Source organism: Cupriavidus sp. SZY C1 (assembly GCF_032190535.1).
Lineage (GTDB): Bacteria > Pseudomonadota > Gammaproteobacteria > Burkholderiales > Burkholderiaceae > Cupriavidus > Cupriavidus pauculus_C.
The window spans coordinates 1-57,671 of the sequence record NZ_JAUANU010000019.1 but is presented as its reverse complement, the minus strand read 5'-3'; the positions used below and the strand labels follow the sequence as shown (position 1 = coordinate 57,671).

The window sequence follows — 57,671 nt, the reverse complement described above, 5'->3', positions numbered from 1 at the left end:
TAGCGTGGCCGAGACTGCCGCGGCCGCCATGGCGCCCGCGAGCGGCCATGGCGCCATGCGCGCGATATCGGCAAAGCCGACCGGCGGGGACGCGGCGCTCACAGCATGTCCCAGCGCATGTCCAGCCCGACGATGCGGCCCGGGCCCACGGACGCCAGCGCGCCCCCCATCGACGGCCCCGCCTGGAATGCCTGCGTACGGTACACGCGGTCGAAGAGGTTCAGCGCATAGGCGCCCAGCTCCAGGCGCTTGTGGGGCCGCCATGCCAGGCGCAGGTCCACCAGCGCGTAGGTGGGCTGGCGCAGCGTGTTGGCGGCGTCGAAGTATTGCGGTCCGTTCAGCCGCACGGCGATGCCGGGCAGCACGCGGCCAATGCGCGTGGCGATGTCGCCGGCGACGTCCAGGGTCAGGCCGTAGCGCGGCACGTAGGGGACGAGGTTGCCGCTCAGGTCGGTGCCCGCCTGCGGGTTGCCGTAGGCGGTGAACGTGGCGCGGTTCAGGTAGCCGGCCAGGCCGACTTTCCATTGCGGGCTGACCTGCGCGCGGACATCGAACTCCGCGCCGTAGGCGTTGCTGCGCCCGGCGTTGCGGATGGTCTGCATGCCGACCGGGCCGGCATAGAGCTGCATGTCGCGCGTGACGGTGTCGAACAGCGCGCCACTGGCGGCCAGTCGTCCCGCGTGGTAGCGCGTGCCCAGCTCGTAGCTGACCGACCGCTCGGCCTCGAAGGGCTGCGTGTCGGCGGTGCCGGCTGGTGCCAGGTTGAAGCCGCCGGGCTTGTAGCCCTGCGCGATGCGGGCGTAGACGCGCCAGGCAGGGGCCAGCTGGTACCCGGCCGACAATTCGCCGAGCGCGCTGGTCTGGCTGGTCCGGTTGCCGCGCGCGGCGGTGGCGGACGGCGACTGCCCGACCTGGGTGCGCGCGCTGTCGTGCGACAGGCGCAGGCCGGCGCCAAGATCGATCGTGGGCGTGACGTGCCAGGTGCCGTTGGCATAGGCGGCCAGTGCCTCCTGGCGGTTGTCGGAGACCGTGGCCGCCGGCATCACGTCGATCGCGCTCGTGCGCGACTGGCGCATGTTGTGGCGGTACAGGCCCGCAACGCCGTCCCAGGCACGCTTGCTGCCCTGGGTGGTCAGGCGGATCTCCTGCACGTCCTGGCGCCAGCGTTCGGGCTGGTTCACGATCATCGGCCCGTAGGCGAACATCCGCGAGAAATGAACGTTCTGCCAGGCCGCGATGGCCGACAACGCCCAGCCAGCACCCCGGTACGTGGCGCCGATCGACTCGCTGTTGCCGCAGCGCCGCAGCTTGGGATCAGGCGTGCCCGGCGCGGCCACGATGGTGCGTGCACCCGTGGCGTCGAATGGCACGTAGACGTCCTGCCAGCCGCTCGTGCATTCGCCCGACAGGGCGAGATTGACTTCCCACGGCGAACCTTCGGGCGCCAGGCGCAGGCGTGCGGCGCCGGCGTCGCTGCGGCTGCCGCCAAGGTTGTCGCTGCCGGTGGACGGGCTGCGTAGCTGGCCGGGCTGGTTCTGCGTCAGCGCGGTCAGGCTGCCGTACAGGCCGCTGGCGATGGCGCCGCTGGCCGATACCTTGCCGTTGTATCCGCCGTAGCTGGAAATGCCGCCGCTCGCGTAGGCGGTGGCCACCGGCCCCGGCCGATGGCTGGTGATGCCCAGCACGCCCCCCTGCGCGCTACGGCCGTAGACGGTTCCCTGCGGGCCCTTGAGCAGCTCGGCCTGTTCGATGTCGGTGAGCGCCTGGTACGTGAACACCGGCATCTGCGGGACGCCATCCACGTACACGGTGACCGCAGGGTTGTAGAGGTCCTGCGCCGACGTCACGCCGCGCAGCGTGACGATGGGGTAGAGCAGGCTGCCGCCCTGCGACGTATAGAGGCCGGGCAGGACCCGGTCGAGGTCGGCCGTATCGCGGACTTGATGCGAATCAAGTTCGGTGGCGCTCACGATCGCGGCGCCCCCGTTCAGCGCGTCGAGCGACGTCGGCTGCTTGGCCGCGCTCACGACCACGGGCGGCAACGCGGTGTGCGGTGTGCCGGCCGCAAAGACGGCGCCGGCAGCCACGTGATGCATCAACAGGGCGGACCCAATACGCCCCAGCCTTCTGACAGGCGATGTTTCTGGTTTTTGTGCTTTCATTGCTTTCTGGCTTGCTATGACGAGCCTTCACCATACGGCTGGGTCTTGTGCGGACAGAGCACCATCTGGCAAGATGCAGCACGAATTGGTTAATGAGAAGCACTCTCATCCATCATGCGCGCCAATCCCCTCCCGTTCCCACCGGCCTCCCGCGCCGGCGACGGCCCCAGCGAGGTCGCGTGGTCCGCCTTGGGCGCTGACCTGCGGGTGGCCGTGGTGGACGGCACGCTGGCGGGGCACGAGCGCCGCGAATCGGCGTTCGGCAGCCATGTGGCGCTGGCGTTGATGGTGGAAGGGGCGGGACATTTCCAGATGGAAGGTCATGCGCAGACCTGCCCGTACCGGGACGGCTGCTGCTACCTCAGCTGCGCATGGGAGGGCGGGCGCGGCGTGGATCTGTTCACCGGCCACAGCCCCCGCCGCGTGGTGCTGCTGCAATACCGCACGGACTGGCTCAGCCTGTTCGACCGCACCGGTCCGGCGGCGCCACCGGGCGGGCTCGTGCATAGCCATCCCTGGCGCCAGGCGTGGGTGCTGCGCATGCCGATGCCGCCCGCGCTGCGCAACCTCGCGCACGACCTGCTGGCCAACGGCGCGCCGCGGCATCCGCTGGATCGCCTGCGGACAAAAAGCAGAGCCTTGGGCGCGCTGGCGACACTGGCCGAATGGGCCGAAGGCGGCGCCGATGCTGACGCCCCCGCGCTGCTCCAGCCGGGCGTGGAAAGCGAAGCGTGCGGCGCGGACTGCGTGCCCGGACAGGTTTGCGAAGGAGACGAACGCCGGGGAAGCAGCGACCGCTCGCTCACGGGCCGGCAGCGGCGGCAGCTGTGTGCCGCGCGCCATCATATCCACGCCAATTGCCTGGAACCGCTGACGGTCGGTGGCGTGGCGCGCGCGGTGGGGCTCGGCGAAGCCGCCTTGCGCAATGGCTTCCGGGCGCTGTTCGGCTGCACCGTCTACGACTACGTGCTGGAACGCCGCCTGGCGGAGGCCGCGCGGCTGCTGCGCGAGAACGGGCTGTCGGTGGCGGAGGTGGCGTGGCGCAGCGGCTTCTCGCATGCGAGCCACCTTTCGCGGCACTTCAGGCGTCGCTACGGGATGTCGCCGGGCGACTACCGGTCGCGCTAGCTTGTCCCGGCTGTCGCGGGCAAGCCGTTGGCGCGGCGGTCAGTCGGCCGTGCGCAGCGCGTAGAGCGCGTAGAACGGCACGCGGAGCAGGGCCTGCGACAGCGGACCGAGCACCGAATACGGCAAGCCGTAGCCGTCCATCACGCGATAGATGCCATGCGGGCGCAGCCGCGCGTGCGGCGCCACCAGTTCGGCAGGGCGGCGCGGCCCCCACTGGAACTGCGCGCCGGTCTGGCCCACGGACGGATGGTGGCGCGCCCGGCCCGCGGCCAGCCAGCACATCACGTCGAAGGCCAGCACCGACCCTGCCGGCGCCCGCTCGCCGAAGGTTGCCAGGATCTGCCGCACCGTATCGGGATGCAGATACATGAAGACCCCCTCGCTGAACAGGAATACCGGTGGCGCGTCACGGGTGGCCGGCAGCGACAGCGTGTCCCACCAGCGCGCGTCGCCCAGGTCCAGCGGCAGCGTGGCATGGCGCGTGCCGGCAGCGGGAAGCAGCGCGCGGCGCAGGGGCAGGACTTCGGGGAGATCGGCGTCGGTCATGCGCACCCGGCCGTTGTCGAGCCATTGGAAGTAGTGGCTCAGGCCGGCGCCCAGGTTGACGACGTGGCCGTCGGGGTGCCTGGCCAGGTAGTCCTGTGCCAGCGCGCGGAATTGCCGCGTGCGCGCCAGCACGCCATAGACCGAGTGCCGGTCGTGAAGCCAGCGCGCGCCGTCGTCGCCCAGCGCCGCCATCATGCGGGCCGCGTGACGGTCGTCGACTGCCACCTTCGGAAACAGGCGGTCGCCCCACGCACGGGCGGCCAGCGGAATACGCAATGTGGACGGCACCGCCGAGAGCGCCGCGCCTGCAAGCATTTCTGGATTCGATGAGGTCATGCCAGCTCCGGTGGGCGGGCAGCCGCGCGGCTGCCCATCGCAGCGGGCATGGTAGCGGGAATCGTCATCGATGCGCGGCCCTGCGCGCCGGGCCTCTGATCCAGTGCAAACTGGCTCCGGTACGCAAGCCAACGGGGCGCCCCTCGCAGGGCGCCCCGTCGCATCCTTCGGATGTTCCCGACCGGTCTTAGCGGCGGCGGCGCGGCCGGCGCAGTACCTTGCACTGGCCGACGGTTGCGGCGTCAGGCGCGAACGGGATCGGGCTGCGCATGTAGTCGCGCAGCTTGTCGCGCACGAACGAGGTGTCGTCGCCTACCGACGAGATGATGCCCGTGGTGGCGCCGCCGCCCAGCAGCAGCGTGAAGATGCCGCGGTACGGGAAGTCGCCGTACGCGGGCAGGCTCACGTCGAACGGTTCCGAGCGCCGGAACATGTCCTCGGCGGTGCGGCCCATGGCCCAGTGGAACGCCTCGGGGAAGCGCAGCGCGACGATCTTCGGGTTGACGTTGTGGTAGTCCGAGCCGATGACCGGGTCGCCAAGGATGTAGGTGCCGCCCGTGCCCCAGTTCTGCGTGTCGAAGTTGTCGTTGACCGGGTCCGAGACCGACGGCGCGTGGCTGGCCGGAATCTGCCACGGCATGATCGGGAAGCGGAGCGCGCGGCTCAGTTCGGCGCAGAAGTCGAAGAATCGGCTCCACTCGTGCGTCCAGTAACAGTAGCCGTTGGCGTAGCTGCGGATCGTGAAATCGTCGGCCTCGTAGCGGTCCACGGCCAGGAAGTCCGGCGCGTACGGGCCGTCGTGCACGCCCATCGCGTCGATGAACGCGGCCGTGGCGCGCGCGTTCTGCACCGGCTCGTCGCCCGAGGCGTAGATCCATTCCGATGCACCCACGCCCCACAGGTTGACCTGCCAGCCAAAGCTGACGGCCGGCGCCACCGTGCGGATCAGCCAGTTCACGGCCGCCACGTAGCCGCGCACGTTCTCGGTGATCGACGCCGGGATCGCGGCCTGCACGTTCCAGTGGTCCAGCGCCATGCGCAGCGGCTCGCGCACCGGCATTGCGTACTCGGGCCCGAAGCCGCCCTGCTGGCAGGCGCCCAGGAAGTCGGGGTTGACCACGTAGCCGGCCGGCACCGGGTGGTCGGCGTCGATGTGCTGGTTGGACAGGTTCAGCGACAGGATCAGGTTGGCAAAGCTGTGCGCCAGCCCCTGCTTGTTGGCGAGCTGCGTGGGCGTGTCGCCCAGCGACAGGTTGCACGTGTACGACACGATCACCGGCAGCACGCGGTGGTTGCCGCCGATCTGCTGCTCGACGTCGCGCGCCAGCAGGATCGTCGCCGTGGTCTGGTTGTCCGATTCCAGGTAGACGTTGGCGTCGCCCGCGCCGTCGAAGCCGGCGTACTTGAAGACCGACGACGCCCGCGCCGCCACGAAGTCGGCCGCGTTGCCCGGCGTCAGGTCGGCGCAGCCGCCGAAGCTCAGGAAGTCCGGGAAGCCGCGCACCTTGAGGTTGGCGCCGCGCGACACCGACACGGCCAGCCGCGTGGTGCCGTTGGCGGCCACGTGCACGAAGTCCTCGGCCCGCACGTTGTAGACCACGCCGTCCATGATGAAGTCCGGAATCTGCACGTCATAGCGGCCCGGGCCCACCGGCACGGCGAACTGGTGGTCGTGGCTGCCGGCCCTGATCGGAAACGACTGGTGGTAGGTCATGCCGTCGGCCACGAGCCGCACGTCGAGCGGGGTGCCCACGGTGACGTCCGACGTGACCAGGATCGGCAGCGTGACGTAGCCGGTGGTGTCCACGGCCGCCGACTGCATCTCGGACGCGGAGAACAGCACGTTCTCGATCGAATCGCCGAGGTTGCGGACCTTGGTCGGGAACGTGTAGCGGACGTTGTTCAGCGCGATTGGCGCGATGCCGATGTCGACGGGCCCCGCCTGCGGCAGGCCGCCCAGCGGCATGATGCCCGGCACCGGCATCGGGAAGGCCAGGATGGTCTCGCCCGTGTGGCGCGCCACGATCGACACGTTTGCCTGCTCGTCGGCCAGCACCGGAATCTCGTCGATGGCGATGTTCAGGCGCGAGTAGTACTGGGCGTCGGCATAGGTCACCACCACGGCCGTGGTGCCGCCCGGCGAGACCGTCACGGTCTGGGGATGGACGGTGGCCTGGGCGATGACGGTGGAGATGTCGTTGTGCAGCGGGTCGGCGGTCACGGTGTAGGTGCCGGCCGGCAGCGCCAGCGGCGTGACGGTGCCCGGCGAGACCGTTTCCACGTGGACCTGCGAGCCCTGCGTGAACGTCAGCGTCTGCGCGGCCGAATAGAGCGCGGTGTCCGGGGCCGTGGCGGCCTGCACGCGCACCGTGCCGCTGGTGTCGGGCAGCGCGTCGGCGGCCAGCGCGAACGACGCCAGGTACGCCTGCCCGGCCTGGCCGGTCATGTCGCCGTTGATGCCGATCTTGATCGTGTCCTGCGGCGCAAACGTGTGCGCCGACGCAAAGTTGACCTTGGCCTCCACGTCCCACGTCTGGGCGTCGATCCGGCTGTTCGCGGTCTCGGCCTCGGTGGCCATCCAGCTCTGCAACTGGACGTTGAAGTCGGTGGGCTGCACGGCCACCGGCGCGTGGAATTTCAGTCCCAGGAAACGGTCGATGCTGACCGGGGCACCACTGGTGTGACGGATGTTGGTGATCGCGATCACGCCGTACCACTGCGACGCGCCGCTCTCGATGCCGATATCGAAAATAATTGCCATGATTCCTCCCTCCGCATGATGTGAACGCGGCGCGCACCGCGCCGGCGTCAGCGCAGGTTAGGGGGCGAGTCAGGCGGTGGGAATGGATTGGCCGGGTGGCCGGCAGGGGCGGGAGGGGGTGCCGATGGCCTCCCCCGAACGCGGGAGAGGCCGGTGCATCAGGAAGCTGGCGCGGGGATCAGGCGCTGGGCGGCGGCACGTAGCCGGCGGCCTGGTCGGCGCCTTCGCCGAAGAAATACTTCTCGGTCTGCTTGAGCAGGTACTGGCGCGCGCGGACGTCGGCCATGTTCAGGCGGTTCTCGTTGATCAGCATCGTCTGGTGCTTGAGCCAGCCGGCCCAGGCCTCCTTCGACACGCTCTGCCAGATCTTCTTGCCGAGGTCGCCCGGCAGCGGGGGGAAGTCGAGACCTTCGGCTTCCTTGTTCAGCTTGACGCAATGGACCATGCGGGCCATGAGGGACTCCTTCTTTCGTGTGGGCGCTATTGTAGCCAAGCTCGCGGGGCGGGGCAGCCGCCGCCGCCCATGCCCCTGCGGTGCATGGTGTTATCGGCGGGCTTACAGCTTCTTCATCAGCACCATCGACTTGCGCTGCCAGTTGTAGAGCTTGCGCTTGTCCTCGGGCAGGTCGTCGACGGTGGCATGGACAAAGCCGCGCTTCAGGAACCAGTGCTCCGTGCGCGTGGTGAGCACGAACAGCCGCTCCAGCCCCAGAGCGCGGGCGCGGCGCTCGATGCGCTTGAGCAGCCGCTCGCCGTCGCCGGTGCCCTGGGCCTCGGCGGACACGGTCAGGCAGGCCATCTCGCCCATGTTCTCGCGCGGGAATTCGTAAAGCGCGGCGCAGCCGAACAGCACGTTGTCGTGCTCGATCACCGAGAACTTGTCGATGTCGCGCTCGATCAGGTGGCGTCCGCGCGGCACCAGCGTGCCGTCGGCCTCCAGCGGGGCGATCAGCTGCAGGATGCCGCCCACGTCGTCCAGCGTGGCCTCGCGCAGGCTTTCCAGGTCGGTATCGGACACCATGGTGCCCACGCCGTCGTGCAGGAACAGTTCCAGCAGCACCGATCCGTCCATGTCGAACGGGATCAGGTGGGCGCGCGGCACGCCGCCCTTGAGCGCCTTGACCAGGTGTTCCAGGTAATAGGCCACGTCGGGCGGCAGGTGGTTGTTCTGCAGCCGCTCCACGGCCGTGCGCAGCGACATTTCCTTCATCAGCTTGCCCACGGCGTCCGGCACGCCGGGCACCTCGGTGATGAAGATCAGCTTGTCGGCCTTGAGCGCGCTGGCGGCGGCGCTGGCCACGTCTTCCATCGACAGGTTGAACGCCTGCCCGGTCGGCGAGAAGCCGAGTGGCGAAAGCAGCACCACCTTGCCGTGCGACAGCGACATGCGCATGGAATCGCCGTCCACCTTGCGCACCAGGCCCGTGTGCTGATAGTCCACGCCATTGACGATGCCCACCGGGCGCGCCGTGATGAAGTTGCCCGAGATCACCGACAGCTGCGCGCCGGCCATCGGCGTATTGGGCAGGCCCTGGCTGAACGCGGCCTCGATGTCCAGCCGCAGCTCGCCGGCGGCCTCCTTGGCGCATTCCAGCGCGGCGTTGTCGGTAATGCGCACGTCATCGGCAAACTGCGACTGCACGTTGCGCAGCGCGAGCTGTTCTTCCACCTGCGGGCGCGAGCCGAACACCAGCACCACGTGCATGCCCATGGCGTGCAGCAGCGCCACGTCGTTGACCAGCGCGTTGAGCACGCCGGCCTTGACCAGTTCGCCGCTGAAGGCGATCACAAAGGTCTTGCCGCGGAACGTGTGGATGTACGGCGCCACCGCGCGCAGCCAGTCGACGAACTGCTGCTGGTCCGGACCGCCGTTTTCGACGGATTCGGTGCCGGCAACGGACGACGGGATCGGCGTGGCGGGGGCGGCGGAGGGCATCGGGACGGCGTTCTGATCGGCCGTCGGATCGACGGAAGGGGGCGTGGCGGCAGGATCGGGGTCCTGCGGCGGGGAGTCGGTTCTGGCGTTCATGCGGCGGATTATAATCCCGGCCAATGTCAGCACAACGCCCCGCCAAGTCCGTTCCGGCCCAGCCCGCCGAGGCTGCCTCTCCGAAGCCCAGTCAGCATCCCGCCCCCCGCGAGGCGGGCGCCGGCGCGCGGCCGCAGCAGCCGCCCGCGGCGGGCCAGCCACCCCGTCCGCCCCGGCCGCCGCGCACCCCCCGTCCGCCCCGGCCCGAGGGCACCACGCGCCAGGCCCGCCCGGAAGGCGAGGGTAGCGGTGCCGGCGCCGCCGGGTCCGACCGGCCGGGCCGGCCACCCCGGCCGCCGCGCGCGCCGCAGCCGGTGCGGCTGGCCAATCCGCTGCCCGAGATCACGTTTCCCGAAGCACTGCCGGTGTCGGCGCGGCGCGACGAGATCGCGCAGGCGCTGCTGGCCAACCAGGTGGTGATCGTCTCGGGCGAGACCGGCTCTGGCAAGACCACGCAGCTACCCAAGATCGCGCTGTCGATCGGCCGTGGCCCGGCGCGCGCCGACAAGCCCGGCGGCGGCCTGATCGGCCACACCCAGCCGCGCCGCATCGCCGCCACGTCGACGGCCAAGCGCATCGCGCAGGAACTGGGCACCCCGATGGGCGAGCACGTGGGCTACCAGGTGCGGTTCAACGACACGATGTCGGCCGGGGCGTCGGTCAAGCTGATGACCGACGGCATCCTGCTGGCCGAGACGCAGAACGACCCGCTGCTGCGCGCGTACGACACGCTGATCATCGACGAGGCGCACGAGCGCAGCCTGAACATCGACTTCCTGATTGGCTACCTGCGGCAGATCCTGCCCCGGCGGCCCGACCTGAAGGTCATCATCACGTCCGCGACGATCGATGCCAAGCGCTTTGCCGAGCATTTCGCGCGCGACGGCAAGCCCGCGCCGGTGATCGAGGTCAGCGGCCGGCTGTATCCGGTGGAAATCCGTTACCGGCCGATCCAGGAAGACCAGCCGCCCGCCGGCCAGGGCGCCGCGCCGCGCACCGAGCGCGCCCGCGAGCGCGACCTGTACGACGGCATCGTCGACGCCGTGGACGAACTGTGCCGGCTGGGGCCGGGCGACGTGCTCGTGTTCCTGCCCGGCGAGCGCGAGATCCGCGAAGCGGCCGAGGCGCTGCGCAAGCATCATCCGCCCCACACCGAGATCCTGCCGCTGTTCGCGCGGCTGTCCGTGCAGGAGCAGGAGCGCGTGTTCCGGCCGTCGAACGCGCGCCGCATCGTGCTGGCCACCAACGTGGCCGAGACGTCGCTGACGGTGCCCGGCATCCGCTATGTCGTCGATACCGGGCTGGCGCGCGTCAAGCGCTACTCGTACCGCAACAAGGTGGAACAGCTTCAGGTGGAGTCGATCTCGCAGGCGGCCGCCAACCAGCGTGCCGGCCGCTGCGGCCGGGTGGCCGACGGCGTCTGCATCCGCCTGTACGAGGAAAGCGATTTCCTGGGCCGCCCGCGCTTTACCGACCCCGAGATCCTGCGCTCGTCGCTGGCGGCGGTGATCCTGCGCATGAAGGCGCTGCGGCTGACCGACATCGAGGCATTCCCGTTCATCGAGCCGCCGCTGGGCCGGGCCGTGGCCGATGGCTACCAGTTGCTGCAGGAACTGGGCGCGCTCGACGACGACAACCGGCTGACCGCCATCGGCCGCCAGCTCGCCAAGCTGCCGCTGGACCCGCGCGTGGCCCGCATGATCCTGGCCGCGCGCGACCAGCAATGCCTGCGCGAGGTGCTGGTCATCGCCAGCGCGCTGTCGGTGCAGGACCCGCGCGAGCGTCCGCAGGAGGCGCAGGAGGCGGCCGACCAGGCCCATCGCAAGTTCATGGACGAAAAGTCCGAGTTCCTGGGCTGGGTCAGGCTCTGGAAGTGGTTCGAGGAGGCGGTGGCGCACAAGAAGACCAACCGCCAGTTGCAGGACCAGTGCCGCGCGCACTTCCTGTCCCACGTGCGGCTGCGCGAATGGCGCGACGTCCATTCGCAACTGCTGACCACGGTCAGCGAGCAGGGCTGGCGGCTCAACGAGACCGAGCCGACGTTCGAGCAGGTGCACAAGGCGCTGCTGACCGGGCTGCTGGGCAACGTCGGGCTCAAGCTGGACGAGGCCGACGGCAAGGGCCGCGAGTACCTGGGCGCGCGCGGCATCAAGTTCCACCTGTGGCCGGGCTCGCTGATCGCCCGCAAGGTGGGCCGCTGGATCATCGCCGCCGAACTGGTGGAAACCAGCCGCCTCTACGCCCGCACGCTGGCGCGCGTGGAGCCCGAGTGGGTGGAGCAGGTGGGCCGGCACCTGCTCAAGGTGAGTTGGAGCGAGCCGCACTGGGAGAAGAAGGCCGGACAGGTGCTGGCGCTGGAGCGCGGCACGCTGTACGGCCTGCCGGTCTACCAGAACCGGCGCGTGGACTTCGGGCCGATGAACCCGCAGGAGGCGCGCGAGATATTCCTGCGCAGCGCGCTGGTGGAGGGCGAATTCGACACGCGGCTGCCGTTCTTTGCCCACAACCAGCGGCTGGTGCGCGAGATCGAGAACCTGGAGCACAAGTCGCGCCGGCAGGACGTGCTGGTGGACGACGCGCTGATCTACGCGTTCTACGACCGCGCCATCCCGGCCGACATCCACAACCAGGTGGCGTTCGAGCAGTGGTACCAGGCCGAATCCGCCCGGGACCGCAAGCTGCTGTACCTGAACCGCGACGAACTGATGCGGCACGAGGCGGCCGGCATCACGACCGACCTGTTCCCCAAGGTGCTGCCGATTGCCGGCATCGACATGGGGCTGACGTACCACTTCGAGCCGGGCAGCCACCGCGACGGCGTGACGCTGACCGTGCCGCTGTACGCGCTAAACCAGGTGCGGCCCGAGCGCACCGAGTGGCTGGTGCCGGGCATGATCAAGGAAAAGGTGCACCTGCTGCTGAAGTCCCTGCCACAGAAGCTGCGCCGCCACTGCGTGCCGCTGCCGGACTACGCGGCCGGGTTTGTCGACCGGCAGCCGTTTGGCGAGGGCGACCTGATCGACGTGCTGATCGCCGACGTCCGCGAGCAGACCGGCACGATGATCCGCCGCGCCGACTTCAAGCTGGAAACGCTGCCGGTGCACCACGCCATGAACTTCAAGGTGATCGACGAGCACGGTCGCCAGCTGGACATGGGCCGCAACCTGGCCCAGTTGCGCGCCGAACTGGGCGGGCAGGCGCAACAGTCGTTCCAGACCATCGCCGCGCGCGACGTGCCGGCCGCCGAGGCCGGGCAGTACGAGAACCTGACGTCGTGGTCGTTCGGCGAACTGCCGGAACTGCTGGAAATCCGCAAGGGCAGCCAGACGCTGTTCGGCTACCCGGCGCTGGTGGACCGCGGCGACCACTGCGACGTGGAAGTCTTTGACGACCCGCAGGAGGCGGCGCGCGTGCACCACGCCGGGCTGCGGCGGCTGTTCGCGCTGCAGTTGCGCGAACAGGTGAAGTTCATCGAGAAGAACATCCCGAACCTGCAGCAGATGGCGATGCAGTACATGACGCTGGGCACGCAGGAGGAATTGCGCAACCAGATCGTGCTGATGGCGCTGGAGCGCGCGTGCCTGCAGCCGCCGCTGCCGCGCAACGAGGCCGAGTTCAACGCGCGCAAGGAAGAGGGGCGGGCGCGGCTGTCGCTGCTGGCGCAGGAAATCGCCCGGCTGGTCGGGTCGATCCTGGCCGAGTTCGCGTCGCTGCCGCGCAAGCTGCTGCAGGCCAAGCCGTTCGGCTCGGCCTACCAGGACCTGGAAGGCCAGCTAAGCCGGCTGATGACCAAGTCTTTCGTGATCGACACGCCGTACACCCAGCTCGTGCACTTTCCGCGCTACCTGAAGGGCATGGCGATGCGCGTGGACAAGCTCAAGGGCGACCCGGCCCGCGACGCCCAGCGCATCCAGGAAATGGCGCCGCTGGTGCAGCAATGGCAACGCGCCGAGAAACAGCTCCGCACCCAGGGCCGCGGCGCCGTGGACGAACGCATGGACGAATTCCGATGGATGCTGGAAGAACTACGCATCGCGCTGTTCGCCCAGGAACTCAGAACGCCGCAGCCGATGTCGGTGAAGCGGCTGCAGAAGGTGTGGGAGTCGATGCAGCGGTAGGGGGGCGACGGTGTTTCGCCATGCCGACTTTTTGCTCCCCTCTCCCGCGTTCGCGGGAGAGGGGCCGGGGGTGAGGGCGTTGAGGTCCAAATTGCGACTTGTCGCGCTGAGAACCGCCGGCCCTCTCCCCCAACCCCTCTCCCGCAGGCGGGAGAGGGGAGAAGACAGCGGCAAGTGGACGGGTAACCCACCGCCCACATGTATCCAAATGTAAGTAACCCTTAAGATTCCCTCCATATCGTCATCGAAACGCATGGCCGAAACGTTAGAATGCGCGATTCGCCTTGTTTCCCACGGATTTTTCGGTCTTATGCTCGCGTTGCGTCGTGTCGTAACAGTTGCGGTTGGCGTGTTGGCGCTGGCCTTGGTGTCCGCGCCGGCTCACGCGGAAGTGGTCACGATCCTCAATTCGGGTGACGCAAGCGTCACGCTGATCGACAAGGATACGCAGAAGGTGCTTGAAACCTTCCCGGTGGGCAAGGAGCCGCACCACCTGATTGCCACGCCGGACGAGAAGTCGCTGATCGTGGCCAACGCGGTTGGCAACGACCTCGTGTTCCTGGACCCGGTGACCGGCAAGGTGCAGCAGCGCGTGCCGAACGTCGACGACCCGTACCAGATCGGATTTTCGCCAGACAACAAGTGGTTCGTGGCCACCGGCAACCGGCTGGACCGCGTGGACGTGTACCGCTGGGACGGTCATCAGCTCAAGATGGCCAAGCAGTTCTCGCTGCCCAAGACGCCCAGCCACATCGCGTTCACGGCCGACAGCAAGATCGCCTTCATCACGCTGCAGGATTCCAACCAGATCGCCGCCATCGACCTCGTCACGATGAACGTGATGTGGGTCATGGAAGCGGGCTCGGCGCCGGCCGGCATCTGGGTCACGCCGGACCAGAAATACCTGCTCGTGGGCATGACCGGCGCGGACTACGTGGCCGTGATCGACTGGCGCACGCGCACCGTGGTCAAGCAGATCCAGACCGGCAAGGGCGCCCACAACTTCCGGGCCGTGGGCGACAGGCGCCATCTGTTCCTGACCAACCGCGTGTCCGGGTCGATCAGCATCATCGACCAGCAGACGCTGTCGAAGGTCGGCGACATCACGGGCCTGCTGCCCGGCCCCGACGACATGGAACTGACTGCCGACGGCAAGACGCTCTGGGTGACGTTCCGCTGGGCGCGCTCGGTGGGGCTGATCGACGTGGCGAGCCGCAAGCTGGTGAAGACGATCCGCGTGGGCAAGTCGCCGCACGGCATCTATTTCAAGACCCGGGCTCCGCTCTACTGAGGACACCATGCGCAGGCTGATTTCGCGCGTTGCGGCGCTGGCGCTGGCCCTGTCCACCGGGATGGCCGGGGCGGCCGGCGCCGGGCAGCCCGCGGGCGCCTGCCGCGCGGGCACGCTGTACCTGACCTTCGACACCGGCAGCATGAGCCAGGCGGAGCTGATCGCCCGGACGCTGCGCCGGCATCACATTCGCGCCACGTTCTTCCTGGCCAACGAGCCCACCGTCAACAAGGACAGCTCGCTGGACCCGGCCTGGGCGCCGTACTGGAAGGCGCTGGCGGCCGATGGCCACGCGTTTGGCACCCATACCTTCGACCACGTCTACCTGCGCGGCGTCCGCGACGGCAAGGTGACCATGCGCCCGCAGTTCGGCGCGCACGCCGGCCGGGACACGGTCATGGACCAGGCGTCGTTCTGCGCCGAGCTGCGCCGCAGCGCCACGGCGTTCCAGTCGATGACCGGCCAGCCGATGGTGCCGCTGTGGCGCGCGCCGGGCGGCCGCACCGCGCCGCAGACGCTGGCATGGGCCGAGCAATGCGGCTTCCGGCACGTGGGCTGGGCGCCGGCGGGCTTCCTGGGCGACGAGCTGTCGTCCGAGAAATTTCCTAACCAGGCGCTGCTGGACCGCGCGCTGCGCGACCTGCGCGATGGCGATATCACGATGGCGCACCTTGGCATCTGGTCGCGCAAGGACGCCTGGGCGCCGGCCGTGCTGGAGCCGCTGATTACCGGGCTGGCGCAGAAGGGCTTCTGCTTTGCCACGCTGCGCGACCATCCGCAGTACAAGGCGTGGATCGCGCAGCAGGGGGCGGCGCGGTGATGTGGGACGCCTTCACCAACTGGCTCAACCTCTGGGTCGGCCAGATCGAGGCCACGGTGTTCCAGGACGCCATCCTGCCCGTGGTCTACAACCTCGGCTTCGGCGGCTACGCCGAGGACGCCTTCACGGGCACGGAATGGCTGCTGGTGGGCCTGGTCCAGATAGCGGTGATGGTGCTGATCCTCGGGCCGCTGGAAAAGCTGCGCCCCGTGGAGCCGGTGACCGACCGCAGGGCCATCCGCACCGACATGCTCTATACGGTGATCCACCGGCTGGGGCTGTTCCGGCTGGCGATGTTCTTCGTGCTGGCGCCGCTGATGGACGGCATCGAGGGCCACCTGCGGCTGCTGGGCTGGCAGCGGATCAACGTCGAGGACTGGTGGCCGGGCGTGACGTCGGTGCCGCTGGTCAGCTTCTTCGTCTACCTGCTGCTGTTCGACCTGCTCGACTACTGGTACCACCGGCTGTCCCACACCTACCGCTGGTGGTGGAGCCTGCACGCGCTGCACCACAGCCAGCGCCAGATGACGCTGTGGAGCGACAACCGCAACCACCTGCTGGACGATATCCTGCGCGATGCCGTGTTCGCCACGGTGGCGCTGGGCGTGGGCGTGGAGCCGTCGCAGTACGTGCTGCTGGTGGCGCTGTCCCAACTGCTGCAAAGCCTGCAGCACGCCAACCTGAAGCTGCACTTTGGCTGGCTGGGCGAGCGGCTGCTGGTGTCGCCGCGCTTTCATCGTACGCACCATGCCGTGGGCCTGGGCCACGAGCAGGCGGCGGCCGACGGCCGGCCCGTGCGGCTGGGCGGCTGCAACTACGGCGTGATCTTTCCGTGGTGGGACATGCTGTTCCGCACGGCTGTGTTCACCGACGCCTATTACCCCACCGGCATCCGCGACCAGCTGCCGCCGCCCACGGGCCGCGGCCGCGACTACGGCGCCGGCTTCCTGGCCCAGCAGTGGCTGGGCATCAAGCGCCTGCTGCGGCTGGGCTGAGCGGGGCGCCGCGAGGCTGTGCTAGGCTCTCGTGGCTTTCCTGAACTCCTTCGCGCAAGCTGCATGAACGATATCCTCCGCTCGTTTGGGCGTGCCGTGGCCGGCCAGTTCCATCCGCGCATGCTGATGCTGACGGTCATCCCCTTTGTCCTGGCCACCGTGCTCTGGGGCGGCCTGATCTGGTGGGGCTGGGACCCCATCATGGGCGGCGCCCGCACGCTGCTGGAAGGCTCGGTCTTCACGAGCTGGATCTATTCGATGCTCGACTGGCTGGGCCTGCAGTCGCTGCGCACCGTGGTGGCGCCGCTGTTCGTGCTGACGCTGGCGATTCCGCTGGTGATCGCGTCGATGCTGGTCTTCATCAGTTTGTTCTCGGTGCCGGCGGTGGTCCGGCACCTGGAGCGCAGCTATCCGGACCTGCACAAGGCGCATGGCGGCAGCATCGCCGGCAGCGTGTTCCAGGCGCTGGGCAATACGGTGGTGTTCCTGCTGCTGATCGTGGTGACCATGCCGCTGTGGCTGATTCCGCCATTCTTCGCGCTGATCCCGCCGGTGCTGTGGGGCTGGCTGACCTATCGCGTGATGACGTACGACGCGCTGTCAGAGCACGCCACGGCCGAGGAGCGCAAGACGCTGATGAAGCGCCACCGCATGCCGCTGCTGATGATCGGCGTGGCCGTGGGGCTGCTGGGATCGGCGCCGACCTTGCTGTGGGTCTGGTCGGCGGTCATCATCTTCCTGTTTCCGGTGGTGCTGGCCGGCACGCTGTGGCTCTACGTGCTGATCTTCATCTTCTCGGCGCTCTGGTTCGGCCATTTCTGCCTGCGGGCGCTGGCGGACCTGCGCGCCGAACGGGCGGCCGCGGCGCCGCCACCGCCGCCCGCGGGCGACGTGATCGACCTGGCGCCGTCGGACGTGCGCCGCATCGGACAACCCTGAACATCAAGACAAGCGGAAGGGGCATCATGGGTTTCGGATTGATTGTCATCGGCGACGAGATCCTGTCGGGACGCCGCGAGGACAAGCACATGCGCCGCACCATCGAACTGCTGGGCGCGCGCGGGCTGGCGCTGGACTGGGCCGAGTACGTGGGCGACGAGCGCGGGCGCATTACCGCCACGCTGCGGCGCACGTTTGCCGGCCCGGACGTGGTGTTCTGCACGGGCGGCATCGGCGCCACGCCGGACGACCATACGCGCCAGTGCGCGGCCGCCGCGCTGGGCGTGGAACTGGCGCTGCACCCCGAGGCGCGCGAGCAGATTGCGCTGCGCATCGCGGAATCGGCCAACGGCGATCCGGTCAAGGCCGACCTGAACACGCCCGAGAACCAGCACCGCTTCAAGATGGGCGAATTCCCGGTGGGATCGCGGATCATCCCGAACAGCTACAACCGCATTCCGGGCTTCTCGGTGGCCGACCACCATTTCATGCCGGGCTTCCCGGTGATGGCGTGGCCGATGATGGAATGGGTGCTCGACCACTACTACACCGACCTGTTCCACCTGGACGCCGAGCAGTCGCGGGCGTTCTACGTGTTCGAGGCGCCGGAGTCGACGCTGACGCCGCTGATGGAGCAGGTGGAAGCCACGTTCCCGGGCATCCGCGTGTTCAGCCTGCCGTCGGTGGGCGACGTCAGTCGCGGCGACCGCTTTGCGCGGCGCCATATCGACCTGGGCGTGAAGGGGCCGGCGGACCTGGTTCTGCCGGCGTACGCGATGCTGCTGGACGGCGTGCGCGGCATGGGCTTCGAGATCGTCGAGCAGTAGGGCGCACAGCGCCCAGGCAAGAACCTTCAGGAACCCATCAGGCCCCGTGCCACGGCAGGCCGCGGAAGCACCAGCCTTCCACGGTCTTGCGATGGTGGGCGTCGTCGCGGGCGCCTTCGAACCCTTCCAGTACATCCATCGCCAGCGTGTAGCCGGCCTCGGTGGCCACGCGCGCCGCATGCTTGGAGCGGGCGGCGCTGCGGCACAGGAACAGCACCGGGGCGTCCTGCGGCACGCGGGCCTTCAGCTCGGCCACGAAATTCGGGTTCTGGGTGCCGCCGGGGTACGTCGACCACTCCACATGGGCGAACTGCTCGTCCGGCACGGCCACGCCGCCCACCCAGTCCAGCTCCGCCTGCGTGCGCACGTCGACCAGGACGGCGCGCGGGTCGGCCTGCAGCAGGGCGTAGGCTTCCTGCGGGGTGAGGGCGCCGTAGTAGGCAAGCTGGCCCTGTTGCTGGCGGTCGTGGGCGGCCTGGAGGAGCGTGTCTCGGGTAGTCATTGTGTGCGGCGGAGTCAATAGAAAGCGGGCAAGTCCGGCGTCGGCCCGATGTCATGGCAACAAAGCCCAAATCTTCGCTGGGAACCGGCTGGAATCGGCGCTATTCTAGCGCCCGGCCGTTGTGAGCGGCCCGAAAAATGACCTGCGTGAAATGCCTCGTTCTGGTGCGGGTAGGCGGCGAAGGCACCGATACGGTGCGGTAGCTTGAATCGTGCACCAGATTGGTGTTTCATGGATGGCGGACAGGCCCTCTGACCGCGCCAGCGCGTGGCCGGATCGTGCGGCGGACAGGATTGCATGCAATCCGGAATCGCCTCCACGGTGCCGACTTGGCCGCAGATGCACGTTTTTCGGGAAGTCTGTGCGATTGGCGGCCCCGTCGGGACGGGCGTTGGCATGCTTTCTGCTAACATCCCTCGTCCCTTTTGGGGCGGCCAGATCGGCAGGTCCGGAGGTCGCACCAACAATGGCTTTCTCAGACACAGCCTCGAATTTCCAGGAGATAGGCATGGCGCAGAGCGTTGCAGATGTGATGAAGCTCGTGAAGGAAAACGACGTCAAGTTCGTCGACTTCCGCTTCACGGATACCAAGGGCAAGGAACAGCACGTCTCGGTTCCGACGTCGCACTTCGACGAAGACAAGTTCGAAAGCGGCCACGCCTTTGACGGTTCGTCCATCGCCGGCTGGAAGGGTATCGAAGCGTCGGACATGCTGCTGATGCCGGATTCGGGTACCGCCTACATCGACCCGTTCTATGAAGAACCGACCCTGGTCCTGACCTGCGACGTGATCGAACCGTCGGACGGCAAGGGCTACGACCGCGACCCGCGCTCGATCGCCAAGCGCGCCGAGGCCTACCTGAAGAGCACCGGCCTGGGCGACACCGCCTTCTTCGGTCCGGAACCCGAGTTCTTCATCTTCGACGGCGTGACCTGGAACATCGACATGCAGGGCTGCTCGGTGAAGATCCAGTCGGAAGAAGCACCGTGGTCGTCGGCCAAGGAATTCGAGCACGGCAACAGCGGCCACCGTCCGGGCAAGAAGGGCGGCTACTTCCCAGTCGCCCCGATCGACACGTTCCAGGACATGCGTTCGGAAATGTGCCTGATCCTGGAATCGCTGGGCATTCCGGTTGAAGTGCACCACCACGAAGTGGCTGGCCAGGGCCAGAACGAAATCGGCACGAAGTTCAGCACGCTGGTGCAACGCGCCGACTGGACGCAACTGCAGAAGTACGTGATCCAGAACGTTGCGCACACCTACGGCAAGACCGCCACGTTCATGCCGAAGCCGGTGGTGGGCGACAACGGTTCGGGCATGCACGTCCACCAGTCGGTGTGGAAGGACGGCCAGAACCTGTTCGCGGGCAACGGCTACGCCGGCCTGTCGGAATTCGCGCTGTACTACATCGGCGGCATCATCAAGCACGCCCGCGCGCTGAACGCCATCACCAACCCGGGCACGAACTCGTACAAGCGCCTGGTGCCGGGCTTCGAAGCCCCGGTGAAGCTGGCCTACTCGGCCCGCAACCGCTCGGCCTCGATCCGCATCCCGTACGTGGCCAACCCGAAGGGCCGCCGCATCGAGACGCGCTTCCCGGATCCGCTGATGAACCCGTACCTGGGCTTCTCGGCGCTGCTGATGGCCGGCCTGGACGGCGTGATGAACAAGATCCACCCGGGCGAAGCCGCCGACAAGAACCTGTACGACCTGCCGCCGGAAGAAGACGCGAAGATCCCGACCGTCTGCTCGAGCCTGGACCAGTCGCTGGAGTACCTGGACAACGACCGCGAGTTCCTGACCCGTGGCGGCGTGTTCTCGAACTCGATGATCGACGCCTACATCGAACTCAAGATGGAAGAAGTCACGCGTTTCCGCATGACGACGCACCCGATCGAGTTCGACATGTACTACTCGCTGTAAAGCGAGAACGGGTTGCCAGGTTGTGACCGGGCAACAGTTGCACCAGGAAGGGGCGGCTTCGGCTGTCCCTTTTTGTTTTATCGGCGACGTTGATCGCTAGAATGGGGCTCCTTCCCTAACCGTCATGGCGACGTTCATGAAAGCGATTTCGAACAAGGGTTTCCGCATGGCCGGCAGCGTGCTGCCGCACCAGATGCGGGTGCGTTTCCCCATTCTGGTGACGATGGCTGCCATCGCGCTGGGCGCCTGGATGGCGCCGGCGGCCGCGCAGTCGTCGGACGTGTACCTGTGCAAGGGCGCCAGCGGCGTGCCCGAGTACCGCAACGGCAATCCCGGCAACAGCAAGGACTGCAAGAAGCTGAACCTGCCGGACGTGGTGACCGTGCCGGGCGGCCGCACCAGCGGCGCGGTGACGTCGGGGACGAAGGCTGCCGCCACGTCGCCGGCCGCGTTCCCGCGCGTGGACAGCGCCACGCAGAAGAACCGCGACAGCGAGCGCCGGTCGGTGCTGGAGCAGGAGCTGCAGGCCGAGGAATCACGCCTGGCCGGGCTGCGCGCCGAGTACAACAACGGCGAGCCCGAGCGCCAGGGCAACGAGCGCAACTATCAGAAATATCTCGATCGCACGGCACGGCTGCGCGATGACGTGGCGCGCAGCGAGGCCAACGTGGCGTCGCTGCGGCGCGAACTGTCGAACCTGAAGGACTGAAGCCCATGCGTCGCCTGATTCGCGGAGTCTCCCGCAAGGTCACCGGAGCCGACCGCAAGCCGGAGGCGCCGGACCTGGACGCCGACATCCTGCCGCTGGGCGACGTGGCGTTCCATCCCGGCCTGGACGTGGTGGCCAACCCGGTGCTGCTGGTGCGCCAGCCCGGGCTGCACGTGGTCTATGCCAACCCGGCCGCCGAGGCCAGCTTTGCGATGTCGCGCAAGGCCATGGTCGAGCTGACGCTGCCCGACCTGTTCGGCGCCTCGGAAGAGCTGGACACGATGATCGAGACCGTGATCGCCCGCCAGGTCGACGTGCGCCGGCAGGACCTGGTGCTGCGCCCGCCGCTGCAGGAGCCGATGCACGCGCACGTGGTGGTCGGCGGCATCGAGAGCCATGCCAGCACGGTGCTGGTGGAGATCCTGCTGAACGAGCAGAAGGTGCGCAGCGACCGCGAGGAGCGCATCCTGGACCTGACGTCGGCCAACAAGGAACTGATCCGCAACCTGGCCCACGAGATCAAGAACCCGCTGGGCGGCATCCGCGGCGCGGCGCAGCTGCTGGAGTTCGAACTGCCCGAGCGGGCGCTGCGCGAGTACACGCAGGTCATCATCAAGGAGTCCGACCGGCTGCAGACGCTGGTTGACCGCCTGCTGGAGCCGCACCGGCATCCGCACATCGTGTCCGAGCTGAACATCCACGAGGTGCTGGAACGCGTGCGATCGGTCGTGCTGGCCGAATTCCCGAACGGGCTCGACATCGTGCGCGACTACGACGCCAGCCTGCCCGAACTGCGCGGCGACATGGAGCAACTGATCCAGGCCGTGCTGAACATCGTCCACAACGCGGCCCAGGCGCTGCACGAGCGCATTGCGCAGGGCGATGCCCAGATCGTGCTGCGCACGCGGGTGGCGCGCCAGGTCACGATTGCCAAGCGTTTGTACAAGCTGGCATTGGACTTGCATGTGATAGACAACGGCCCGGGCATCCCCGAGGACATTCGCGAACGCATCTTCTATCCGCTGGTGTCGGGGAGGGATGGCGGTAGCGGTCTCGGTCTCACACTCGCTCAAACCTTCGTGCAGCAGCACGAGGGCTTGATCGAATGCGAGAGCCGGCCGGGCTGTACCGACTTCCGTATCCTGCTGCCGCTGCACTGACCGTCGATCGGCGTATCGACGCTTCGGGCGGGGCGACCCAGTGGGCCACACGGGAGACCACATGACACCGAGCAGACAAGCGACGCACATGAAGCCGATCTGGATAGTCGACGACGATCAATCAATCCGCTGGGTCCTCGAAAAGGCCCTTGCCCGTGAAAGCCTGCTCTCCCGCAGTTTTACCAACGTCCGCGACGTGCTCGCGGCGCTGGAGGAAGACGAGCCGCAGGTCCTGATTTCCGATATCCGCATGCCCGGTGGCTCGGGGCTGGACCTGCTCCAGGCCATCAAGGCCCGCCATCCGGGGCTGCCGGTCATCGTGATGACGGCCTACTCGGACCTGGACAGCGCCGTGGCGGCGTTCCAGGGCGGCGCCTTCGAATACCTGGCCAAGCCGTTCGATGTCGACAAGGCCGTCGAGCTGATCCGCCGCGCGCTGGAAGAAAGCCTGCGCGAGGAGGAAATGGACGACCGGCTCGTCGATGCGCCCGAGATACTGGGCCAGGCGCCGGCCATGCAGGACGTGTTCCGCGCCATCGGCCGGCTGTCGCAGTCGAACGTGACCGTGATGATCACCGGCGAGTCCGGCACCGGCAAGGAACTGGTGGCCCGCGCGCTGCACAAGCACAGCCCGCGCGCCAACGGGCCGTTCATCGCGCTGAACACGGCGGCCATCCCCAAGGACCTGCTGGAATCGGAACTGTTCGGCCATGAGCGCGGCGCGTTCACGGGCGCACAGACCATGCGGCGGGGCCGCTTCGAGCAGGCCGAGGGCGGCACGCTGTTCCTGGACGAAATCGGCGACATGCCATTCGACCTGCAGACGCGGCTGCTGCGCGTGCTGTCGGACGGCAACTTCTATCGCGTGGGCGGCCACAACCCGCTGCGCGCCAACGTGCGCGTCATCGCGGCCACCCACCAGAACCTGGAGACGCGGGTCAAGGAAGGGCTGTTCCGCGAGGACTTGTTCCACCGCCTGAACGTGATCCGGCTGCGCCTGCCGCCGCTGCGCGAGCGGCCCGAGGACATCACGCTGCTGGCGCGTCATTTCCTGCAGAAGAGCGCCAAGGAACTGGGCGTCGAGCCCAAGCGGATGTCCGACGACGCGCTGGCCTACGTCAGTACGCTGCCGTTCCCGGGCAACGTGCGGCAGCTGGAGAACCTGTGCAACTGGCTGACCGTGATGGCGCCCGCGCAGACGATCGAGGTCAAGGACTTGCCGCGCGAGATGATCGACGCCGGCCATGGCGAGCACGACGGCCTGGCCGCATCGCGCCCGCTGGCGGCCGATCCGCGCCCGTCCGGCGACTACGACGCGGTGGAAACGTCGGACTACAGCATGGGCATGCCCGGCGCCGACGGCGACACGATGGTCGCCACCCGGCCGCCGGTGCTGGGCGCCCCGCAGGCGCTGGCCCCGGCCTATGCCGCCGCCGCCGTCACGCAGAGCTGGGAGAGCCTGCTGGCTGGCGAAGCCAAGACAATGCTTGAGGCCGGCCAGCCCGAAGTGATGGACCTGCTGACGCGCCGTTTCGAAAAGGCCGTGCTGGAGGCCGCGCTCGGCGTCACCCGTGGCCGTCGCGTGGAGGCCGCCACGCGGCTGGGCATTGGCCGGAATACGATTACCCGGAAGCTGCAGGAACTGGGATTCGACTGAAGTCCGGCGACGCCGAGCAGAAGGGAGAAAGGGAAGGGAGGCTGCGGCCTCCCTTTTTCCATTGCGGCGTCAGGCGCCCTGGCGCAGTTGCAGCACGCGGTCGGCCATCTCGGTGAACCCCTCGCCGCCGGCCGCTTCGGTGATGAACGCCGGCTTGACTGGCAGTTTGTCCAGGATGTCGCGCACGTTGGCAACGCCGACCGAGAGCGGGAAATGGCCGAACATCGCCACGTCGTTGGCCGAATCGCCAATGAACAGCCATTCGTCGCGCGCGGCGTCCAGGTCGTCGCCTAGCAATTCGGCCACGCAGAGCCGGCTCATCGACAGCTTGTCGTGTCGGCCAAACCAGCCGTTGACGTGGATCGAGCTGACCGTGGCCGTCATGCCGGCGTTGCGCATGATGGCGACGATGCGGTCCACAGCTGGCTGGGGCAGCGGCGCGACGTCCTCGGCATGGTCGATGGCCAGGTCGGCGGCGTGCCATGCCTGGTCCGATGCCAGCGCGCAGCCGGGCACCTCGCGCAGGATCTGCTGGCCCAGCGCGTGGATGCGGAACAGGTTGGACTCGCGCGTGGCGGCATCGTCCAGGAAGCGGGTGACCAGCTTGTTATCGACCAGATGCGAGTAGAACGCGCCGTTTTCGCCGATGATGGCGTCCACCGGCCACAGCCTGGTCAGAATCTCGGCCCAGGCGATGCAACGGCCCGTCACCGGAATCACATGCAGGCCGGCGCGCTTGAGCCGGTCCATCGCCACATAGGTGGACGCGGGCAGCCGGCCGTCGGTGGTCAGCGTGCCGTCGATGTCGGTCAGGATGCCGCGCACGCGGCGCAGCGCGGCGTCGGGCAGTGCGGAGAAGGGCGTCGGGGGCGCCGGGGGAGTCGGTACGGTCATGGCCGGGCATTGTAGCCCCGCGGGCCGGCGCCGGACCGCCGCAAATTGCCGGTCGTCAATATGCTGCAACAACCGCTTGGCAAGGGCGGGTTTGCCCGCTGTTCGATGACAGCGGAGCGGCGTAACATGCCTGTCACAAAAAATGCATACAGTCGGTCGCTTTTTCAAAAAAATTGGTCGACCGATCCAGCCTCAGGAGAAACACATGTCCTTTCCGCGTTTTGCGATGAAGTTCGCCGCCGTGGCCAGCCTGGCCCTGGCCGGCACGGCCCATGCAGCCGTCGAGATCCAGTGGTGGCACGCCATGCAGGGCGCGCTGAACGACAAGGTCAACGAGATCGCCAACAAGTTCAACGCCAGCCAGTCCGAGTACAAGATCGTGCCGGTCAACAAGGGCAACTACGACGAGACGATGGCGGCCGGCATCGCGGCGTTCCGCGCCGGCGGCGCCCCGGCCATCCTGCAGGTGTTCGAGGTCGGCACGGCCACGATGATGAGCGCCAAGGGCGCCATCAAACCCGTGTCCGCGGTCATGAAGGACGCCGGCGAGAAGTTCGACCAGAAGGCGTACATCCCGGCCGTGGCTGGCTACTACACGTCGTCCAAGGGCGAGATGCTGTCGTTCCCGTTCAACAGCTCGACGACGGTGTTCTATTACAACAAGGACGCCTTCAAGAAGGCCGGCCTGAACGACGCCCCGAAGACCTGGCCCGAGGTGATGCAGTACTCGGCCAAGCTCAAGGCGGCCGGCGTGAACTGCGCGTACACCACCGACTGGCAGAGCTGGGTGCACCTGGAAAGCTTCTCGGCCTGGCACAACACGCTGTTCGCGAGCAAGAACAACGGCTTTGGCGGCACCGACGCGCGCCTGGTCTTCAACAGCCCGTTGCACGTGAAGCACGTGACGAACCTGCAGGACATGGTCAAGAAGGGCTACTTCAGCTATGGCGGCCGCAAGGCCGAGTCGCAGGCCAAGTTCTACAACGGCGAGTGCGCGATGTTCACGGGCTCGTCGGCGTCGCTGGCGAATATTCGCAAGAACGCCAAATTCCAGTTCGGCGTGTCGCAGCTTCCGTACTACCCGGACGTGCAGGGCGCCCCGCAGAACACGATCATCGGCGGCGCGTCGCTGTGGGTGATGGGCGGCAAGAAGGCCGAGGAATACAAGGGCGTGGCCAAGTTCTTCACGTTCCTGTCGCAGCCGGAAATCCAGTCTGACTGGCACCAGGCCACCGGCTACCTGCCGGTGACCACCGCCGCCTACGAGCTGACCAAGAAGTCGGGCTACTACGACAAGAACCCCGGCGCTGACGTGTCGGTCCAGCAGATGGTCGTGAAGACCACCGAGAAGTCGCGCGGCGTGCGCCTGGGCAACCTGGTCCAGATCCGTACCATCGTCGACGAGGAACTGGAAGCGGTCTGGGCCGGCAAGAAGGAGCCCAAGGCGGCGCTGGACGCCGCCGTGGCCCGCGGCAACGAACAGCTCGAGCGCTTCCAGAAGACCGCGCGCGAGTAACGCCCCGCGCCGCACCCGGCGGCGCCAGGTCTCCAGCGGGCGGCGGCCACCACCGTCGCCCGTTTGCATTGTGTTTCTCGGTGTCGAATCGGAATCCAAACGATGGAAAAACGCGTCGTCTTCCGGTCGCCGTGGCTGCCGTACCTGCTGGTGTTGCCGCAGATCGTCATCACGCTGATCTTCTTTTTCCTGCCCGCCGGGCAGGCGCTGTGGCAGTCGATGCTGCAGCAGGATGCCTTCGGCATCAACCTTGATTTCGTCGGGCTCGACAACTTCGTCGCGCTCTGGAAGGACCCCCAGTACGTTGAGGCATTCCAGGTAACGGCCGTGTTCGCGATCGGCGTGACCGTGGTGGGCCTGTCGGTGGCGCTGCTGCTGGCCTACTTTGCCGACCGCGTGGTGCGCGCCGCCACGGGCTACAAGACGCTGCTGATCTGGCCGTACGCCGTGGCGCCGGCCGTGGCGGGCGTGCTCTGGATGTTCATGTTCAACCCGACCCTGGGCGTGGTGTCGTACGCGCTGCGCCAGATGGGCGTGGACTGGAACTTCCTGCTCAATGGCAACCAGGCGCTGCTGCTGGTGGTGCTGGCGGCGGCGTGGAAGCAGATCAGCTACAACTTCCTGTTCTTCCTGGCCGGGCTGCAGAGCATTCCGAAATCGCTGATCGAGGCGGCCGCCATCGACGGCGCCGGGCCCTGGAAGCGGTTCTGGTCCATCGTATTTCCTTTACTTTCGCCGACCACGTTCTTCCTGCTCGTGATCAACGTGGTCTATGCGTTCTTCGACACCTTCGCGATCATCGACGCCGTGACGCACGGCGGCCCGTTCAACTCGACCAACACGCTCGTCTACAAGGTGTTCCACGACGGCTTCCGCGGCATGGACATCGGCGGGTCGGCGGCGCAGTCGGTGGTGCTGATGGTGATCGTGATCGCGCTGACCGTGGTGCAGTTCCGCTACGTGGAACGCAAGGTCCAGTACTGACAGGAGAAACGAGAATGGTAGAACGTCGTCCTGTACTGGACTTCATCACCCACGTGGTGCTGATACTGGGCATCATCGTGGTGGCTTTCCCGGTATACCTGACCTTCGTGGCGTCCACGCTGACCGCCGAGCAGGTGCTGGATGCGCCGATGACGCTGCTGCCGGGCAGCCACCTGATCGAGAACTATCGCACCGTGCTGTTCCAGGGCGTGGGCGAGGCCGCGTCGCCGGTGTCGACGATGATGAAGAACAGCCTGATCATGGCGCTGGGCATCGCGCTGGGGAAGATCGCCATTTCGATCATCTCGGCTTTCGCCATCGTCTATTTCCGATTTCCGCTGCGGAAAACGTTCTTCTGGATGATCTTCATCACGCTGATGCTGCCGGTGGAGGTGCGGATCCTGCCGACGTACAAGGTGGTGTCCGACCTGGGCCTGCTGGACAGCTACTTCGGCCTGACGATCCCGATCATCGCATCGGCCACGGCCACGTTCCTGTTCCGGCAGTTCTTCCTGACCATCCCGGACGAACTGGCCGAGGCGGCGCGCATCGACGGCGCCGGCCCGTTGCGCTTTTTCTGGGACGTGGTGCTGCCGCTGTCGCGCACCAGCATCGCGGCGCTGTTCGTGATCCAGTTCATCTATGGCTGGAACCAGTACCTGTGGCCGCTGCTGATCACCACGCAGAAGTCGATGACGCCCGTGGTGGTGGGCGTGACGCAGATGATCTCCCGTTCCGGGGACGCCGCCACCGACTGGAACCTCGTGATGGCCACGGTGATGCTGGCGATGATTCCGCCGGCCGTGGTCGTGGTGCTGATGCAACGCTGGTTCGTCAAGGGCCTCGTGGAAACGGAAAAATAAGGGCAAGGCATGGCTAAGCTGTCTCTACGCAACGTACAGAAAACCTACCCCGGCGGCACGCAGGTCGTCCACGGCATCGACATGGAGATCGCCGACGGCGAGTTCATCGTGATCGTGGGCCCGTCGGGCTGCGGCAAGTCCACGCTGCTGCGCATGGTGGCCGGGCTGGAAACGATCACGGGCGGCGAGGTGTGGATTGGCGACAACGTCGTCAACGACCTGGAGCCGGCCGCGCGCGACATCGCGATGGTGTTCCAGAGCTACGCGCTCTATCCGCACATGAGCGTGTACGACAACATGGCGTACGGGCTCAAGATCCGCGGCATGGCCAAGGCCGAGATCGAGCAGCGCGTGAAGCACGCGGCCGGCATCCTGGAACTGGCCCCGCTGCTGGAGCGCAAGCCGCGCGAGCTGTCCGGCGGCCAGCGCCAGCGCGTGGCCATGGGCAGGGCGATCGTCCGCGAGCCGGCGGTGTTCCTGTTCGACGAGCCGCTGTCGAACCTGGACGCCAAGCTGCGCGTGCAGATGCGGCTGGAGTTGAAGGACCTGCATCGGCGCCTGAAGACGACCAGCCTCTACGTCACGCACGACCAGGTGGAGGCCATGACGCTGGCCGACCGCATGATGGTGCTCAACGGCGGCCGCGTCGAACAGATCGGCACGCCGCTGGAAGTCTATGCGCGCCCGGCCAGCACGTTCGTGGCCAGTTTCATCGGCTCGCCCCCGATGAATCTGGTGCCGGTGGTGCGCAATGGGGCGGGGCAGGGCGGGGCGCAGATGCGCGTGGTGCCCCGGGAAGGCCAGGCCGAGACGGCCACGCTGGGCCACCTGCCGATGGGCCTGCACCTGCCGCAGCAGGCGCTGATGGGCCTGCGGCCCGAACACATCGAGCCGTGCGCCACGCACGAGGCCATCGCCGAAGTGGACGTGCGCGTGGTGGAGGCGCTGGGCGCCGATTCGTTCGCCTATGGCTCGCTGGGCGGCCAGCCCGTGGTCGTCCGGCTGGACAGCCACATGCCGGTGCGCGCCGGCGACCGGCTGCCTATCACGGCGTCGGCCGATCACCTGCATTTCTTCGACATGCAGCACGGCAGGCGGATCGAGGCGCTGGCATGAGCGATATCGGCACGCACTGGCCGTATCCGCGCCACATCGCCCATCGCGGCGCGGGCAAGCTGGCGCCCGAGAACACGCTGGCGGCGTTCCGGCACGGGGCGTCGTTCGGCTACCGGATGTTCGAGTTCGACGTGAAGCTGTCTGGCGACGGCAAGGCGGTGCTGATGCACGACGCGACGCTGGACCGCACCAGTTCTGGCCGCGGGCGGGTCGATGCGCTGACGCTCGGCGAACTGGCGCAGCTCGATGCCGGCAGCTGGCACGGGGCCGCGTTTGCGGGCGAGCCGATCCCGACGCTGGCGGCCGTCGCCCGCTACACGCAGGCCAACGGCTTCCTGGTCAATATCGAGATCAAGCCCGTGCCCGGCGCCGAGACCGGTACCGGTGCGGCCGTGGCGCTGGACGCACTTTCGCTGTGGCAGGGCGCCACGGTGCCGCCGCTGCTGTCGTCGTTTTCCGAAGCTGCATTGGAAGCGGCGCGGCTGGCCGTGCCTGGCCTGCCGCGCGCCTTGCTGCTCGACAAGCTGCCGGCCGACTGGCTGGACCGGCTGCGCCGCCTGGACTGCGTGGCGCTGGACGCCAACCATCGCGAACTCGATGCCCGCGTCATCGCCGACGCCCACGCGGCCGGCTTCAAGGTACTCAGCTACACCGTCAACGACCCGGCCCGCGCGCAGGACCTGCTGGCGTGGGGGCTAGACGGCCTGATTACCGATGCCGTCGACGTGATTGCACCAGACGCGTAACGTTCCTGGACAGTCTGTCCACGGTGTCTCGATTTTGCATCACGAAAAGTCCCCACTGTCCAGTGGATTACGTGCTATGCTCCGCGAGTGAAGACTTAGGTCCTTCCCGCACAACTTGCCCTTTCGGGTCTGGCGGCGAGACCGAAGACAGACGGCACCCCCGGGTGCCGTTCGTTCAAGGTGGTAACCGCAGGACCCCCAAGAGTTGTTTGCAATCCGCTAACCGGTCAGGCCGTGTCGCGGAAGGTTGATGAACCCGCTTAACTCCGGCAGACCCGGAGAATAGTGAGCGCCCCATGATGCAGCAGTACCAAAGCAATTCGTACCTCTTCGGCGGCAACGCCCCCTATGTGGAAGAGCTGTACGAGGCATATCTCCAGAATCCCAGCTCGGTTCCCGACAACTGGCGCGCGTACTTCGACGCGATGCAGAATGTCCCCGCTGTGGATGGTTCCAACGCCCGCGACATCCCCCACGCACCGATCGTTGCCTCGTTCGCCGAGCGCGCCAAGCAGGGCCCCATCAAGACCATTGTTGCCTCGGCCGATTCCGACATGGGCCGCAAGCGCGTCGCTGCCACGCAGCTGATCGCCGCCTACCGCAACATCGGTTCGCACTGGGCCGACCTCGATCCGCTCAAGCGCCAGGAGCGTCCGCCCCTGCCTGACCTGGATCCGGCGTTCTACGGTTTCTCCGAGGCCGACCTCGACATCGTCTTCAATGCCAGCAACACGTACTTCGGCAAGGAGTCGATGAGCCTGCGCGAGCTGCTCAACAACCTCCGCGAGACGTACTGCGGCACCATCGGCGCCGAGTTCATGTACGTGAGCGACCAGGCGCAGAAGCGCTGGTGGCAGGAGCGCCTGGAAACCACGCGCTCCAAGCCCGTGTTTACGCTGGAGAAGAAGAAGCACATCCTGGACCGCCTGACCGCGGCCGAGGGCCTGGAGCGCTTCCTCCACACCAAGTATGTCGGCCAGAAGCGCTTCTCGCTGGAAGGCGGCGAAAGCTTCATCGCCGCCATGGACGAACTGATCCAGCACGCCGGCAGCAAGGGCGTGCAGGAAATCGTGATCGGCATGGCCCACCGCGGCCGCCTGAACGTGCTGGTCAACACGCTGGGCAAGATGCCGGCGGACCTGTTCGCCGAATTCGAAGGCAAGCACGTCGACGACCTGCCGGCCGGTGACGTGAAGTACCACAAGGGCTTCTCGAGCGATGTCTCGACCGAGGGCGGCCCGGTCCACCTGTCGCTCGCGTTCAACCCGTCGCACCTGGAAATCGTCAACCCGGTGGTGGAAGGCTCGTCGAAGGCGCGCCAGGAACGCCGTGGCGACGCCGGCCACAAGGAAGTGCTGCCGGTGCAGGTGCACGGCGACGCCGCCTTTGCCGGCCAGGGCGTGGTGATGGAAACGCTGAACCTCGCGCAGACCCGTGGCTACGGCACGGGCGGCACGATGCACATCGTCATCAACAACCAGATCGGCTTCACCACGTCGGACCCGCGCGACGCCCGCTCGACGCTGTACTGCACGGACGTGGTCAAGATGATCGAGGCCCCGGTGCTGCACGTGAACGGCGACGACCCCGAAGCCGTGGTGTACGCCATGCAGCTGGCCGTTGACTTCCGCATGGAATTCAACAAGGACGTCGTGGTCGACATCATCTGCTTCCGCAAGCTGGGCCACAACGAGCAGGACACGCCTGCCGTGACGCAGCCGCTGATGTACAAGAAGATCGGCCAGCACCCGGGCACCCGCAAGCTGTACGCGGACAAGCTGGTGGCGCAGAGCCTGACCCCTGCCGAGTTCGGCGACGAGCTGGTCAAGGGCTACCGTGCCGCCATGGACGCCGGCAAGCACACGGTGGACCCCGTCCTGTCGAACTTCAAGAACAAGTTCGCGGTGGACTGGATGCCGTTCCTGAACCGCAAGTGGACCGATGCCGCCGACACCGCCGTGCCTGTCACGGAGCTGAAGCGCCTGGCCGAGCGGATCACGACGATCCCGGAACACGTCAAGCTGCACCCGCTGGTCGAGAAGGTCATCAAGGACCGCGCCAACATGGGCCGTGGCGAGCAGATGCTCGACTGGGGCATGGGCGAGCACCTGGCCTTCGCGTCGCTGGTGGCCTCGGGCTACCCGGTGCGCATCACCGGCCAGGACGCCGGCCGCGGCACGTTCACGCACCGCCACGCCGTGCTGCACGACCAGGCCCGCGAGCGCTGGGATGCCGGCTCGTATGTGCCGCTGCAGAACGTGTCGGACAACCAGGCTCCGTTCACGGTGATCGACTCGGTGCTGTCCGAAGAAGCCGTGCTCGGCTTCGAATACGGCTACTCGACCGCCGAACCGAACGCGCTGGTGATCTGGGAAGCCCAGTTCGGCGACTTCGTCAACGGCGCCCAGGTGGTGATCGACCAGTTCATCTCGTCGGGTGAAGTCAAGTGGGGCCGCGCCTCGGGCCTGACGATGATGCTGCCGCACGGCTACGAAGGCCAGGGTCCGGAACACAGCTCGGCCCGTATCGAGCGGTTCCTGCAGCTCTGCGCCGACCACAACATGCAAGTGGTGCAGCCGACCACGCCGGCCCAGATCTTCCACCTGCTGCGCCGCCAGATGATCCGCCTGTTCCGCAAGCCGCTGGTCATCATGACGCCGAAGTCGCTGCTGCGTAACAAGGACGCCGTGTCGCCGCTGTCCGACCTGGCCAAGGGCCATTTCGAGACCGTGATCCCCGACCACGAGGAACTGAACGCCAGCAAGGTCAAGCGCGTGATCATGTGCTCGGGCAAGGTCTACTACGACCTGGTCAACACCCGCAAGGAACGCGAGGCGAACGACACCGCGATCATCCGCCTGGAACAGCTCTACCCGTTCCCGCACAAGGCCGTGGCCGCCGAACTCAAGAAGTACCCGGCCGCGACCGAAATCGTATGGTGCCAGGACGAGCCGCAGAACCAGGGCGCCTGGTTCTTCGTCCAGCACTACATCATGGAAAACATGACGGAAGGCCAGAAGCTCGGTTATGCCGGTCGTCCCGCCTCGGCTTCGCCGGCGGTGGGCTACTACGCAAAGCACAACGAGCAACAGAAGGCGCTGCTGGAAGCCGCGTTCTCCAAGCTCAAGGGCTTTGTTCTGACCAAGTAATTCGTTGGCCCCCCACGGCAGCGCACAGGGATGCGCGCCGTGGGATGGCCTGCCTGCAACGAAACACATACGCATACATCGAGGATCTTACAAACCATGGCTATTGTTGACGTCAAGGTTCCGCAACTGTCTGAGTCGGTCGCCGAAGCGACCATGCTGAACTGGAAGAAGAAGCCGGGCGAAGCCGTCGCTCAGGACGAAATCCTGATCGAGATCGAAACGGACAAGGTTGTGCTGGAAGTGCCGGCTCCGTCGGCTGGCGTGCTGTCGCAAATCATCAAGAACGACGGCGACACCGTCGTGGCCGATGAAGTCATCGCCAAGATCGACACGGAAGCCACCGCTGGCGCCGCCGCCCCGGCTGCTGCCGCCCCGGCACCCGCTGCCGCCGCGCCCGCTCCGGCCGCCGCTGCACCGGCTCCGGCCGCTGCACCCGCTGCTGGCGCTGTTGCCATGCCGTCGGCTGCCAAGCTGATGGCCGAAGGCGGCCTGTCGGCATCGCAAGTGACCGGCACCGGCAAGGACGGCCGCATCACCAAGGGTGACGTGCTGGCAGCCGGTTCGGCGCCGGCCCCGGCTGCCAAGGCTGCCCCGGCTCCGGCCGCCGCCAAGGCCGCGCTGCCGCAGGTGTCGGCCCAGGTGGACTTCGCCGCGCTGGGCGACCGCCCGGAAGAGCGCGTGCCGATGAGCCGCCTGCGCGCCCGTATCGCCGAGCGCCTGGTGCAGTCGCAGTCGACCAACGCCATCCTGACCACGTTCAACGAAGTGAACATGAAGCCGGTGATGGATCTGCGCAACAAGTACAAGGACCGCTTCGAGAAGGAACACGGCGTGAAGCTGGGCTTCATGTCGTTCTTCGTCAAGGCGGCCGTGCACGCGCTGAAGAAGTACCCGATCATCAACGCTTCGGTCGACGGCAACGACATCGTCTACCACGGCTACTTCGACATCGGTATCGCGGTGGGCTCGCCGCGTGGCCTGGTGGTGCCGATCCTGCGCAACGCCGACCAGATGAGCCTGGCCGACATCGAGAAGAAGATTGCCGAGTTCGGCGCCAAGGCCCGTGACGGCAAGCTGTCGCTGGACGACCTGACCGGCGGCACGTTCTCGATCTCGAACGGCGGTACGTTCGGTTCGATGCTGTCGACGCCGATCATCAACCCGCCGCAGTCGGCCATCCTGGGCGTGCACGCCACGAAGGACCGCGCCGTGGTGGAAGACGGCCAGATCGTGATCCGTCCGATGAACTACCTGGCCATGTCCTACGACCACCGGATCATCGATGGCCGCGAAGCCGTGCTGGGCCTGGTGGCGATGAAGGAAGCGCTGGAAGATCCGGCCCGCCTGCTGCTGGACCTGTAATCGGTCCGCGTTCCCAGACAGACACTCCGTCTTCCGTTTGTCGTCGTCCCCGCGCCCCGGCGCGGGGACCCGGCGAGCGCATCGCCTGCCGATGCCGCCGGATGCCCCGCCACGTGGCGGGCATGACGTGCCAAAGAGAAATTTCCCATGAGCAAACAATTCGACGTGCTGGTGATCGGCGCCGGCCCCGGCGGCTACATCGCCGCCATCCGTGCAGCCCAGCTTGGCCTGAACGTGGCCTGCCTGGAAGGCAACGCCTATGACGACCCGAAGGGCGAGGCCCGCCTGGGCGGCACCTGCCTGAACGTGGGCTGCATCCCGTCCAAGGCACTGCTGGCTTCCTCGGAAGAGTTCGAGAACGCCACGCACCACCTGGCCGACCATGGCATCACCGTGGGCGACGTCAAGGTCGACGTGGCCAAGATGCTGAAGCGCAAGGACGACATCGTCGGCAAGATGACCAAGGGCATCGAGTTCCTGTTCCGCAAGAACAAGATCACGCTGTTCAAGGGCTACGGCAAGTTCGCCGGCAAGGCGGCCGAGGGCTTCCAGGTGGAAGTCAACGGCGAGACGCTGACCGCCAAGCAGGTCATCATCGCCACCGGCTCGAAGGCCCGCCACCTGCCGGGCATCCCGGTCGACAACAAGCTGATCAGCGACAACGAAGGCGCGCTGAAGTACGACACCGTGCCCAAGAAGCTGGGCGTGATCGGTGCCGGCGTGATCGGCCTGGAGCTGGGTTCGGTGTGGCGCCGCCTGGGTGCCGACGTGACCGTGCTGGAAGCGCTGCCCGCCTTCCTGGGCGCCGCCGACGAGGGCGTGGCCAAGGAAGCCCAGAAGCTGCTGACCAAGCAGGGCCTGAAGTTCAACCTGGGCGTCAAGGTCAACGAAGTCAAGACCGGCAAGGACAACGTCACCGTGGCCTACACGGACAAGGACGGCAAGGACCAGACGCTGGAAGTCGATCGCCTGATCGTGTCGGTGGGCCGCGTGCCGAACACCGACAACCTGAACCTGGAAGCCGTGGGCCTGGGCGTGGACCAGCGCGGTTTCATCGAGGTGGACGACCACTGCCAGACCAAGGTGCCGGGCATCTGGGCCATCGGCGACGTGGTGCGTGGCCCGATGCTGGCGCACAAGGCCGAGGACGAAGGCGTGGCCGTGGCCGAGCGCATCGTCGGCCAGAAGCCGCACATCGACTTCAACACGGTGCCGTGGGTCATCTACACGTTCCCGGAAATCGCCTGGGTCGGCAAGACCGAGCAGCAACTCAAGGCCGAAGGCCGCGCGTACAAGTCGGGCCAGTTCCCGTTCATGGCCAACGGCCGTGCGCTGGGCATGGGCGCCGCCGACGGCTTCGTGAAGATGCTGGCCGACGCCAAGACCGACGAGATCCTGGGCGTGCACATCGTGGCCGCCAACGCGTCGGACCTGATCGCCGAAGCCGTGGTGGCGATGGAGTTCAAGGCCGCCAGCGAGGATATCGGCCGGGTCTGCCACCCGCACCCGTCGATGTCGGAAGTCATGCGCGAAGCGGCTCTGGCCGTCGACAAGCGCCAGTTGAACATGTAATGCCCCTGTTCACCCTCGGGTGAGCACCGGCGCGCCGCGAATATCCGCGGCGCGCCGTTTTCGCTTGCAGCACCGTATTTCCGCCAGGCCCCCAAGATGAACGTCAACGAGTTTTACGAGCACGAACTCAAGCAGCGCGGCTATCAGTCCGACGAGGCGCAACTGCGCGCCGTGGCGCGGCTGCAGCAATGCTATGACGAGTGGGTGGCGTACAAGAGCCGCCGCAGCAACGCGCTGAAGAAGCTGCTGGTGCACCCCGACGTGCCCAAGGGCGTGTACATGTGGGGCGGGGTAGGGCGCGGCAAGTCGTTCCTGATGGACAGCTTCTACTCGTGCGTGCCCGTGGTGCGCAAGACGCGGCTCCATTTCCACGAATTCATGCGCGAGGTGCACCGCGAGCTCGAAGAGCTGCGCGGCCGTCCCGACCCGCTCGACGAGCTGGCCAGGCGCATCGCGCGGCGGTTCCGGCTGATATGCTTCGACGAGTTCCACGTCAGCGACGTGGCCGACGCGATGATCCTGCACCGCCTGCTGCAGCAGTTGTTCGACAACGGCGTGCAGTTCGTGATGACCTCCAACTATCGTCCCGACCTGCTGTACCCGGACGGCCTGCACCGCGACCGCGTGCTGCCGGCCATCGCGCTGCTGCAGACCAAGCTCGACGTGCTGAACGTGGACGCGGGCATCGACTACCGCAAGCGCGCGCTGGAGCAGGTGCAGGCGTACCACACGCCGCTGGGCCGCGAGGCCAGCGCGGCGCTGCGCGACGCGTTTACGTCGATTGCCGGCACCGCGGACGAATCGCCGATCCTCCATATCGAACACCGCGAGATCAAGGCGCTGCGCAAGGCCAACGGCGTGGTCTGGTTCGACTTCGCCACGCTGTGCGGCGGTCCGCGCTCGCAGAACGACTATCTGGAGATCGCCTCGCAGTTCCACACGGTGATCCTGTCGGACGTGCCCAGGATGACCCCGCGCATGTCGTCGGAAGCGCGGCGCTTCACGTGGCTGATCGACGTGTTCTACGACCACAAGGTCAAGCTGCTGATATCGGCCGAGGTGCCGGCCGACGAGCTGTACACCGAAGGCCAGATGGCCAACGAATTCCACCGGACCGTGTCGCGGATCATCGAGATGCAGTCGCGCGAGTACCTGGAGTCCGAGCGGCGCGTGATGGACACGTCGCTGACCTGAACGGCGGGCGGGCCGGGGGCAGGCCCGGTCGACTGTTGTTTCCGGAAGACCTGCGGGGGACGTATCTGACTTCGTTCCCCGGGGTTTGATTTGCATCAAGGCGGAGGGTGCGCGAGATACCTAGTATCCACTGGGTAATAAAAGCGCGCCATGTCGTCCCTACCTGCCGCCCCCCTCGCGCCACCCCTGGCTTCCGCCGTACCCCCCGCCGCCCGCATCCCTGGGCAGGCATCGTCGTCTCCATCCGAATCCACCTCCGATTGCTTCCATTGCGGCCAGCCGCTGGACCGCGCGCAGCCGCTCGTCGCCGAGATTGACGGCCAGTCGCGCCAGTTCTGCTGCGGTGGCTGCCAGACGCTGGCCCGGACGCTGCACGCGGCCGGCTTTGGCCACCTGTACGGCGATGTCACCCGGTTCGCGCGCCCGATCGACGCCGAGGCGCGGCGCGAAGCCGAGCCGGTCTGGGCCGCCTACGACACCCCCGAGCTGCGCCGCCAGTTCGTGCGCGAGCTGGCCGACGGCCGGGCCGAGGTGACGCTGGCGCCCGAGAACATCCGCTGCGCAGCCTGCGCATGGCTGATCGAGCAGCATCTGGCACAGCTAGACGGCGTGGAATCGGTCGTGGCGAACGTGGCGACGCGGCGGGTGGTGGTGCGCTGGCGCGCCGCCGCGCAGGGCGTGGCGGACCTGCTGGCGAGCCTGGCCGACATCGGCTACGCGGCCTGGCCGTTCGAGGTGTCGCGGACCGACCGGCAGGACCGCCGCGAACGGCGCAGCCTGCTCATGCGCATGGCGGTGGCCATGCTCGGCATGATGCAGGTGATGATGTACGCGTGGCCGCTCTACACGCATGAGGCCACGATCGATCCCGGGCAGCTCCAGCTCATGCGCTGGGCCAGCCTGGCGCTGACCGTCCCCGTGGTGCTCTATTCGGCGTGGCCGATCTTCGCCGGCGCGTGGCGGTCCATCCGCCAGCGCCACATGGGCATGGACGTGCCGGTGGCCATCGGCGTCGCGGCGGGCTTCGTGGCCAGCGCCGTGGCGACGGTGCGCGGCATTGGCGAGGTCTATTTCGATTCGGTGACGATGTTCGTCGCATTCCTGCTGCTGGCGCGCTACCTCGAATTGCGCGTCCGCCAGGCGTCGCGCAGCGGCGCCGAAATGCTGGCGCGGCAGCTGCCGGCCACCTGCGAGCGGCTGGCCGGGGCGGGTGTTGCCGGCGAGCGCATCCCGGTGGCGCGGCTCCAGCCGGGCGACCGCATCCGCGTCAAGGCCGGCGACATCGTACCCGCCGACGGGGTGGTGCTGGCCGGCGCGAGCGAACTCGACGAATCGATGCTGACCGGCGAGGCGCGGCCCGTGAAGCGCGCCATGGGCGACATCGTGCTGGCCGGCTGCTTCAATACGGCCAGCCCGCTGGAGGTACGGGTGGACCGCGTCGGCGCGCAGACGCGGCTAGCGGAAATCGTGACCGTGCTCGACCGCGCGCTGGCCGAGAAGCCCCGGCTGGCCCAACTGGCCGATCGCGTGGCCGGGTGGTTTGTCGGCACGCTGCTCGTGATGGCGGTGGTGACCGGGGTGGTGTGGGCGCTCTGGATCGACCCGTCGCGCGCGCTGCTCGTGACGGTGGCGGTGCTGGTGGTGAGCTGTCCGTGCGCGTTGTCGCTGGCGACGCCGGCGGCGCTGGCTGCGGCCGGCGCCGCGCTGTCGCGCCGGGGCGTGCTGCTGACGCGCGCGCATGCGCTGGAAACGTTGTCGCGCGTCACGGACGTGGTGCTCGACAAGACCGGCACGCTGACGGAGGGGCGCTTTGCGCTGGTCAACACGCAAATTCTGGGTACGGCGGACGCCAATACCTGCCGCCGCGTTGCCGCGGCCATGGAGCGGGGCGGCGAGCATCCCATCGCCAGGGCGTTTGTGGAGGCGGCGGGCGAGACGGAGGTACTACCGCACGTCGCTGACCTCCGCAACGTGCCCGGCCAGGGCCTGGAGGCACGGGTCGACGGGCGCCACGTACGCCTTGGCTGCCGTGAATTCGTCGCGGCGCTGGCAACGCAGCCGCCGCCCGACGCCACCGTTCATGACGGTCATCCCGGCGCCACGGAAGTCTGGCTCGGCGATGCCGACGCCTTCCTCGCGGTCTTCCAGCTGGCCGATGTCGAACGGACACAGACGCGCGCCTTGCTGCAGCGCCTGTCGCATCTTGGCGTGCGTACCCATCTGGTTTCCGGCGACGGCGTTGCGGCCGTGCGCTGGTGGGCCGACCGGCTCGGCATGGCGACCGCGGCGGGCGCGGTGACGCCCGAAGGCAAGCGGGAATACGTGGCTGCGCTGCAGCAGGGCGGGGCGGTCGTGCTGGCCGTCGGCGACGGCATCAATGACGCCCCCGTGCTGGCCCAGGCCCAGGTATCGATTGCCATCGGCAGCGGGGCGCCCCTGGCGCAGGCCGGCGCCGATGCGGTGCTGACCCATGGCGGCGTGGCGGAAGTCGCCACCGCCATCGTCGCGGCACGCCGGACCCGCCGGGTGGTGCGGCAGAACCTGGGCTGGGCGTTCGCCTACAACGTCATCGCCATCCCGCTGGCGGCCACGGGCCACGTCACGGCGTGGATGGCAGGCATCGGCATGTCGGTGTCCTCGCTGCTCGTGGTGGCCAATGCATGGCGGCTGCTGCGCGTCAAGGGCGTGCCGGCCGGGGAGGGGCGCTGAATGGAAACCCTGTATCTGCTGGTGCCGATGAGCCTGATTCTCGTCGTGCTGATCGCCGGGGCGCTCTGGTGGGCGCTGCATGCCGGCCAGTACGACGACCTGGACCGGCCCGGCGAAGCCATTCTGCTCGACAACGACAAGCCGCAGGAGCCGGAGCGCAGGCATTGACGGACGCGGCCCTGTTGCAGTCGTGGCACGACTGACATGACGTCACGCAAACAGTTCGCATCCGGTACAGGTGACTTGATTGAGATCAACGCGGCAGCGGTCGCGTTTTTCTAAAGTCACACAGTCAATAGGTTTATTCTTACTTAGCTTGGGGGTCTGAATGGCTGTCACCACCGCGTCTCCACGCGCCGACACCTTCAATTACGGCGTCGTGCGGCAGTTTGCCGTCATGACCGTTGTCTGGGGTATTGTCGGCATGGCCGTAGGCGTTCTGCTTGCGGCGCAACTGATCTGGCCGGAACTGAATTTCAATACGCCGTGGCTGTCGTTCGGCCGCCTGCGACCGCTGCATACCAATGCGGTCATTTTCGCCTTTGGCGGCAGCGCGCTGTTTGCCACGTCGTACTACGTGGTGCAGCGCACCAGCCAGGCGCGCCTGTTCTGCGGGCCACTGGCCGCCTTCACGTTCTGGGGCTGGCAGATCGTCATCGTGGCCGCCGCGATCACGCTGCCGCTCGGCATCACCACCTCCAAGGAGTATGCGGAGCTGGAATGGCCGATCGACATCCTGATCACGCTGGTCTGGGTGGCCTACGCCATCGTCTTTTTCGGGACGATTGTCAAGCGCAAGACCCGCCACATCTACGTGGCCAACTGGTTCTTCGGCGCGTACATCCTCACCATCGCCATCCTGCATATCGTCAACAACATCGAGATGCCGGCGTCGCTGTGGAAGTCCTACTCGGCCTACGCGGGCGTGCAGGACGCGATGATCCAGTGGTGGTATGGCCATAACGCGGTGGGCTTCTTCCTGACCACGAGCTTCCTGGGGATGATGTACTACTTCATCCCGAAGCAGGCCGAGCGCCCGATCTACTCCTACCGCCTGTCGATCGTCCACTTCTGGGCGCTGAACTTCACCTACATGTGGGCGGGCCCGCACCACCTGCAGTACACAGCGCTGCCCGACTGGGCACAGTCGCTCGGCATGGTGTTCTCGCTGATCCTGCTCGCGCCGTCGTGGGGCGGGATGATCAACGGGATCATGACGATGTCCGGCGCCTGGCACAAACTGCGCACTGATCCGATTCTCAAGTTCCTGGTGGTGGCGCTGTCGTTCTACGGCATGGCGACATTCGAAGGCTCGATGATGTCGATCAAGACCGTGAATGCGCTGTCGCACTACACGGACTGGACGATCGGCCACGTCCACTCGGGCGCGCTGGGCTGGGTCGCGATGATCTCGATCGGCTCGCTGTACTACCTGATCCCGCGCCTGTTCGGCGAAAAGCAGATGTACAGCACGCGCCTGATCGAGCTGCACTTCTGGGTGGCGACGATCGGCGTGGTGCTCTACATCGCGTCGATGTGGATTGCCGGCGTGATGGAAGGGCTGATGTGGCGCGCCACGCAGCCGGACGGCACGCTGACCTATGCGTTCGTGGAAGCCGTGAAGGCCAAGTATCCGTTCTACCTGATCCGACTGCTGGGCGGCCTGTGCTTCCTGGGTGGCATGTTCATCATGGCCTACAACGTGTTCCGCACCATCGCCGGCAAGCCGGCCGTGGATGCGCCGATCCCGGCCAGCCTGCCGGCTTCCGCCCACTGACACGCCGAGGACGCAAACAATGTCTCAGAATCAAGGTTTCTTCAGGCACGAGACGCTGGAGAAGAACGTCGGCTGGCTGATCGTCGCCACGATCATCGTGGTCAGCATTGCCGGCCTGGTGCAGATCGTGCCGCTGTTCTTCCAGCACTCCACGACCCAGCCCGACCAGGGCATCACGCCATACTCGCCGCTGCGGCTGATGGGGCGCGACATCTACATCCGCGAAGGCTGCGTGGGCTGCCACTCGCAGCAGGTGCGCACGCTGCAGGCCGAAACGGAGCGGTACGGCCACTTCTCGACGGCCGGCGAATCGGTGTACGACCACCCGTTCCTGTGGGGCTCCAAGCGGACCGGCCCGGACCTGGCGCGGGTGGGCGGGCGCTATTCGGACGACTGGCAGCGCATCCACCTGCGCAGCCCGCGTGACGTGGTGCCGGAATCGGTCATGCCGTCCTACCCGTGGCTGGAAAAGACGCCGCTGGCGACCGATTCGATCCAGGCGCGCATGAAGGCGCTGCAGCGCCTGGGCGTGCCCTATACCGATGCCGAGATTGCCGGCGCTCCGGAGGAGCTTGCCGGCAAGACCGAAGAGGACGCCATGGTCGCGTACCTGCAGGGCCTCGGCTTGAATCGCCGCAATGTCCGGCTGGACACGGCGCCCGTGCCCGCCACGGCTGAGACGGCGGCCGAAGCCGCCGCGCCAGCCAAGGAGTAATGCCATGGTGATCGTTACCGCAATTGCCACCGTGCTGTCGATGCTGACGTTCCTGGGCATCTGCTGGTGGGCGTGGTCGGCTGGCCGCCGGGCGGCCAACGACGAATCGGCGATGCTGCCGTTCGCCTTGCCCGATGAGAACAACCCTACAAGCCGGACCTAGTCACCATGAGCGATTTCATTTCCGATTTCTGGAGTTACTACATCGCGGCCATTGCGCTGATCGGTATCGCCTGGTGCGTGTGGCTGCTGTTCTCGCAGCGCAAGATGCCCAAGGGCGTCAGCACGACCGACGATACCGGCCACGTCTGGGACAACGACCTGCGCGAGCTGAACAACCCGCTGCCGCGCTGGTGGATGTGGATGTTCCTGCTGGCCTGCATCTTCAGCCTGGGCTACCTGATCCTGTATCCGGGGCTCGGCTCGTACGCGGGCGTACTCAAGTTCTCGTCGCAGGATGAGCTTGCCGCGCACCGGCAGGCCGCCGAGAAGATGCAGAACGAGATCTACGCCAAGTACCTGAAGATGGACGTCAAGCAGGTGGCGGCGGACCCCGATGCGCGGGAAATCGGCCAGCGGCTGTTCCTGAACTATTGCGCGCAGTGCCATGGATCGGACGCGCGCGGCAGCCGGGGTTTTCCGAACCTGACCGATGACGACTGGCTCTATGGCGGCGAGCCCGAGACGATCCAGCAGACGATCGCCAAGGGCCGCAATGGCGTGATGCCGCCGTTTGCCGGCGCCATTGATGGCAAGCAGGCCGGCGATACCGCGCAGTACGTGCGGTCGCTGTCGGGGCTGACATACGACCCGATCCGGGCCTCGCGCGGCGAGAGCACGTTCAAGTCGACCTGCGTGGCCTGCCATGGCGGGAGCGGCAAGGGCAACCAGGCCCTGGGCGCGCCCAACCTGTCGGACAAGGTGTGGCTGTACGGCAGTTCGGAAGGTGCGATCGTCGATGCCATTCTCAAGGGCCACAACGGCCATATGCCGGCCCACGAGGAAATCCTGACGCCCGAACGCATCCGCATGCTGACGGCCTATGTCTGGGGCCTGTCGAATTCGGCAGCACCGGCAGGACAATGACAAACCGCGCCCCGGAGGCCCGCCGGCGAGGCAGGCCCCGGGGGCAAGAGGGCTGAACCATGAACGCGCCCCTGGAATCTCCCCCCACACGCGAGGCTGGCGAGACGGCCACCTGGCGACCCGCGCCGCCATCCAGGACGGCGGCCGATGCCACCGAGGAAGCGCTCTACGAAGTCCGGCGCAAGATCTACCCGCGCTCGATCACGGGTGCCTTCTCAAGCTGGCGTGTCTGGCTGGTCATCCTGACCCAACTGGTCTACTACGGCACCCCCTGGCTGCAATGGAACGACCGCCAGGCCGTGCTATTCGACCTCGGCGCCCGCAAGTTCTACATCTTCGGCCTCGTGCTATGGCCACAGGACGTGATCTACCTGGCCGTGCTGCTAGTGATCTCGGCACTGTCGCTGTTCCTGTTCACGGCGTTAGCGGGGCGATTGTTCTGCGGTTACGCCTGCCCGCAAACGGTCTACACCGAAATCTTCATGTGGATCGAGCGCCGGGTGGAAGGCGACCGGATCGCGCGCATCCGGCTGGACGGCGATCCATGGAGCCTCCGCAAGCTGCGGATCAAGGCCACCAAGCACGCGTTGTGGATCGTCATCGCGCTGTGGACCGGCTTCACGTTCATCGGCTATTTCGCGCCGATCCGCGAGTTGGGCGGAGAAGTCCTGCACTGGACGCTCGGGCCCTGGCAGGCGTTCTGGATGCTGTTCTACGCCTTTGCCACGTGGGGCAACGCGGGCTTCATGCGCGAACAGGTCTGCAAGTACATGTGTCCGTACGCGCGGTTCCAGAGCGTGATGGTCGACCGCGATACCTACGTGGTCACCTACGACGTCGGGCGCGGCGAGCCGCGCGGCAGCCGTTCGCGCAAGGCCGACCACCATGCGGCGGGACTTGGCGACTGCGTCAACTGCAGCATCTGCGTGCAGGTGTGCCCAACCGGCATCGACATCCGCGATGGCCTGCAGTACGAGTGCATCGGCTGCGGGGCCTGCATCGACGCGTGCGACCAGGTCATGGACAAGATGGATTACCCGCGCGGGCTGATCCGGTACACGTCCGAGAACGCCATGCGCCAGAAGCTGTCGCCGACGGCGGCGCGCAAGCGGCTGCTGCGTCCGCGCACCATCGTCTATACGCTGATCTGGCTGGCGCTGAGCGCCGGTTTCATCGCCTCGCTGGCGATGCGGACGCCGCTGAAGGTCGACATCATCCGCGACCGCGGCGCGCTGGGGCGCGAAGTCGAAGGCCGCTGGATCGAGAATGTGTACCGGCTGCAGCTCATCAATGCGACCGAAGCGCCGATGAAGATCCGCGTGCAGGCCAACAGCGCGGAAATGCAGGACCTGACTGTCGAGTACGACCAGGGCGCGGAAGGGCTGGCGCCGACGTCGAACCGCCTGCTGCCGATCCGGATTCGCGTGCCGATCGAGGATGCGAAGGAGGGCACGCACAAGATCGAGGTGACCGTCACGGCCGAGACCGGCACCGATCGCGACGTACGAATTCGGCAAAGTACGAGTTTCATCGTCCCGCGCAATCTGTGACGCTGTGGCGGAAGCGCTGGGCGAATGGCCAAACTGGAGAGCGAAATGAACCCGAACCCCGCAAAACCCTGGTACAGGGAACCCTGGCCATGGATTCTGATGAGTGGCCCGCTGCTGGCAATGATCGGTTGCGGCGTCACGATCTGGCTGGCCAATGGCCATGCCGACATTCCCGTCGCCGACGCCGCCCGTCACGGACTGGTGGTCGAGAAAGTCGGGTCCGCGCCAACCGAACCGCCGGCGAGGCGCCCATGAGACTCCGCTGGCTGATGTGGGTGCTGTGGCCGGCGTTTCTGATGGGCGGCGCGGCCACGGCAGTCGTGTTCTCGGTTGTGGATCCTGGTGACCTGAGCTTCTTCGGCCACCCGGTGGAGGCGTCGCGGCAAGCGGTTTACACAGTGGGATTCCTGGTGGCGTGGCTGTTCTGCGCGCTCTCCAGCGGACTTACGCTGTACACGATGCCGGTAAAGCTGAGCGATACCGATGAACTCGAATAGCGCAGTCGAACAAAAAGGCCGCTCCGGATTTGCTCCGACGCGGCCTTTGTCGTGATACGGGGCGGGCGGCAGGTGCCGCGGGCCTCAGCAGGATCGGCTGTACACCTGCTTGATAGCGGCCATGTCGATCAGCTTGACGTGCCGTTGGCGGATCTGGATCAGGCCGGCTTCGGCGAATCGCGAGAACAGCCGGCTGACCGTTTCCAGTTTCAGGCCAAGGTAGCTGCCGATTTCCTCGCGGCTCATGCGCAGCACGAACTCGGTGGAGGAGTAGCCGCGCGCGGAGAGTCGCTCGGACATGTTGACGAGGAACGCGGCCAGCCGCTCTTCGGCACGCATCGAGCCGAGCGTGATCAGCATGACCTGGTCCTGCGAGATTTCCTTGCTCATCAGCCGCAGGAACTGGCCTTGCAGCGAGGGCAGGTGGCCCGACAGCGCTTGCAGTTCGTCATACCGGACGACGCAGACTTCGGTGTCCTCAAGCGCCGTCGCATCGGAAGCGTGCTGCATCTCGCCGAGACCGTCGAGGCCGATGACTTCGCCAGGCAGATGAAAGCCGGTGATCTGCGTGCGGCCGTCTTCCATCGTGACGTGCGTCTTCAGCGTGCCGAAGCGGATGGCATACACGGCGCTGAGCGGTTCGCCCATGCGGTACAGCGTTTCGCCCTTGTGAACTCGCACACGTTCCTGCACGAGCGTGTCCATCTTCACGAGGTCCTGTTGCGACATGCCCACCGGCAGGCAAAGTTGACCCATTGCACACGTGGAACAACGGGGCGACATCTCGGTGACGGGGATGGAAGTCAACAATTGAGTGCTCGTATGAATGCGCTTGCAGCGAGGGCGCGATGCAGGCATTTTACAGCGTCGAGTGACGCAGAAGCGAGGAACAGTTGCCATTTGGTGTGCTTTTAAGCGTTTTTCTGATGGCCTTGCTCGGTGGCATGCATTGCGCTGCAATGTGTGGAGGAATTGCTATTGCTGCGGAGCAAAAACGGCCGAGCAGTGCAACGATTTTCGTACACCGTTCACGAAATCAATGGTGGGCCGAACTCTGCGTCATGCACGCCGGGCGCATCACCACCTACATGCTGCTGGGCGCGGCGTTGGGCGCCTTCGGTGCGACGGTGTGGCGGCAGGACTATCTGCCTTTGCAGCGATGGCTCTATGCGCTGGGCAGCCTGATGCTGGTGCTGACGGGCGTCTGGCTGCTGCGCGGTCGCGTGATCGGGATGGAATGGATCGAGCGAACGGCTGCGAAGGCAGCGGCACCGGTAGGGCGGCTTGCGGGCTGGTTGTCGGTCGGTCTGCCCGCCGGCTTGCGTCCATCGCAGCGGGCCACGCCGATGCTGCGCCGCTACGGCATGGGTCTCGCCTGGGGATTGGTCCCATGCGGCATGGTCTATGGCGCACTCGCGCTGGCGCTGCTGGCCGGCAACGCTGCATCCGGCGCGTTGGTGATGGGGGCCTTCGGGCTAGGCACGCTGCCGAATCTGCTGGTCATGTCGGGTATGTCCGGATACCTGCGGCAGTGGTCGCGCAAACGGGGGGTGAGGGTCGCTTCTGCCGCGCTGGTCATCGGTTTCGGGGTGCTGGGCGTGGCCCGGGCGGTATGGCTGCCTGAGACGCTGGCGCAACATGGTTTTTGCGTGGTGTTCTGAATCGGCCACAAGGCCGGGTTGCGGGCGGGACCGGGAATGCCATACAATCGCCAGAACCACGGTATCGCGCCGCGCCATGTTTCTGGCGTCGCCGGACCGCTGTCCCGATCTGGGGCGCGTGTCCAGGTTTCCGGCCACTCCGGTGCACCGGCAACGTCTCTACAGTCCATCCGGTTCAAAAGATCTGGTTAAAAGGCCGGCGACGGTTGGGAAGGTGGCGCCGGCCAGGGCGATGTTGCCCGAGCCGATATCGGTATTTTCTTGCCGTCTTGGCCATCCGGTGGCCCAGGCGAATGTCCGCCCCGAAGGGAGAAGGCGCGACGCAAGAGGTCCGTCGACTGGAGAAGCTGGCCAGCCCCGGACGATCTCCTGCCGGACCGACCCGGCAATTCGATGCAAGGAATGATGTGCACGGCTGCGCTGCATTAGGCGGGCGAGCTGGCTGCGCGATGAGATGGCGATGGCTCTGGCCTCGCTGTATCTGCAATCTCCAGTGCCCCGGGACTCGTCCGGGGGCAGGTGCAAAGACAGGCTGCACGCAATCACATGAATACCCAAGAGGCGAAGATCGTCCTCGAGACCGCGCTGATCTGCGCGCAGGAGCCGCTGCGCGTTGGCGATCTGCGGCGGCTGTTTGCCGACGACGTCGGCGCCGACACCATCCGGGTGTTGCTGGAACAGCTCCGGCAGGACTGGCAGCAGCGCGGGGTCGAGCTCGTTGCGCTGGCCAGTGGATGGCGGTTCCAGAGCCGTCCGGAGATGCGCGAATTCCTGGACCGGCTGAACCCGGAAAAACCGCCCAAGTACTCCCGCGCGGTGATGGAAACCCTGGCCATCATCGCGTACCGCCAGCCGGTAACGCGGGGCGACATCGAGGAAATCCGCGGCGTCACGGTCAGCACCGACGTGGTCAAAAAGCTTGAGGACCGCGGCTGGATCGAGGTCATCGGCCATCGCGACGTGCCGGGCCGCCCGGCGCTCTATGCGACGACCAAGGCGTTCCTGGACGACCTGGGGCTCCGCTCGCTGGACGAGTTGCCGCCGCTGGAGGACGCCCAGGCTCAGGCCCAGGCCAACCTGCTGGACCAGCAGGCGATCGATTTCGAGGAAATCGCCACGGCCAACCCGCCGGCCAGCGATGAAGAAGCATTCGCCGCGCCCGTCGCCGATCCGGCGGCTGCCGCAACGGCCGGGCCGGAGCCCGTGACCGAAGCCGAAGCCGAGGCCGAGGCCGAGGCCGGACCGGTGGCAGACGCCGCCGACGAGGCGGATAGCGATACCAGCGTCGCCCTGCAGCCCGAGGAGGATGGGCAGGACGATGCGCCGGTGGCACATGCCAACGGCTACCACGTGGACACCGGGGCCGCCGTAGCGCAGACCCCCGAGCGTTCGGAACCGGCTGGCGAGGACTCGCCATTCCCGGCCGAAGACGACGAGCGCGTGTCCAACTGAACAACATGCAACATCGATAGTGAATACTTTGTCTGATTCCGCTGAGCAAGACGTCCGCCGCCCGGACGTGCCGGGCGATACCGGCGCAGCCCCCGATACGGGCAACGACGCCGACGGCGCGCCGCGCCGCAAGGGGCTGCGTCGCGGTCTGCGCAACCTGGTGGCCTCGCGCCGCCAGGCCGGGCAGGACCGGGACGCAGGCCGTTCGGAGGCTGACGCCGCCGCGCCGGCCGATGCCAACGCCGCCCAGCCCGCCGCACCGCGCGGCCGTGGTCGCCGCAAGCCCGCGGCGACGGCCGAAGCCGGTGCGCCGGACGCCGCCCAGAGCGATGCTGGCGAGAGCCAGCCGGCCCAGCCGGCGGGTCAGGGCCAGCGCAAGCGCCGCCAGCAGCCGCAACGCAAGGCCGCCCTGGTCGATGGCGACAGCAAGCCGGCCGCCGAGCAGCCCGGCAAGCGCAATCGCAACGGCCAGCGCAAGAACCAGGCTGGCGCAGGCCGCCAGGGTGCGGCAGGCGGTGGCGCGCGGGGCGAACCGCGCCAGGGCGACAAGCCTGCCAGGCCGGCCGGCAAGGGCGCCTCGGCCAAGCCCGCGGCGGGCGGCGAGGACGTGTTCCGCTTCGTGATTTCCGAGCAGTACGACGAGGAAGAGACGATCGTGCCGCGCACCAAGGCCAAGCCGGTGCGCGAGCTGACGTCCGACGACGACGCGCCCAAGCTGCACAAGGTGCTGGCCGAAGGTGGCCTGGGATCCCGCCGGGAGATGGAAGAGCTGATCCTGCAGGGCCGCGTGTCGGTGAACGGGCTGCCGGCCCACATCGGCCAGCGCATCCTGCCGACGGACCAGGTCCGCGTGAATGGCAAGCTGATCCACCGCAAGGTGTCGACCAAGCCGCCGCGCGTGCTGCTGTACCACAAGCCGTCCGGCGAAATCGTCAGCCAGTCGGACCCGGAAGGCCGTCCGACCGTGTTCGACAACCTGCCGCGCATCAAGAATGGCAAGTGGGTGGCCGTGGGCCGGCTGGACTTCAACACCGAAGGGCTGCTGATCTTCACGACGTCGGGCGATATCGCCAACCGCTTCATGCATCCGCGCTACGGCGTCGAGCGTGAATATGCGGTGCGGACGCTGGGCGAACTGGCCGAGGCCGACCGCCAGCGCCTGCTGCACGGCATCCAGCTCGACGACGGCGAGGCTAACTTCCTGCGGATCGCCGACGGTGGCGGGGAGGGCGTGAACCAGTGGTACCACGTCGCCCTGACCGAGGGCCGGAACCGCGAAGTGCGCCGGATGTTCGAGGCGGTCGGCCTGACCGTGTCGCGCCTGATCCGCACGCGCTACGGCCAGTTCCTGCTGCCGCGCGGCCTGAAGCGTGGCCGCTGGCAGGAGCTGGAAGGCACGGAAGTGCGCACGCTGATGGCCAATATCGGCCTCAAGGCGCCGGCCAAGGCCGAGCAGTCCGGTGGCAAGGGCGCGACCAAGGTGGGCGGGCGCAAGCAGCGCACGGAAGCGGCCATCGCCGGCATGCCGATGCACACGGGCATGGACGGCTTGCCGCGCTTCGAGAAGGCCGGGGGCAACCGTGGCGGCAATAGCGCCGGACGCGGCCAGCCCGACCCGATGCAGACGTCGATGGGCTACATTCCGTCGGGGCCGGCGCCGCTGACGTCGCATACGACCAAGTTCGGCGGCGGCATGGGCGGCGGTGGCGGCATGCGTGGCGCTGGCGGCGGCAAGGCAGGCGGTGCCGGTGGCGGACGCGGCGGTCGCAACGGCAACCTGGGCAATCCTGGCGCCGGCGGCAACCGTCCGCGCCGGGGTGGTGGCGAGGTCAACGGCAATGTGATGCCCAAGGCCGCCAAGGCTGGTGGCGGCAATCGCCGGCCGCGCGGCGGCGGCGGTGGTGGCCGCGGCGGTCACCGCTGACAGATCGCGGGCCGGTTCGGATACCCCGTCCCGGCCCGAATCTGGCGCGAATGCCATTCGCTTTTGCCTTTTAGCCGGCATCCGCGTATAATCAAAGTCTATTCAAAAGTATCATCCTCGGCGAGGATGGGCGAATGATGGGCATTGCGCCCATTTTTTTTTTGGTTCGCCCGTTTGTGCTTGCGACTGGACAACGTCACCCGGTGTGGCGCGTCCGGGCCGCGGATGATGGGGCAGGCAGGGCTTACAGGTCGTTTCGGAACCTCGATTTCAGAACGTTGTGTTGTCCGAAGTCTGCCAAGTATTGAAAGCCACTATTCGGGATTACAGTGCATCTGGCAGATTTGATCGAAACCACCCTTACCGGCATGGGCTACGAGCTGGTTGATCTTGAGCGAGCCCCCGCCGGACTTCTGCGTGTCTACATCGATCAGCCTGAAACCGGCATCGTCATCGAGGATTGCGAAAAAGTCAGCCGACAGCTCACGCACGTGCTGATGGTCGAGAACGTCGACTACGAGCGCCTCGAGGTTTCGTCGCCCGGCCTGGACCGTCCGCTCAAGAAGCTGGCCGACTTTGCGCGTTTCGCAGGCGAAGAAGCCCGCGTCACGCTGCGTCTGCCGGTCAATGGCCAGAAGAATTTCGTCGGCATCCTGCGCGAACCCGCGGGCGAGGCCGGGGCCGAGAAGATCGGCCTGGAATTCGAGGGCAAGGATGGCCCGGCACTGCTGGAATTCGCCATATCCGATGTCGACAAGGCACGCCTCGTGCCGGTAATCGACTTCAAGGGAAATCAAAGAAAAGGGAACAAGCAATGAGCCGCGAAGTTCTGTTGCTCGTCGATGCGCTAGCGCGCGAGAAGAACGTCGACAAGGATGTGGTGTTCGGTGCGCTGGAGGCAGCTCTGGCCTCGGCCACCAAGAAGCGCTTCGAGGAGGACGTGGATATCCGCGTCCATATCGACCGTGAATCCGGTGAGCACGAAACGTTCCGCCGCTGGCTTGTGGTCCCCGATGAACAGGGCCTGCAGGAGCCGGACAAGCAGATCCTGCTGTTCGAAGCCCGCGAGCAGAGCGCCGACATCCAGCTCGACGACTTCATCGAAGAGCAGATCGAATCGGTCGAATTCGGCCGGATCGGCGCCCAGGCCGCCAAGCAGGTGATTTTGCAGCGCATCCGCGACGCCGAGCGCGAGCAGATCCTGAACGATTACCTGGACCGCGGCGAGAAGATCATGACCGGCACGGTCAAGCGCGCCGACAAGAAGGGCCTGATCGTCGAATCGGGCCGGGTCGAGGCGCTGCTGGCCCGTGACCAGATCATCCCGAAGGAAAACCTGCGCACGGGCGACCGCGTGCGGGCGTATATCCTGAACGTGGACCGCGCCGCGCGCGGCCCGCAGATCGAACTGTCGCGCACCGCGCCGGATTTCCTGATCAAGCTCTTCGAGAACGAAGTGCCGGAGATGGAACAGGGCCTGCTGGAGATCAAGGCGGCCGCCCGCGACCCGGGCGTGCGGGCCAAGATCGCCGTGGTGGCGCATGACAAGCGTATCGACCCGATTGGCACCTGCGTGGGCGTGCGTGGCACGCGCGTCACCGCCGTGCGCAACGAGATTGGCGGCGAGGCCGTGGACATCGTGCTGTGGTCGGAAGACCCGGCGCAGTTCGTGATCGGCGCGCTGGCCCCGGCGCAGGTCCAGTCGATCGTGGTCGACGAAGAGAAGCACAGCATGGATGTGGTGGTCGACGAGGAAAACCTCGCCGTCGCCATCGGTCGCAGCGGTCAGAACGTACGCCTGGCGTCGGAGCTGACCGGCTGGCAGATCAACATCATGACGCAGGAAGAGTCCGCGCAGAAGCAGGCCGAGGAAAGCGAGCAGGTACGCAAGCTGTTCATGGCCAAGCTGGACGTGGACGAGGAAGTGGCGGACATCCTGATCGAGGAAGGCTTCTCCACGCTGGAAGAAGTGGCCTACGTGCCCATCAGTGAGATGATGGAAATCGAGGCGTTCGACGAGGACACCGTCAACGAGCTGCGCAACCGCGCCCGCGATGCGCTGCTGACGATGGAACTGGCCCGGGAAGAAAAGGTGGAAGAGGTGTCGCAGGACCTGCGATCCCTGGACGGCCTGAACCCGGAGCTGATCGGCAAGCTGGCCGAAGGCAATATCCACACGCGCGACGACCTGGCCGAACTGGCCGTGGACGAACTGGTCGAGATGGCCGGTGTGAGCGAGGATGACGCCCGCACGCTGATCATGAAGGCACGGGAACATTGGTTTAACTGAGGGACACGTCCGGGCCCACGCGGCCCGGACGCGCTTTCCGCATACGAATTGTCCCGACGTAGAAACCGAGCATTGAAAGGGTTTGAATGGCAAGCACAACAGTTGCCCAACTGGCCGCAGAACTGAGCCGCAGCCCTGCTGCACTGCTGGAACAATTGCAGGCAGCTGGGGTGGGCAAGGCAAAGCCTGAAGACATCATTACCGAATCGGACAAGACCCGGCTGCTGGAGCATCTCAAGCGGTCGCACGGTCAATCCGATGACAGCGCACGCAAGAAGATCACGTTGACCAAGCGCGAAACGTCCGAGATCCGCCAGTCGGATTCCACGGGCAAGACCCGCACGGTGCAGGTCGAGGTGCGCAAGAAGCGCGTGCTGATCAAGCGCGACGAAGTCGAATCGCACGATGACGGCGCCGATGCCCACGCCGCTGCCGACGCCGAGGCCGCCGAACAGGCGCGCCGCGACGACGAACAGCGCCGCCAGCAGGCCGAGGCCCTGGCCCGCCAGGAAGCCGAGGCCCAGGCCGCCCGCGAGGCCGCCGAGCGCGAGGAAGCCGAGCGCCGCGCCAGGCAGGAAGCCCTGGAGGCCGAACAGCGCCGCCAGGCCGAACTGCTGGCCGAGAAGGCCGCCGAGGAAGCCGCCGCCGAGCGCGCAGCCACCGAGGCCGCCGAGGAAACCGCGCGCCAGAAGGCCGAGGAAGACAAGGCCCGTCTGGCCGCCGAGCGCCAGCAGGCGCAGAAGAACGCCGACGACGCCAAGGCTGCCGCCGACAAGGCCCGCGCCGAGCAGGACAGCGCCAAGGCCGCCGCCGATAAGGCGCGCGCCGAACAGGACGCTGCCGCCCGCCGCCGCCGCGAGGCTGCCGAAGCCGAAGCCCGTGCGATCCAGCAGATGCTGAACGCCCCGGCCCGCGTGCTGAAGGCGCCGTCGGAGCGCAAGGCCGAGGAGAAGAAGGCCGAGCAGACCGGCACGCTGCACAAGCCGGTGAAGCCGGCCGGCGCGACCACGGAAGCCAAGAAGGACGAGAAGAAGACCACCACGGCGCCTGCCGCGACCACCACTACCACCACGGCCGACAAGAAGGGCGGCAAGGGTGCGAAGGGCGGCTGGCAGGACGACAACCGCGGCGGCAAGAAGGGCGGCGGTCTGAAGACGCGCGGCGATTCGTCGGGCGGCACCGGCGGCTGGCGCAGTGGCCCGCGTGGCCGCGGCGGCAAGCAGCACGCCGACGACGGCCGCAGCAACTTCCAGGCGCCGACCGAGCCGGTGGTGCGTGAAGTGCACGTGCCGGAAACCGTCTCCGTGGCCGACCTGGCGCACAAGATGGCCGTCAAGGCGTCCGAGGTCATCAAGCAGATGATGAAGCTCGGCCAGATGGTGACGATCAACCAGGTGCTGGACCAGGAAACCGCCATGATCGTGGTGGAGGAAATGGGCCACAAGGCGTTCGCCGCCAAGCTGGACGATCCGGAAGCGCTGCTGGTGGTGGACGGCGAGGACCATGCCGACGCCGAGCTGCTGCCGCGTCCGCCGGTGGTGACCGTGATGGGTCACGTCGACCACGGCAAGACGTCGCTGCTGGATTACATCCGCCGCACCAAGGTTGCAGCGGGCGAAGCCGGTGGCATTACGCAGCACATCGGCGCGTACCACGTGGAAACGGACCGTGGCGTGATCACGTTCCTGGACACCCCGGGTCACGAGGCCTTCACGGCCATGCGTGCCCGCGGCGCCAAGGCCACCGACATCGTCATCCTGGTGGTGGCGGCCGACGACGGCGTGATGCCGCAGACCAAGGAAGCCATCGCGCACGCCAAGGCTGCCGGTGTGCCGATCGTCGTGGCCATCACCAAGGTCGACAAGCCCGAAGCCAACCCGGACCGCGTCAAGCAGGAACTGGTGGCCGAGCAGGTGGTGCCGGAAGAATACGGCGGCGATTCGCCGTTCGTGCCGGTGTCCGCCAAGACCGGTGCCGGCATCGATGACCTGCTGGAGCAGGTGTCGCTGCAGGCCGAAGTGCTGGAACTGAAGGCGCCGGTCGATGCGCCGGCCAAGGGTCTCGTCGTGGAAGCCCAGCTCGACAAGGGCAAGGGCCCGATCGCGACGATCCTGGTCAGCAGCGGCACGCTCAAGCGTGGCGACGTCGTGCTGGCTGGCAGTGCCTACGGCCGCGTGCGCGCCATGCTGGACGAGAACGGCAAGCCGGCGAAGGAAGCCGGCCCGTCGATCCCGGTGGAAATCCAGGGTCTGTCGGAAGTGCCCGCCGCCGGCGAGGAAGTGCTGGTGCTGCCGGACGAGCGCAAGGCGCGCGAAATCGCGCTGTTCCGCCAGGGCAAGTTCCGCGACGTGAAGCTGGCCAAGCAGCAGGCGGCCAAGCTGGAAACGATGCTGGAGCAGATGGCCGAAGGCGAAGTCCAGTCGCTGCCGCTGATCGTCAAGGCCGACGTGCAGGGTTCGCAGGAAGCGCTGGTGCAGTCGCTGCAGAAGCTGTCGACCGCCGAAGTGCGCGTGCAGATCGTGCATGGCGGCGTGGGTGGCATCTCGGAATCGGACGTCAACCTGGCGACCGCTTCGAAGGCTGTCATCATCGGCTTCAACGTGCGTGCCGACGCCGGCGCGCGCAAGCTGGCCGAGCACAACGGCATCGACATCCGCTACTACAACATCATCTACGACGCCGTGGACGAGGTGAAGGCGGCGATGTCGGGCATGCTGGCGCCCGAGAAGCGCGAGACGACGATCGGCCAGGTGGAAGTCCGCCAGGTCTTCCGCGTGCCGAAGGTTGGCGCCGTGGCCGGCTGTATGGTCACCGACGGCCTGGTCAAGCGGACGTCGCTGGTCCGCGTGCTGCGCAACAACGTGGTGATCCACGACGGCGAACTGGACTCGCTCAAGCGGTTCAAGGACGACGTCAAGGAAGTCAAGCAGGGCTTCGAGTGCGGTCTGTCGATCAAGAACTTCAACGACGTTCAGGAAGGCGACCAGCTCGAGGTGTACGAAATCACCGAGGTGGCGCGTACGCTGTAAGGCGATACGCAAAGACGGCAGGCTCCGGCCTGCCGTTTTCACATCGGCAAAGCAAAAGTTTGCATGGCCAAGAAAGGCAATATCTCTTCCCGTAACCTGCGCCTGTCTGACCAGATCCAGAAGGAACTGGCCGGCATGATCCAGCGCGAGATCCGCGATCCGCGGCTGGGGCTGGTGACGCTGCAGTCGGTGGCGCTGACGCCGGACTACGCGCACGCCAAGGTCTACTTCACGGTGCTGGGCGCCGAGCCCGAGGTGGCGGCCGCCATCCTCAAGGAAAAGGCCGGCTACCTGCACTCGCTGCTGTTCAAGCGGCTGCACATCCATACCGTGCCGACGCTGCATTTCCACCACGACACGTCGGTGGAGCATGCCATCGAGATGTCGAAGCTGATCAACGAAGCGAATTCGACGCGCGCCAAGGACGACGAGTAAGTCCGGCGTTCCCCTGCGAGCCGGCCCGGAGCCGGCGCCGCAACCCTCTTTTCCCTCCGCAATGACCGATTCCCAAGCCAACCGTCCGCCCCGGCTGCCGCGCCGGGACGTGCATGGGGTGCTGCTGCTGGACAAGCCGCTGGGCCTGTCGTCCAACGACGCGCTGGTGCGCGCCAAGCGCCTGCTGCGCGCCAACAAGGCGGGGCATACCGGCACGCTCGATCCGCTGGCCACGGGCCTGCTGCCGCTCTGCTTTGGCGAGGCGACGAAGTTCTCGCAGGACCTGCTCGACGCCGACAAGACCTACGAAGCCCAGGTGCGCCTGGGCGCCACCACGACCACCGGCGACGCCGAGGGCGAGATCGTGGCCGAGCGTCCGGTGACCTGCGACCGCGCGGCGCTGGACGCCGCCGTGGCGCGCTTTACCGGCGAGATCGAACAGGTGCCGCCGATGTACTCGGCGCTGAAGAAGGACGGCCGGCCGCTCTACGAATACGCGCGCGCCGGCCAGACCGTCGAACGCGCCGCGCGGCGGGTGACGATCCATGCGATCACGCTGCTCGACGTCGATCTGGCGAATTTACGATTCACGATGCGCGTGACGTGCAGCAAGGGCACGTATATCCGGACGCTGGCCGAGGACATCGGCGAGGCGCTGGGCTGCGGCGCGCACCTGACGGCGCTGCGCCGGACCGGCGTGGGCGACCTGACGCTCGATGGCGCCGTGACGCTGGAGCAGATCGACGCCCAGCCCGACGAGGCCCGGCCCGCGCTGCTGGCGCCCGTGGACGCGCTGCTGCAACGCTGCCCGCCCGTGCACCTGGACGCCGCCGCGACGGCGCGCTTCCTGCAAGGCCAGCGCATCGCGCGCCGCGACCTGCCGGAGGCCGAAGTGCCCGAAGACGGTACGCTGGCGCGCGTCTATACGGAAGGCAAGCTGCTGGGCGTGGCGCGCATGCGCGAGGGAGCCCTGCGGCCCGAACGGCTGGTGAAGATCTGAGTGTTCGAAACCTGGCGGCGATTCACTCGACCGTCTGGTTTCTCCCCTCTCCCGCACGGCGGGAGAGGGGCCGGGGGTGAGGGCAGGGCGGCTCTGGTTGCTGACCGTGTCGGCAATGGCACTGCTGGGGGGGGCCCCCCCCCCCCCCCCCCCCCCCCCCGCCGGGGGGGGGGGCCCCCCCCCCCCCCGCCCCCCCCCCCCCCCCCCCCCCGCCCCCCCCCCCCCCCCCCCCCCCCCCCCCCCCCC

Annotated in this window: 46 protein-coding genes (1 of these 46 running past the window's edge); 37 read left to right on the top strand and 9 right to left on the bottom strand. The window is 67.1% G+C overall.

Features of this window, described 5'->3' with window-relative positions; all coding sequences use genetic code 11:
* Together QTN24_RS23260 and QTN24_RS23255 are read right to left on the bottom strand one after the other, a co-directional pair.
* Positions 1 to 102, bottom strand: partial view of an ABC transporter ATP-binding protein gene (locus tag QTN24_RS23260; protein WP_313840019.1) — the beginning only. 1,656 nt of this gene lie to the left of the window's left edge; only the first 102 of its 1,758 coding nucleotides appear in the window; the start codon lies at positions 100 to 102; its stop codon lies beyond the left edge, outside the window.
* Positions 99 to 2,096, bottom strand: coding sequence for a TonB-dependent receptor (locus QTN24_RS23255; protein WP_124684005.1), 1,998 nt, complete (start codon positions 2,094 to 2,096; stop codon positions 99 to 101). Before QTN24_RS23255 ends, QTN24_RS23260 begins: the two co-directional genes overlap by 4 nt.
* 180 nt (positions 2,097 to 2,276) lie before the next feature.
* Here QTN24_RS23255 and QTN24_RS23250 point away from each other — a divergent pair, with 180 nt between their 5' ends.
* Positions 2,277 to 3,290, top strand: coding sequence for a helix-turn-helix transcriptional regulator (locus QTN24_RS23250; protein ID WP_313840018.1), 1,014 nt, complete (start codon positions 2,277 to 2,279; stop codon positions 3,288 to 3,290).
* 39 nt (positions 3,291 to 3,329) lie between these two features.
* On the opposite strand, the gene QTN24_RS23245 is transcribed toward QTN24_RS23250, so the two are convergent.
* From QTN24_RS23245 to argA, 4 genes are all read right to left on the bottom strand, one after another.
* Positions 3,330 to 4,172 (bottom strand): class I SAM-dependent methyltransferase, encoded by an 843-nt coding sequence (locus QTN24_RS23245; protein WP_313840017.1) that lies wholly within the window; start codon positions 4,170 to 4,172, stop codon positions 3,330 to 3,332.
* Between the two features lie 187 nt (positions 4,173 to 4,359).
* Positions 4,360 to 6,933, bottom strand: a complete 2,574-nt coding sequence (locus QTN24_RS23240) for a hypothetical protein (protein WP_313840016.1) — start codon at positions 6,931 to 6,933, stop codon at positions 4,360 to 4,362.
* Between the two features lie 178 nt (positions 6,934 to 7,111).
* Positions 7,112 to 7,387, bottom strand: a complete 276-nt coding sequence (locus QTN24_RS23235; RefSeq protein ID WP_066733742.1) for an oxidative damage protection protein — start codon at positions 7,385 to 7,387, stop codon at positions 7,112 to 7,114.
* A gap of 102 nt (positions 7,388 to 7,489) precedes the next feature.
* The gene (gene argA, locus QTN24_RS23230) at positions 7,490 to 8,962 is read right to left on the bottom strand and encodes an amino-acid N-acetyltransferase (protein WP_313840015.1); all 1,473 of its coding nucleotides are present in this window, start codon (positions 8,960 to 8,962) and stop codon (positions 7,490 to 7,492) included.
* A 23-nt stretch (positions 8,963 to 8,985) separates the two neighbouring features.
* On the opposite strand from argA, the gene hrpA reads away from it, so the two are divergent.
* From hrpA to QTN24_RS23200, 6 genes are all read left to right on the top strand, one after another.
* A complete protein-coding gene (gene hrpA / locus QTN24_RS23225) occupies positions 8,986 to 13,080 on the top strand; it encodes an ATP-dependent RNA helicase HrpA (RefSeq protein ID WP_313840014.1) in 4,095 nt (1,364 codons plus the stop codon).
* Positions 13,081 to 13,390: 310 nt separating this feature from the next.
* The gene (locus QTN24_RS23220; RefSeq protein WP_313840013.1) at positions 13,391 to 14,371 is read left to right on the top strand and encodes a beta-propeller fold lactonase family protein; all 981 of its coding nucleotides are present in this window, start codon (positions 13,391 to 13,393) and stop codon (positions 14,369 to 14,371) included.
* 7 nt (positions 14,372 to 14,378) lie between these two features.
* Positions 14,379 to 15,191 carry a polysaccharide deacetylase family protein gene (locus QTN24_RS23215; RefSeq protein ID WP_124684012.1) on the top strand — a complete coding sequence of 271 codons (813 nt, stop codon included), beginning with the start codon at positions 14,379 to 14,381 and terminating at the stop codon, positions 15,189 to 15,191.
* Positions 15,191 to 16,186 (top strand): sterol desaturase family protein, encoded by a 996-nt coding sequence (locus tag QTN24_RS23210; RefSeq protein ID WP_313840035.1) that lies wholly within the window; start codon positions 15,191 to 15,193, stop codon positions 16,184 to 16,186. Before QTN24_RS23215 ends, QTN24_RS23210 begins: the two co-directional genes overlap by 1 nt.
* A 63-nt stretch (positions 16,187 to 16,249) precedes the next feature.
* Positions 16,250 to 17,125, top strand: a complete 876-nt coding sequence (locus QTN24_RS23205) for an EI24 domain-containing protein (RefSeq protein WP_124684013.1) — start codon at positions 16,250 to 16,252, stop codon at positions 17,123 to 17,125.
* A gap of 26 nt (positions 17,126 to 17,151) precedes the next feature.
* On the top strand, positions 17,152 to 17,952 hold the full coding sequence (locus QTN24_RS23200) for a competence/damage-inducible protein A (RefSeq protein WP_124684014.1): 801 nt from the start codon (positions 17,152 to 17,154) through the stop codon (positions 17,950 to 17,952).
* Between the two features lie 37 nt (positions 17,953 to 17,989).
* On the opposite strand, the gene QTN24_RS23195 is transcribed toward QTN24_RS23200, so the two are convergent.
* Positions 17,990 to 18,454 carry a rhodanese-like domain-containing protein gene (locus QTN24_RS23195; RefSeq protein ID WP_124684015.1) on the bottom strand — a complete coding sequence of 155 codons (465 nt, stop codon included), beginning with the start codon at positions 18,452 to 18,454 and terminating at the stop codon, positions 17,990 to 17,992.
* Between the two features lie 508 nt (positions 18,455 to 18,962).
* On the opposite strand from QTN24_RS23195, the gene QTN24_RS23190 reads away from it, so the two are divergent.
* From QTN24_RS23190 to ntrC, 4 genes are all read left to right on the top strand, one after another.
* On the top strand, positions 18,963 to 20,378 hold the full coding sequence (locus QTN24_RS23190; protein WP_313840012.1) for a 3-hydroxylaminophenol mutase: 1,416 nt from the start codon (positions 18,963 to 18,965) through the stop codon (positions 20,376 to 20,378).
* A 136-nt stretch (positions 20,379 to 20,514) separates the two neighbouring features.
* Positions 20,515 to 21,087, top strand: coding sequence for a DUF4124 domain-containing protein (locus tag QTN24_RS23185; protein ID WP_124684017.1), 573 nt, complete (start codon positions 20,515 to 20,517; stop codon positions 21,085 to 21,087).
* Between the two features lie 5 nt (positions 21,088 to 21,092).
* Positions 21,093 to 22,247 carry a nitrogen regulation protein NR(II) gene (gene glnL / locus QTN24_RS23180; RefSeq protein WP_124684018.1) on the top strand — a complete coding sequence of 385 codons (1,155 nt, stop codon included), beginning with the start codon at positions 21,093 to 21,095 and terminating at the stop codon, positions 22,245 to 22,247.
* An 88-nt stretch (positions 22,248 to 22,335) separates the two neighbouring features.
* Complete coding sequence (ntrC, locus tag QTN24_RS23175) at positions 22,336 to 23,904, top strand: nitrogen regulation protein NR(I) (RefSeq protein WP_313840011.1); 1,569 nt, start codon at positions 22,336 to 22,338, stop codon at positions 23,902 to 23,904.
* A gap of 69 nt (positions 23,905 to 23,973) precedes the next feature.
* On the opposite strand, the gene QTN24_RS23170 is transcribed toward ntrC, so the two are convergent.
* On the bottom strand, positions 23,974 to 24,798 hold the full coding sequence (locus QTN24_RS23170) for an HAD-IIB family hydrolase (protein WP_313840010.1): 825 nt from the start codon (positions 24,796 to 24,798) through the stop codon (positions 23,974 to 23,976).
* Positions 24,799 to 25,003: 205 nt separating this feature from the next.
* On the opposite strand from QTN24_RS23170, the gene ugpB reads away from it, so the two are divergent.
* The 18 genes from ugpB to QTN24_RS23080 all read left to right on the top strand — a co-directional run bounded on the left by ugpB (position 25,004) and on the right by QTN24_RS23080 (position 45,634).
* Complete coding sequence (ugpB, locus tag QTN24_RS23165; protein WP_124684020.1) at positions 25,004 to 26,314, top strand: sn-glycerol-3-phosphate ABC transporter substrate-binding protein UgpB; 1,311 nt, start codon at positions 25,004 to 25,006, stop codon at positions 26,312 to 26,314.
* 102 nt (positions 26,315 to 26,416) lie between these two features.
* Positions 26,417 to 27,298 (top strand): sn-glycerol-3-phosphate ABC transporter permease UgpA, encoded by an 882-nt coding sequence (ugpA, locus tag QTN24_RS23160; protein WP_124684021.1) that lies wholly within the window; start codon positions 26,417 to 26,419, stop codon positions 27,296 to 27,298.
* Positions 27,299 to 27,312: 14 nt separating this feature from the next.
* Entirely contained in the window at positions 27,313 to 28,161 is an 849-nt protein-coding gene (gene ugpE / locus QTN24_RS23155) for a sn-glycerol-3-phosphate ABC transporter permease UgpE (protein ID WP_124684022.1), read from the top strand.
* Between the two features lie 9 nt (positions 28,162 to 28,170).
* Complete coding sequence (locus tag QTN24_RS23150; RefSeq protein WP_313840009.1) at positions 28,171 to 29,277, top strand: sn-glycerol-3-phosphate import ATP-binding protein UgpC; 1,107 nt, start codon at positions 28,171 to 28,173, stop codon at positions 29,275 to 29,277.
* Entirely contained in the window at positions 29,274 to 30,023 is a 750-nt protein-coding gene (ugpQ, locus tag QTN24_RS23145; RefSeq protein ID WP_313840008.1) for a glycerophosphodiester phosphodiesterase, read from the top strand. The genes QTN24_RS23150 and ugpQ overlap by 4 nt, the downstream gene beginning before the upstream one ends.
* A gap of 296 nt (positions 30,024 to 30,319) precedes the next feature.
* Complete coding sequence (locus QTN24_RS23140) at positions 30,320 to 33,172, top strand: 2-oxoglutarate dehydrogenase E1 component (RefSeq protein ID WP_124684025.1); 2,853 nt, start codon at positions 30,320 to 30,322, stop codon at positions 33,170 to 33,172.
* Positions 33,173 to 33,268: 96 nt separating this feature from the next.
* Positions 33,269 to 34,534, top strand: a complete 1,266-nt coding sequence (gene odhB, locus QTN24_RS23135; RefSeq protein ID WP_313840007.1) for a 2-oxoglutarate dehydrogenase complex dihydrolipoyllysine-residue succinyltransferase — start codon at positions 33,269 to 33,271, stop codon at positions 34,532 to 34,534.
* A 147-nt stretch (positions 34,535 to 34,681) separates the two neighbouring features.
* Positions 34,682 to 36,106 (top strand): dihydrolipoyl dehydrogenase, encoded by a 1,425-nt coding sequence (gene lpdA / locus QTN24_RS23130; RefSeq protein WP_124684027.1) that lies wholly within the window; start codon positions 34,682 to 34,684, stop codon positions 36,104 to 36,106.
* Between the two features lie 96 nt (positions 36,107 to 36,202).
* Positions 36,203 to 37,300, top strand: a complete 1,098-nt coding sequence (gene zapE / locus QTN24_RS23125) for a cell division protein ZapE (protein ID WP_124684028.1) — start codon at positions 36,203 to 36,205, stop codon at positions 37,298 to 37,300.
* 150 nt (positions 37,301 to 37,450) lie between these two features.
* Positions 37,451 to 40,009: a heavy metal translocating P-type ATPase gene (locus QTN24_RS23120; RefSeq protein WP_313840006.1), complete on the top strand. Its 2,559-nt coding sequence runs from the start codon at positions 37,451 to 37,453 to the stop codon at positions 40,007 to 40,009.
* Positions 40,010 to 40,177 carry a cbb3-type cytochrome oxidase assembly protein CcoS gene (gene ccoS / locus QTN24_RS23115; RefSeq protein ID WP_124684030.1) on the top strand — a complete coding sequence of 56 codons (168 nt, stop codon included), beginning with the start codon at positions 40,010 to 40,012 and terminating at the stop codon, positions 40,175 to 40,177.
* Positions 40,178 to 40,337: 160 nt separating this feature from the next.
* The gene (gene ccoN / locus QTN24_RS23110; protein ID WP_313840005.1) at positions 40,338 to 41,786 is read left to right on the top strand and encodes a cytochrome-c oxidase, cbb3-type subunit I; all 1,449 of its coding nucleotides are present in this window, start codon (positions 40,338 to 40,340) and stop codon (positions 41,784 to 41,786) included.
* A gap of 19 nt (positions 41,787 to 41,805) precedes the next feature.
* Positions 41,806 to 42,501, top strand: a complete 696-nt coding sequence (ccoO, locus tag QTN24_RS23105) for a cytochrome-c oxidase, cbb3-type subunit II (protein ID WP_313840004.1) — start codon at positions 41,806 to 41,808, stop codon at positions 42,499 to 42,501.
* A gap of 4 nt (positions 42,502 to 42,505) precedes the next feature.
* A complete protein-coding gene (locus tag QTN24_RS23100; RefSeq protein WP_124684033.1) occupies positions 42,506 to 42,664 on the top strand; it encodes a cbb3-type cytochrome oxidase subunit 3 in 159 nt (52 codons plus the stop codon).
* Between the two features lie 5 nt (positions 42,665 to 42,669).
* The gene (gene ccoP, locus QTN24_RS23095; RefSeq protein WP_124684034.1) at positions 42,670 to 43,587 is read left to right on the top strand and encodes a cytochrome-c oxidase, cbb3-type subunit III; all 918 of its coding nucleotides are present in this window, start codon (positions 42,670 to 42,672) and stop codon (positions 43,585 to 43,587) included.
* A 59-nt stretch (positions 43,588 to 43,646) separates the two neighbouring features.
* Positions 43,647 to 45,137, top strand: coding sequence for a cytochrome c oxidase accessory protein CcoG (gene ccoG, locus QTN24_RS23090; RefSeq protein WP_313840003.1), 1,491 nt, complete (start codon positions 43,647 to 43,649; stop codon positions 45,135 to 45,137).
* Positions 45,138 to 45,182: 45 nt separating this feature from the next.
* Positions 45,183 to 45,392, top strand: coding sequence for a hypothetical protein (locus tag QTN24_RS23085; protein ID WP_124684036.1), 210 nt, complete (start codon positions 45,183 to 45,185; stop codon positions 45,390 to 45,392).
* Positions 45,389 to 45,634 carry a hypothetical protein gene (locus QTN24_RS23080; RefSeq protein WP_124684037.1) on the top strand — a complete coding sequence of 82 codons (246 nt, stop codon included), beginning with the start codon at positions 45,389 to 45,391 and terminating at the stop codon, positions 45,632 to 45,634. The genes QTN24_RS23085 and QTN24_RS23080 overlap by 4 nt, the downstream gene beginning before the upstream one ends.
* Before the next feature lie 84 nt (positions 45,635 to 45,718).
* Here QTN24_RS23080 and fnr read toward each other — a convergent pair whose 3' ends face one another.
* A complete protein-coding gene (gene fnr, locus QTN24_RS23075; RefSeq protein ID WP_124684038.1) occupies positions 45,719 to 46,444 on the bottom strand; it encodes a fumarate/nitrate reduction transcriptional regulator Fnr in 726 nt (241 codons plus the stop codon).
* A gap of 83 nt (positions 46,445 to 46,527) precedes the next feature.
* On the opposite strand from fnr, the gene QTN24_RS23070 reads away from it, so the two are divergent.
* The 8 genes from QTN24_RS23070 (at position 46,528) to truB (ending at position 57,425) form a co-directional block, all read left to right on the top strand.
* Positions 46,528 to 47,295 carry a sulfite exporter TauE/SafE family protein gene (locus QTN24_RS23070; RefSeq protein ID WP_409559076.1) on the top strand — a complete coding sequence of 256 codons (768 nt, stop codon included), beginning with the start codon at positions 46,528 to 46,530 and terminating at the stop codon, positions 47,293 to 47,295.
* A gap of 546 nt (positions 47,296 to 47,841) precedes the next feature.
* Complete coding sequence (gene scpB, locus QTN24_RS23065) at positions 47,842 to 48,747, top strand: SMC-Scp complex subunit ScpB (protein WP_313840001.1); 906 nt, start codon at positions 47,842 to 47,844, stop codon at positions 48,745 to 48,747.
* Between the two features lie 28 nt (positions 48,748 to 48,775).
* Entirely contained in the window at positions 48,776 to 50,671 is a 1,896-nt protein-coding gene (gene rluB, locus QTN24_RS23060; protein WP_313840000.1) for a 23S rRNA pseudouridine(2605) synthase RluB, read from the top strand.
* 329 nt (positions 50,672 to 51,000) lie between these two features.
* Positions 51,001 to 51,489 carry a ribosome maturation factor RimP gene (gene rimP / locus QTN24_RS23055; protein ID WP_124684042.1) on the top strand — a complete coding sequence of 163 codons (489 nt, stop codon included), beginning with the start codon at positions 51,001 to 51,003 and terminating at the stop codon, positions 51,487 to 51,489.
* Positions 51,486 to 52,961: a transcription termination factor NusA gene (gene nusA, locus QTN24_RS23050; protein ID WP_124684043.1), complete on the top strand. Its 1,476-nt coding sequence runs from the start codon at positions 51,486 to 51,488 to the stop codon at positions 52,959 to 52,961. The genes rimP and nusA overlap by 4 nt, the downstream gene beginning before the upstream one ends.
* Positions 52,962 to 53,047: 86 nt before the next feature.
* Complete coding sequence (infB, locus tag QTN24_RS23045; protein ID WP_124684044.1) at positions 53,048 to 55,990, top strand: translation initiation factor IF-2; 2,943 nt, start codon at positions 53,048 to 53,050, stop codon at positions 55,988 to 55,990.
* Positions 55,991 to 56,053: 63 nt separating this feature from the next.
* Entirely contained in the window at positions 56,054 to 56,425 is a 372-nt protein-coding gene (gene rbfA / locus QTN24_RS23040; protein WP_124684045.1) for a 30S ribosome-binding factor RbfA, read from the top strand.
* A gap of 61 nt (positions 56,426 to 56,486) precedes the next feature.
* Positions 56,487 to 57,425, top strand: coding sequence for a tRNA pseudouridine(55) synthase TruB (gene truB / locus QTN24_RS23035; protein WP_313839999.1), 939 nt, complete (start codon positions 56,487 to 56,489; stop codon positions 57,423 to 57,425).
* Positions 57,426 to 57,671: the final 246 nt, after the last annotated feature.

Bases quoted from the DNA above. Each gene is read 5' to 3' on its own strand.
- QTN24_RS23255 (WP_124684005.1), bottom strand. From the start codon at position 2,096: ATGCATCACGTGGCTGCCGGCGCCGTCTTTGCGGCCGGCACACCGCAC.
- QTN24_RS23250 (WP_313840018.1), top strand. From the start codon at position 2,277: ATGCGCGCCAATCCCCTCCCGTTCCCACCGGCCTCCCGCGCCGGCGAC.
- QTN24_RS23245 (WP_313840017.1), bottom strand. From the start codon at position 4,172: ATGACCTCATCGAATCCAGAAATGCTTGCAGGCGCGGCGCTCTCGGCG.
- QTN24_RS23240 (WP_313840016.1), bottom strand. From the start codon at position 6,933: ATGGCAATTATTTTCGATATCGGCATCGAGAGCGGCGCGTCGCAGTGG.
- QTN24_RS23235 (WP_066733742.1), bottom strand. From the start codon at position 7,387: ATGGCCCGCATGGTCCATTGCGTCAAGCTGAACAAGGAAGCCGAAGGT.
- argA (WP_313840015.1), bottom strand. From the start codon at position 8,962: ATGAACGCCAGAACCGACTCCCCGCCGCAGGACCCCGATCCTGCCGCC.
- hrpA (WP_313840014.1), top strand. From the start codon at position 8,986: ATGTCAGCACAACGCCCCGCCAAGTCCGTTCCGGCCCAGCCCGCCGAG.
- QTN24_RS23220 (WP_313840013.1), top strand. From the start codon at position 13,391: ATGCTCGCGTTGCGTCGTGTCGTAACAGTTGCGGTTGGCGTGTTGGCG.
- QTN24_RS23215 (WP_124684012.1), top strand. From the start codon at position 14,379: ATGCGCAGGCTGATTTCGCGCGTTGCGGCGCTGGCGCTGGCCCTGTCC.
- QTN24_RS23210 (WP_313840035.1), top strand. From the start codon at position 15,191: ATGTGGGACGCCTTCACCAACTGGCTCAACCTCTGGGTCGGCCAGATC.
- QTN24_RS23205 (WP_124684013.1), top strand. From the start codon at position 16,250: ATGAACGATATCCTCCGCTCGTTTGGGCGTGCCGTGGCCGGCCAGTTC.
- QTN24_RS23200 (WP_124684014.1), top strand. From the start codon at position 17,152: ATGGGTTTCGGATTGATTGTCATCGGCGACGAGATCCTGTCGGGACGC.
- QTN24_RS23195 (WP_124684015.1), bottom strand. From the start codon at position 18,454: ATGACTACCCGAGACACGCTCCTCCAGGCCGCCCACGACCGCCAGCAA.
- QTN24_RS23190 (WP_313840012.1), top strand. From the start codon at position 18,963: ATGGCGCAGAGCGTTGCAGATGTGATGAAGCTCGTGAAGGAAAACGAC.
- QTN24_RS23185 (WP_124684017.1), top strand. From the start codon at position 20,515: ATGAAAGCGATTTCGAACAAGGGTTTCCGCATGGCCGGCAGCGTGCTG.
- glnL (WP_124684018.1), top strand. From the start codon at position 21,093: ATGCGTCGCCTGATTCGCGGAGTCTCCCGCAAGGTCACCGGAGCCGAC.
- ntrC (WP_313840011.1), top strand. From the start codon at position 22,336: ATGAAGCCGATCTGGATAGTCGACGACGATCAATCAATCCGCTGGGTC.
- QTN24_RS23170 (WP_313840010.1), bottom strand. From the start codon at position 24,798: ATGACCGTACCGACTCCCCCGGCGCCCCCGACGCCCTTCTCCGCACTG.
- ugpB (WP_124684020.1), top strand. From the start codon at position 25,004: ATGTCCTTTCCGCGTTTTGCGATGAAGTTCGCCGCCGTGGCCAGCCTG.
- ugpA (WP_124684021.1), top strand. From the start codon at position 26,417: ATGGAAAAACGCGTCGTCTTCCGGTCGCCGTGGCTGCCGTACCTGCTG.
- ugpE (WP_124684022.1), top strand. From the start codon at position 27,313: ATGGTAGAACGTCGTCCTGTACTGGACTTCATCACCCACGTGGTGCTG.
- QTN24_RS23150 (WP_313840009.1), top strand. From the start codon at position 28,171: ATGGCTAAGCTGTCTCTACGCAACGTACAGAAAACCTACCCCGGCGGC.
- ugpQ (WP_313840008.1), top strand. From the start codon at position 29,274: ATGAGCGATATCGGCACGCACTGGCCGTATCCGCGCCACATCGCCCAT.
- QTN24_RS23140 (WP_124684025.1), top strand. From the start codon at position 30,320: ATGATGCAGCAGTACCAAAGCAATTCGTACCTCTTCGGCGGCAACGCC.
- odhB (WP_313840007.1), top strand. From the start codon at position 33,269: ATGGCTATTGTTGACGTCAAGGTTCCGCAACTGTCTGAGTCGGTCGCC.
- lpdA (WP_124684027.1), top strand. From the start codon at position 34,682: ATGAGCAAACAATTCGACGTGCTGGTGATCGGCGCCGGCCCCGGCGGC.
- zapE (WP_124684028.1), top strand. From the start codon at position 36,203: ATGAACGTCAACGAGTTTTACGAGCACGAACTCAAGCAGCGCGGCTAT.
- QTN24_RS23120 (WP_313840006.1), top strand. From the start codon at position 37,451: ATGTCGTCCCTACCTGCCGCCCCCCTCGCGCCACCCCTGGCTTCCGCC.
- ccoS (WP_124684030.1), top strand. From the start codon at position 40,010: ATGGAAACCCTGTATCTGCTGGTGCCGATGAGCCTGATTCTCGTCGTG.
- ccoN (WP_313840005.1), top strand. From the start codon at position 40,338: ATGGCTGTCACCACCGCGTCTCCACGCGCCGACACCTTCAATTACGGC.
- ccoO (WP_313840004.1), top strand. From the start codon at position 41,806: ATGTCTCAGAATCAAGGTTTCTTCAGGCACGAGACGCTGGAGAAGAAC.
- QTN24_RS23100 (WP_124684033.1), top strand. From the start codon at position 42,506: ATGGTGATCGTTACCGCAATTGCCACCGTGCTGTCGATGCTGACGTTC.
- ccoP (WP_124684034.1), top strand. From the start codon at position 42,670: ATGAGCGATTTCATTTCCGATTTCTGGAGTTACTACATCGCGGCCATT.
- ccoG (WP_313840003.1), top strand. From the start codon at position 43,647: ATGAACGCGCCCCTGGAATCTCCCCCCACACGCGAGGCTGGCGAGACG.
- QTN24_RS23085 (WP_124684036.1), top strand. From the start codon at position 45,183: ATGAACCCGAACCCCGCAAAACCCTGGTACAGGGAACCCTGGCCATGG.
- QTN24_RS23080 (WP_124684037.1), top strand. From the start codon at position 45,389: ATGAGACTCCGCTGGCTGATGTGGGTGCTGTGGCCGGCGTTTCTGATG.
- scpB (WP_313840001.1), top strand. From the start codon at position 47,842: ATGAATACCCAAGAGGCGAAGATCGTCCTCGAGACCGCGCTGATCTGC.
- nusA (WP_124684043.1), top strand. From the start codon at position 51,486: ATGAGCCGCGAAGTTCTGTTGCTCGTCGATGCGCTAGCGCGCGAGAAG.
- infB (WP_124684044.1), top strand. From the start codon at position 53,048: ATGGCAAGCACAACAGTTGCCCAACTGGCCGCAGAACTGAGCCGCAGC.
- rbfA (WP_124684045.1), top strand. From the start codon at position 56,054: ATGGCCAAGAAAGGCAATATCTCTTCCCGTAACCTGCGCCTGTCTGAC.
- truB (WP_313839999.1), top strand. From the start codon at position 56,487: ATGACCGATTCCCAAGCCAACCGTCCGCCCCGGCTGCCGCGCCGGGAC.